This is a genomic window from Rhodovulum steppense (genome assembly GCF_004339675.1).
GTDB classification, from domain to species: domain Bacteria; phylum Pseudomonadota; class Alphaproteobacteria; order Rhodobacterales; family Rhodobacteraceae; genus Rhodovulum; species Rhodovulum steppense.
This window is the reverse complement of the sequence record NZ_SLVM01000022.1, coordinates 1-51,270: the sequence shown is the minus strand read 5'-3', so window position 1 is coordinate 51,270 and position 51,270 is coordinate 1. Positions and strand designations below refer to the sequence as shown.

Genomic DNA, 51,270 nt, shown 5'->3' with positions numbered 1-51,270 from the left:
TCGGGGCCTTGCGCCACATAGACCATCCGCGCCAGAGGGTGATCCACGGGACGCAGCCCGCCATTCGCGACATAATGGATCGGGGCGCCATGGCGTTCGGCGACGCGCAGCGCCTCGTCCTTGACCGGACAGGCATCGGCGTCGACGAACACCCGGCTCACCGGTACAGCGCCTCGGCGTGGAAGGCGACGTGATCCTCCATGAAGGTGGAGACGAAGAAATAGGAATGGTCATAGCCGCCCTGCATCCGGAAGATCGCGGGATGCCGGGTTTCGGTGATCGCCGCGGCCAGCGCCTCGGGCATCAGCGAGTCGATGAACTGGTCGCACGTCCCCTGGTCGATCAGCATCGGCCCGTTGAACCCGTTCTCGCGCAGCGACAGGCAGGCATCGTGCCGCACCCAGTCCACATTGCCCTCGCCCAGATAGGCGTGGATCGGCTTTCTGGCCCAGTCCGACTGGCTGGGATGGGTGATCGGCGCAAAGGCCGAAACCGAGGCGAAGCGGCCGGGATAGGCCATCGCGATGGTCAGCGCGCCATGCCCGCCCATGGAATGGCCGGAAATCGCCTGGCGTTCCTCGTCCAGCGCGAAGCCATTGAACAGAACCCGCGGCAATTCCTCGGCGATATAGTCCCACATGCGGAAATTCGCGGCCCAGGGGGCTTCGGTGGCGTTGACGTAAAAGCCCGCGCCCTGGCCCAGATTGTACATCTCGTGATCGGCCACATCCGCGCCCCTCGGCGAGGTGTCGGGAAAGACCAGCGCGATGCCATGCTCGGCCGCCCATTGCTGCGCGCCCGCCTTGACCATCGCGTTCTCATGCGTGCAGGTCAGGCCCGACAGATACCACAGCACCGGCACCGGCCCGTCCTCGGCCTCTTCGGGCAGGAACAGGCCAAAGGTCATGTCGCATCTGCAGGCCTCGGAGGCGTGGCGATAGACGCCCTGCTTCCCGCCGAAGCATCTGTTCTCGGATAGGGTTTCCATGGCGCTCTCCCTCGCTGACCCGGCTATGGGGTAGCGCGCCCGCGCCGCCCGGGCAAGCTCAGAGCGTGGCGATCAGCGCGATCACCACGGGAACCGTCAGGATCGAGGCCGCGGTCGAGATCAGGATCGAGGCCGACACCCGCTGCGGCGCGACGCCGTAATGCTGGGCCAGCATGTAGACATTACCCGCCACCGGCAACGCGGCCGCCGCGATCATCACCCCCGCGGCATAGGGCCGGACATCGAACAGCACCAGCGCGCAAAAGGCCACCGCGGCCGGATGCAGGACCAGCTTGGCAAAGGACAGCCAGCCCGCCACCGCCAGCCGCTCGGCCGACCGCGCGGCAAGCGAGGCGCCGATGGCAAACAGCGCGCCCGGCGTGGCCGCAGCACCCAGCAGCACCAGGAACATCGCCGCCGGTTCCGGCAGCGGCAGACGAAAGGCCGACCAGCACAGCCCCAGCACGATCGAAACGATCATCGGGTTCTTCACAAGCCCCAGCACGACAGTGCCCAGGATCGCGGGCGACAGCCGCCCCTCGCGCGAGCCGGTGACAAGGATCACGATCAGGCTTGAGAACACGATCAGATCGACCGCCAGCACCATCATCACCGGCCCCACCGCGGCCTCGCCCAGCAGCACCGCCAGCATCGGGATGCCAAGGAACCCGGTATTGCCGATGGCCGCGCATTGCGCCTCGACCGCCGCCTCGGCCACGCCCCGGCGGCGGATCAGCGCGACCGCGGTGGCCAGCAGGTAGACCGCCATCGTGCCGGTCAGATAGGCCGCGATGAAGGCCGGATCGAACAACTCGGCCGCGGGCAGGTTGGCGGCAAAGCGGAAGATCATCGCCGACAGCGCGAAGTAGAAGACGAATTTCGTCAGCCAGGCGGTCGCCTCGGGCGTGAAGAACCCGGTCCGCCCGGCCCCGTAGCCCAAGCCGATCAGCGCGAAGAAGGGCAGGGTCTGAAGAAAGATCGCCAGCATGTCCGGCGGTTAGCACGCGGCGACGGGCTTGGGAATGGCCCCGCGCAGCGCATGCGCCAGGTCGGCCACAAGGGTTCGATTATTGCGTAGAGGGGCTCTTTTTTGCAATCTTGTTGAAATTTTACCGATTTTCTGATCTTCTCATCAAGTGGACGGTGCAGGTTTTCGAGTGCACCGCCCGGGGGTAAGAAGGGGAAATCAGACATGAAACACCATCTGATCGCGGCCGCGATCCTTGGCCTTTCGGCCGGTGCGGCCCATGCCGTCACCTTTTCCGGAACGGCCCAGGGAAGCTGGGTCGATCCGATCGGCAGCTTCGGCTTCACGATCGCCAACAACGATGCGGGCGGGACGGCCGATGTCGACTGGGGCACGCCAGCCACCACGAATTTCAACAATCTCTGGAGCTTCGACGGCGTCGGTTCGGATGGCGGGCCGGGCTGGACGGCCGAGGCGGGCAACCTGTTCAAGGTGGGCGATTTCACCTATCGCAACGGATCGGTGACCGGCCACGATTTCGACGGCGCAAGCCTTGCGGTGACGCTCTTCATCATCAATCCGCTGAACGTGACCGAATCCTTCAGCTTCGCCTTCGACGTCATCAACACGCCCAACAACACCGGCGACCCGGTTCTCGACGGCGACATCGCGTCGATCGCGAACACCTCCACCAGCGCGACCTTCATGTATGGCGGGCTGGACTACACGCTTGAATTGCTGGGCTTCTCGCAGGATGGCGGCGCCACCCTGACGACCGGCTTCAACAGCCCGGAAGGATCGACCTCGGTCGCGGCGCTCTATGGCCGGATCGTCGAGCCCAACGTGGTGCCGGTCCCCGCAAGCCTGCCGCTCCTGCTGGCCGCGCTCGGCGGTCTGGGCCTTGTCCGGCGGGCACGTCGCCGCGCGGCCTGACCCGGCCCCTGCCCTGACAGCCGAAGGCGCCCCGACCGGGGGCGCCTTCCCCGCCCGGGCGCCGCTCTATCCCGACCCGATCAGGATGCCCGCCGCCAGCACCAGCCCGCCGCCCAGCACCACCTGGAAGGCCGCGCGCAGGAAGGGCGTCTCCATATAGCGTTTCTGGATCCAGGCGATGACCCAGAGCTCGATGAAGACGACGATCATCGCGATGGTGGTGGCGGTCCAGAAATCCGGGATCAGATAGGGCAGCGCGTGGCCCAGCCCGCCGACCGCCGTCATCACCCCCGAGGCGATGCCCCGCTTGAGCGGCGAGCCGCGCCCCGAGATCACCCCGTCATCCGAGGCCGCCTCGGTGAACCCCATCGAGATCCCCGCGCCCACCGAGGCGGCGATGCCCACCAGCAGCGTGGTGCGCGGATCCTGCGTGGCAAAGGCGGTGGCGAAGATCGGCGCCAGCGTCGAGACCGAGCCATCCATCAGCCCGGCCAGCCCCGGCTGCACCCAGGTCAGCACGAATTTCCGATGCGCGGTGCGCGCCTCCTGCGCCTCGGCATCCTCGCCGACATGCGCGTCCACCAGCTTGTCGGCCCGCGCCTCGTGCCCGGCCTCGGCGGCGGCAAGATCGCCCAGCAGCCTGCGGGTGCCCGCGTCCGAGGTCCGCTGCGCCGCCTTCAGGTAGAAGGCATGCGCATCGCGCTCCATCATCTCGGCCTCGTCGCGGATCCGCTCGATCCCCAGATTCTCGATCAGCCAGACCGGGCGGCGCGCGTAATAGCCCGAGACATGCTCGCGCCGGATCAGCGGGATCACCTCGCCGAACCGTTCGCGGTGCTTCTCGATCAGGCGCTGGCGGTGCAGGTCCTCTTCGCCCGCCATGCTGTCGAAGACCTGCGCCGTATCGGGATAATCGGCCCGCAGCCGTTCGGCATAGCTGCGATAGATGCGGGCATCGTCCTCCTCGGACGAGATCGCAAGCGCAAGGATCTCCTGCTCGCTGAGATCGGAGAACCGGCGCCGCTGGGTAAGTCCGGGAATCATCGGCATCCTCACTATCTGGAATGATTCTAAACTATACCGCGAAAGGCGGGTTTCAAGCGCAGGATTTCCGTTCGCCACGCAACGCGACAGAGGGCCATTTGCCGCCCCGCCAAGGCTTGCCCGAAGTGAACCGTCTGGTTTAGACTACCCCCTCGGTAGAACGGAAGGCCGGATGAACACCAATCCCGCGACGATCCGCAAGGGGCGCAAGTTCGAGCAGGTTCTGGAAGGCGCCCGCGACATCTTCCTGCGCGACGGGTTCGAGGGGGCGAATGTGGACGACATCGCCCGCACGGCGGGCGTGTCCAAGGCCACGCTCTACAGCTATTTCCCCGACAAGCGGCTGTTGTTCATCGAGGTGTTCCGACAGGAATGCGACCGCCAGACGCTGGCCGCGCTGGACCAGATCGACCTGGGCGCGCCGGTCGCCGAGGTGCTGCGCCAGGCCGCGGGGCATATGGTCGCCTCGTTCGTGAACGAGTTCAACCAGGCGGTGTTCCGGATCTGCGTGGCCGAATCCGACCGCTTTCCGGAACTGGGCGCGGCCTTCTACCGCTCGGGTCCGCGCCGGCTGCATGACGAACTGGCCGGTTTTCTGGCGGGCGTCGACGGACAGGGCGAGGTGGCGATCCCCGACGCCGCCCTTGCCGCCGACCAGTTCATCGAGCTGTGCAAGGCCGATCTCTACCTGCGCCACCTGCTGCGGATCGACGACAGCTTCGCCCCCGAGGAAATCGCCCGGGTGATCGACGGGGCGGTCGCGACCTTCATGGCCCGCTACGGGGTCCGGACCTAGTCCACCCGGCGCACCTGCATCTGGTTGCCGATCTTGCGCGTCTCGAACCGCTTGAGTTCATGCACCAGGTCCGACAGCTTGCGCTTGCCATAGGTGCGGGTGTCGAAATCGGGATTGTCGGCGGTGATGTACTGGCCCAGCTGGCCCAGCGTGTACCACTCGTCCTCCTGCTCGATCTTGTCCATCGCCCGGATGATGAGGTCGATCGCCTCCTTCGGCGGCCGCTTGCCCGACGGCGCCTCCGGCGCCTTGCCCTTCTGCACCGGCACCGTCTCCTCGACGATGTTCTCGATCAGCACGAAGCGGTTGCAGACATTGCGCAAGCTGACCGGCGCCTTGGCCTCGCCGATGCCGATCACGTCCAGCCCGTGCTCGCGGATGCGGCTGGCCAGCCGGGTGAAATCGCTGTCCGACGAGACCAGCACGAACCCGTCGAACCGGCCCGAATGCAGGATGTCCATCGCGTCGATCACCAGCCCGATATCGCTGGCATTCTTGCCCTTGGTATTCGCGGTTTCCTGATGCGCCACCAGGCCCAGCCCCAGCACCTTCTCGGACCAGGGCTTCAGCCGGTCCGACGACCAGTCGCCATAGACCCGCCTCAGCGCCGGTTCCCCGAAGGACGTGATCTCCTTCAGGATCGCCTCGGCATAGCGGGCGGGGATGTTGTCGGCGTCGATCAGAACGGCCAGAAGCGGGGGCTTGGGGTCGGGCAAGAAAGGTCTCTCCTGTCGGCGGGGTCCGAGTCGCACCGGATCGGACGGGTTCGGGGCAAGCTGGGGCAAAGGGCTCGGGCTTGCAAGCGGGGCAGATGGACTCGACTCCGGGCCGGGCGCGGCCCAATACGGAGCATACGGGGAACAATTGCTGCCTCCAGGGCAACACGGTGGCGGGTGCGGCGCAGGAAAGCCTGGGCCTTGACCGGCTGTGGACCGGGATCGGGCTGGCTGTCATCACCGGGCTGGTGGTCCATGGCGGGATCAAGCGCATCGCCAAGGTCGCCGATGTCATCATCCCGGTCATGGCAATCGGCTATCTGGCGATGGCGCTGTTCATCGTGCTCATCAACATCACCGAGGTTCCCGGGATGATCTGGCAGATCGTCGCCAATGCCTTTGACTGGCAGGAGGCGGTGGGCGGCGGCATGGGGGCGGCGATCTCGCAGGGGTTGCGGCGGGGGCTGTTCTCGAACGAGGCGGGGCTGGGGTCGCCAAGCTGGAGCGCGAGAAGATCAGGCTGGTCGAATCCATCGAAAATATGGGCAAGCCGAAGCATACCTTCGAGGAGTTGTTCGAACTCGCCCTGTCGCTCCTCTCAAATTCTTGGAAAATATGGATTTTCGGCGAACTGGCGGTCAAGAGAATGGTGCTCAGATTGGCATTTTCTGAGCGTGTCGCGTACTGCCGCGAAAAAGGACTCGAACCCCAAAAACAGCCTTAGCGTTCAAGGCTTTGGAGGCGTTTCAGTTGGAGAAAAGTGAGATGGCGCGCTGGGGAGGATTCGAACCCCCGACCCCTTGATTCGTAGTCAAGTACTCTATCCAACTGAGCTACCAGCGCGTGCGACGTGCATGTAACGCCCGCCTCGGGGCATTGCAAGGGGCAAACCGCCCGCGCGGCCACCGCGCGTCAGGATACCTTGTGGTCCTGCGCGAAAAGTACCGCCTCGGATTTCGGCAGCCGGATCTCGAACTCGGTGCCCGTGGCATCCGAGCGGCGCAGGACCAGCGCGCCGCCATGGCCGCGGACCAGTTCGACCGAGATCGCCAGGCCAAGCCCCGTGCCGCCCTTGCGGGTGCCGCCCTGGAAAGGCTGGAAAAGATGCTCGCGCGCCTTGGGCGGCAGGCCGGGGCCGGTATCGGTGACATGAATGGTCCAGGCGGCATCGTCCTCCTCGGCGCGGATGCCGATCTCGCCGGGCTTGCCGCTGGCGAGGATCGCCTGGCGGGCGTTGCGGATCAGGTTGGTCAGAACCCGGTGCAACTGTTCGGGATCGGCGCGCAGCATCAGCCCCGCGGGCACGTCCTCGGCAAAGCTGATATCCTCGTCGCCGGCGGCCAGCCGTTCGGCATCCACCACGTCGTTGACGATGGCGGCCAGCCGCACCCGCTCCAGCCGGGGCGGCGGTTCCTGCGCGCGGCCGAAGGCGAGCGTCGTCTCGCACAGGTTGACTGCCCGGCTGATCGCGCCGACGATCTTGGGCGCGGCGCGCTTGACGCCCGGATCCTCACTGGCCTCCATCCGGTCGGCGAAAAGCTGGGCGGTGGCCAGGATGTTGCGCAGGTCGTGGCTGATCTTGGCGACGGCGGCGCCAAGCTGGGCCAGCCGTTCCTTCTGGCGCAGCGCACCGGTCAGATCTTTCTGAAGCGATTGCAGGGCGGTCTCGGCCTCGTTCAGTTCGCGCACGCGGGAGGTGGGCGATATGATGCGGCGGGTGTCCTCGGGCGCCTCGGCATAGAGCTGCATGGCGCGGACCACGCGCTTGATCGGGGTCACCATCAGCCGCTGGACGGCGAGAAACAGCAACAGCGCCGTCACCACCGAAATCACTGCCGAGAGCCACAGGATGCGCAGCCCGTAATCGATCATCGCCGCGCGCAGCGATTCGCTGCCCATCGTGACCTCGATCAGCAGGCCCGCATCGCGCACCGGCTCGCCGATCACGCGGATCACGCGCGGGACGGGATCGGTCAACTGGCGCAGCGCGTCCACGATCAGTTCGGCCGCCCCCGGATCGCGCAGGTCATAGCTGCGATGGACCGGCTCTGGGATCGGCGAGGACAGGACCAGTTCGCGCGCCTGATCGCGGCGCAACGCGACGTTGTAGACGCCCGCATTGACCAGCAGTTCCGCCTCGACATCCTCATCGATCATCTCGTCGGTGGCCAGAAGTGCAAGCGAAGCGATCTGCGCCCGTTCCAGCCGCGACAGCAGGTAATCCTCGCGGAAGCGCGCGATGGAGGGCAGGAAGATCAACACTTCGGCCAGCATGACGAAGAGGACCGTCAGCATCAGGAAGCGGCCGGAGAGGGAATTGAGGACCATCACACACGCCCATGCCCCCCCGGGGCTCAGGGCAAGAGGCGCTGCGTGATGCGAACGGCCCGTTTGACCCAGGGATTCTCGAACAATCTGGGCGAGAAGTAAGCACCTGCCGCCCGCTTGCTAACCTCGCCCAGCGTCGGATACGGCGCAACCATCTTCGCGATATCGGCCATCTTCAGCCCATTGGCGAGCGCCAGCGCCCAGAGGCCGATCAGATCGCCCGCCCCCTCGCCCGCGATGGAGACGCCGATGGGGCGGCCCCGGACCACCATCACCTTGATCAGCCCCTCGGTCCGGCCGGTGGCGATGGCGCGGTCATTGCCCGAAAAGGCGAAGCGGGCAATTTCCAGCCGCGGGCCATGGGTCGCGCGGGCCTCGGCCTCGGTCGGGCCGATCTGGGCAAGTTCGGGGTCAGTATAGGTGACGCGGGGGATATGCGCGGTCCCGGCCCTTGCGGGCAGGCCCAGCAGGATCGGGCGGATCACGACGCCCGCGTGATAGCCCGCGACATGGGTGAACTGCATCCCTCCCGCCGCATCGCCGGTGACATAGACGCGACGGTTGGTGCTGCGTAGGTCGGGGCCGACCTTGACCCCGGCGTGCGTGGTCTCGATGCCCGCCGCGGCAAGGTTCAGCCGGTCGAGCGCGGGCATGCGACCAGTGGCGACCAGCAGGTGGGTGCCCCTGATCGGGCCTTGGGCGGTTTCGACGGTTATGGCGCCCGCCTCGCCGGTGACGCGGTCGGCCCGGGCGCCCTCGATCACGGTGACGCCTTCGGCGCGCAAACGGTCCAGCACGATGGCGGCAAGTTCCGGGTCTTCGCGGTTCAGGGCGCGGTCGGCCTCGATCACGGTAACCTCTGCGCCCAGCCGCCGATGTGCCTGCGCCATTTCCATCCCGATCGGTCCGCCGCCCAGGATCAGCAGATGGCCGGGCCGCTCGCGCAAGTCGAACAGCGTTTCGTTGGTCAGATAGGGCACGGTATCGAGCCCCGGGATCGGCGGGATGGCCGGGCGCGAGCCGGTGGCGATCACGAAGCGGCGGGCGCGAATGACATGCCCGCCCGCCTCGACCTCGCGCGGGTTCAGGAACCGTCCCCAGGCCTGGATGACGCGCACGCCCAGCCCCTCGAATCGCTCGACGCTGTCATGGGGGGCTATGGTGGCGATGGCGGCCTGCACATGGTCCATGGCGGCCGCGTAGTCGATCTGCGGCTCGACCCCCGGGATGCCGCAGCCGCCCTGCCGCATGCTCTGGGCCTGTTTCGCCGCCGCCAGCAGCGCCTTGGAGGGCACGCAGCCATAGTTCAGGCAATCGCCGCCCATCCGGTGCCCCTCGACCAGCACGACGCGGGCGCCCATCTGCACCGCCCCCGCCGCCAGCGACAGCCCGCCCGAGCCCGCGCCGAGGATGCACAGATCGGTCCTGATGCGCGCCATCTCAGCGGGCCTTGCGGACAAGGCGGACCACCATCGGCAGGGCGGCCAGCGCCGCAAGGCCAAGCAGCGGCCCGAGGATATGGGGCTCGAAGATCAGGCCGAGATTCGGGCTCTCGCCGCGGGCGAGAACCTCGCCCAACCCCGCGCCGACCCAGGTGTAGACAAGCGCACCGGGCATGATCCCGAAAAAGGTGGTCAGTGCGAAGCGGTCAAGCCGCACCCCCACGAGCGCGGGCAACAGGTTCGCCACGAAGAACGGGACGGCGGGCACAAGGCGGATCAGGAACAGAACCGAAAGCTCGTTTTCGCGCAGTCCCTCGCGCAGGCGTTTAACCCGCCCCTCGGAGGCATCGAGCCGGGCGGCCAGCCGCTCGCCCAGCCCGGCCCGCGCCGCAAGGAAGATCAGGATGGCGCCGGTCGTCGCCGCGGCGACGTTGACCAGCACCCCCGGAAAGACGCCGAACAGGAAGCCCCCCGCGAGCGTCGCGATCAGCGCGCCCGGCAGCGAGAAGGCGACGATCAGCACATAGGCTGCGAAGAAGCCCAGCGCGGTCGCCACCAGATGCGCATCGCGAAACCCGATCAGCGCCTCGCGATGCTCGGCCAGCGCCTGGAACGACAGATGATCGCGCAGCGTGACCGCGCCCAGCGCCGCAACCAGCAGGATCGCGATCAGCGGCAGGCGGCGGGCTACCCCGGGCTTCGGGGTCTCGGTCATGTCGCTCATCCTTCGGGCCCTTTGCGCTTCACCTGATGCCTTGCGAACATGCGCCATCGCCCGCTCGCCCGACAGGGGCCTCACGCGGCCTTGATTGGCAGTGACCAAGGGGACAGGCTTTGGCGTGGATTCGCAACGCGGTGGTAACAATCGAGTCGGACGATTCCGCCATGTGTTGCAACAATTCCTTGACCGGGCGAATTGACTTGTCCGGCCCAACCCCCTAAAGAGCGAGCTTCGAACAACACGGGGCCTTCGAATCCGCACGCGATTTGGGCCTGAGCGAACGGAGCGACGCGCTATGAAACGCACCTTCCAGCCCTCGAACCTGGTCCGCAAGCGGCGCCATGGCTTCCGTGCGCGCATGGCCACCAAGGCCGGCCGCAAGATCCTGAACGCCCGCCGCACCCGCGGCCGCAAGCGGCTGAGCGCGTAAGACACGCGCCGATCAGTCAGGAGACAATGATACCGCCGGGGGCGAACGTGGCAGGCGAAACGCCGGGGTCCACGCAAGCGCCCCCGGCGGCTTCATCTTGTCCGCAGGTGCTACGAAAGCGCGCCGATTTCCTCCGTGCCGCCCGCGCCTTGCGACAGACCATGCCCGGCTTCACCCTTCAGGCGCGCGAACGCGCCGAGGGCGAGGCCGAGGGCATCCGCATCGGGTTCACCTGCTCGAAGAAGGTCGGCAACGCCGTCGCCCGCAACCGTGCCAAGCGCCGCTTGCGCGAGATCGCCCGGCTGGTGCTGCCCACCCATGGCCGCGCGGGCTGGGATTACGTCCTGATCGGCCGCCCCGAGATCACCGCGACCCGCGATTTCGCCGCGATGCAGGCTGATCTGAAACGCGCGCTGGCCAAGGTGCATGGGAGCGCGCGATGACCCCGCTGGCCCACCTTCTGGCCCTGCCGATCCGGGCCTATCGGCTGATTCTCAGCCCCTGGATCGGGTTCAACTGCCGCTACCAGCCGACCTGCTCGGCCTACGCGCTGGAGGCGCTGGAAAAGCACGGCGCGATCAAGGGCGGCGCCATGGCGGCATGGCGCATCCTGCGCTGCAATCCTTGGGGCGGCTGCGGCTATGATCCGGTGCCCGAGCCGAAGGACAAGGCGCAGGACGGCTGAGTCTCAGGGCCGGAGCGCCAGATTGCCCTGGGTCGTGGGCAGCCGGGTCGGGAATTCGTGCCGGTCCATCACGCCCTGCACCGTCAGGAACACGTCCTGAAGGAAATGGGCATCGTCGAAATACCAGCTATGCGCGACATTCGGGTGATCACCCAGCATGTCCTTGTGACGGTCGAAGTAATCGCCGCAATAGATGTTCACGGCCTTCTCGGGCCGCCGATCGGGCAGGCCGATACGCCCCGCGCGCGGCGAGACCCCGATCCGCTTGATGTTCGACAGCGACAGCACGTTGTCAAAGGGGTTGAAGTAGTTCGTCAGCCGGACGCAGTGGCGATAGAGCGACGAGCTTTTCGGGTTGCCGTCCGCCAGCGACGCGGCCGACACATCGGCGCCGACCAGCATGACCTGGCTGACCGACCAGCTCCGCGCGGCCACGGCCGGGCGGTCGTCGGCATCGTCGAAGGCCTCGCGCACCACATAGCAGCCCATGGAATGGGCCAGAAGATGCACGTTGATCCGGCAATCGGGTCGTTGCAGCGCGGCGAAGGAGGAAATCCCTTCGTCCACCAGCCGCAGGGCGGTCTTCTTGGCATCGGTCCGGTCTTCAAGATAGTTCAGCGCGTTGTCCGCGCTGGGCCAGTCGAAGCTGACCACGACACCGCCGAAGCCATGCGCCTCCAGCCCCTTGCGGATCTTGCGGTGGCGGGCCAGCATCGTGGTCTGGCTGTTGTTGTAGCCATGCACATACATCACGATATCGCCCGACGGATGGCCCCCGAAGGTGCCGGATTTCGCCTCTTCCTGAACCCTGGCGAACCAGTCGCGCTTGGTGATCCGGTGCGCGGGGTCGGGGGCAGCGACGGTCTGGGGCACCGCAAGGAAATGGCTCGCCCCGGGTTCCGAGCCAAAGGCGCCGCGGCGGATGTTGCGCACGCTGAAGACGTAATCCATGGTCTCTCCTCCCTCGGGGCCTGTATCAACGAGCCCACTCTCGCCCCGAAGCCGCGAATCGCAAAGGACTTTACGCGCGGCCCTGCGCTTGCGATATGGCGGCAAGGCCCTTGGGAACCCGCGCCATGCTTGACGATGCCAAAGATGACATCCACCCGCTGTTTGCCGGTGCGCCCTCGACGACCGAGTTCAGGAAGCTGCGCAAGCGGATCGTGCGCCAGACCCGCGAGGCGATCGACCAATACGGCATGATCGAGCGCGGCGCGCGCTGGCTGGTCTGCCTCTCGGGCGGCAAGGACAGTTTTACCCTGCTGGCCGCGCTTCACGAGTTGCAGTGGCGCGGGCTGTTGCCGGTGGACCTGCTGGCCTGCAATCTCGATCAGGGCCAGCCGGGCTTTCCGGGCACCGTCCTGCCCGAGTTCCTGACCCGGATGGGAGTGCCGCACCGGATCGACTATCGCGACACCTATTCCATCGTGATGGACAAGGTGCCTGAAGGCCGGACCTATTGCGCGCTGTGTTCGCGGCTGCGGCGCGGTCATATTTACCGGATCGCGCGCGAGGAGGGCTGTTCGGCCATCGTGCTGGGCCACCACCGCGACGACATCCTGGAAACCTTTTTCATGAACCTTTTCCATGGCTCGCGGCTGGCCACGATGCCACCGAAGCTGGTGAACGAGGAGGGCGACCTGTTCGTCTATCGCCCGTTGGCCCATGTCGCCGAGGCCGATTGCGACCGTTTCGCCCGGGCGATGAACTACCCCGTGATCCCCTGCAACCTGTGCGGCAGCCAGGACGGGTTGCAACGGATGCAGGTGAAGGCGCTGCTGGACCAGTGGGAAAGAAACCATCCGGGCCGTCGGCAGAAGATGTTCCGCGCGCTGATGAACGCGCGGCCCTCACATCTTCTTGACCCGGCGCTGTTCGATTTCGCCGGTCTGACGCGCCCCGCGCCAGGCGCCGATGGGGATGCGCCCACGCCCTGACGGCGCGCCCGGACGGACGGACGGAATCCGGGTATTTTTCCCAAGAAGAAGCACCGGCGCGCCGTCTTTCGCCTCCCGCGGCCCGGGCTCCACGCAAGGGCGAGGCAGGCACCATGCGTCGGGAAAACAGCTTGACCTTGCCCGGTGCAATCTGTTGAACCACCCACACCTCCAAAGGACAGGGCGGCGGTCTCCCATGGACGAACAAGGCAAGAACCTTCTTCTCGCGACGGCGTTGAGCTTTCTGGTGATCCTGCTGTGGTACACTGTCGGCCCCAAGGTCGTGCCGGACTGGTTCCCCGAACCCGAACCCGTGGCGCAGGACAGCGGCGCGACCGCCCCGGGCACCCCCTCGACGGAAAGCGCGGCACCCGGCATGGCGCTGACACCGCCCGCCGCCACTACCGGCGAGGCTCTGCCCTCCTCCGCCGCCGAAGCCGCGCCCGCGCCGGGCTCGAACATGCCGCGCCTCGAGATCGACACGCCGCGACTGACCGGCTCGATCTCGCTTCTGGGCGGGCGGATCGACGAGCTGGCGCTGAAGGATTACAATGAGACCATCGACCCGGACTCGGAGATTGTCGGGTTGCTGTCGCCGGTGGGCAGCCCTCAGCCCTATTACGCGCTGCACGGCTGGGCCCCGGCCGGGCAACTGTCCTATGAGCAGGTGCCGGGCGCCAACACCGAGTGGCGCGTCGAAAGCGGCGAAACGCTGGGGGTCGACCGCCCCGTGACGCTGGTCTGGGACAACGGCACAGGGCTGACCTTCCGCCGCACGATCAGCTTGGACGAGGATTACCTCTTCACCATCACCCAGAGCGTCGCGAACAGCACCGCCGAGACCGTGCGCCTTGCCCCTTATGGCATCGTCGCCCGCCATGGCCGACCGGACACGATCGGTTTCTTCATCCTCCACGAGGGCGTGGTGCGCCAGACCGACAACGAGTTGTCGGAGCTGAAATACAAGAAGCTGGTCGACCTGTCCTTCATGGACCGCGAGGCCGCGCGCGCCGAGATCGTCCCGGTCGAGCAGAACGGCTGGATCGGCTTCACCGACAAGTACTGGATGACGACGCTGATCCCGCAGCCGGGCCAGCCATTCAACTCGGTCGTGAAATATGTCGACGGCGCGGATATCTACCAGGTGGAAACGAGGATGCCTCTGGTCACCCTTGCCCCGGGCGAAAGCGCGACGTCGGAATCGATGCTGTTCGCCGGTGCCAAGGAATGGGAGACGATCCGCCGCTACGAGCGCGAACTGGGCATCTACCGTTTCATCGACTCGATCGACTGGGGCTGGTTCTTCTTCTTCACCAAGCCGATCTTCTGGCTGCTGCACTGGCTGCATGTCAGCCTCTTGCAGATGAACATTCCCGGCGCGATGGGCTGGGCGATCATCGCGCTGACAGTCATCATCAAGGCGGCGGTGCTGCCGCTCGCCTACAAATCCTATACCTCGATGGCGAAGATGAAGGAACTTCAGCCGAAGATGGAGGAGATCAAGGAGCGCGTGGGCGACGACCGCCAGAAGCTCCAGATGGAGATGATGGCGCTCTACAAGAAGGAGAAGGTGAACCCGGCGGCGGGCTGTCTGCCACTCCTGGTGCAGATCCCGATCTTCTTCTCGCTCTACAAGGTGATCTTCGTCACGATCGAGTTGCGGCATGCGCCCTGGATCGGCTGGATCAAGGACCTCTCTGCGCCTGACCCGTCCTCGATCTTCAACCTGTTCGGGCTGTTGCCCTGGGATGCGCCTGTGCCCGGTTCGATCATGGCCCTGGCCTTCGTCGGCATCCTGCCGATCATCTTCGGCATCTCGATGTGGTTGCAGCAGAAGCTGAACCCAACGCCGACCGATGCGACGCAGGCCATGGTCTTTGCTTGGCTGCCCTGGATCTTCATGTTCATGCTGGGCGGCTTTGCCTCGGGCCTGATCATCTACTGGATCGCGAACAACCTGATCACCTTCATCCAGCAATACGCGATCATGCGCAGCCACGGCTACAAGCCGGACGTGTTCGGCAATATCCGGTCGAGCTTCCAGAAGAAGCCCGCGACAGGCAAGAAATGACCGCCCGCCTCGCGCAGATCTGGCGCCATCCCGTCAAGGGGCACGGGGCCCAGATGCTCGAGGCGGTCAGACTGGAGGCGGGCCGCGCCCTGCCCTGGGACAGGGAATGGGCGGTGGCGCATGAGGCGGCCCGGACGGACGGAACGGCCTGGGCGCCCTGTGCGAATTTCTCGCGCGGGGCGAAGGCACCGGAACTGATGGCGATCATGGCGCGGCTGGACGAGGCGGCGGAAACCGTGACGCTGAGCCACCCCGCGCGGCCCGATCTGACGTTTTCCCCCGACCGCGAGGAAGCGGCCTTCCTCGACTGGGTCGCGCCGCTGATGCCCGCGGACCGCGCGGCCCCGGCGCGAATCGTGCGGGTGCCGGGGCGGGGGATGACGGATACCGATTTCCCCTCGGTCAGCATCCTGGGCCTGGCCTCGCTGCGCACCTTGTCGGACGCGGTGGGCCAACCGCTCGATCCGCGGCGGTTTCGCGGGAATTTCTGGATCGAGGGGCTTGCCCCCTGGGAGGAGTTCGACTGGATCGGCCGGCGGCTGCGTCTGGGTGAGGCAGAGCTTGAGGTCTGCGAGCGGATCGGGCGCTGCATGGCAACCAGCGTGAACCCCGAGACCGGCAAGCGCGACGCCGACACGCTGGGCGCGCTGGAAAACCATTGGGGCCATACCGATCTGGGCGTCTATGCACGGGTCGTCACGGGCGGCCGCGTGGCGCTGGGCGACCGGGTGGAGCAGGTCTGATGGCCCCCGATCCGAACCGGCTGCACCCGATGGCGGCGGCACCCGCCGTCACCTTCCTGCGCCCCCTGGCCGAGGGGCGGGCCAGTGTCGCCGTGGGCCGCTATGCCTATTACGACGACCGCCATCAGACAGGCGATTTCTTCGACCGCAACGTGCTGCATCATTTCGATTTCGTCGGCGACCGGCTGGTGATCGGCGATTTCGTCGCCATTGCCCATGGCGTCCAGATCCACATGAATGGCGGCACGCATGCGATGTCGGGCTTTTCCACCTATCCGTTCAACATCTTTGGCGGCGGCTGGGAACAGGGCTTCGACCCCGCGACATGGGAGGTCGAGAACCGCGGCGACACCGTGATCGGCCCCGATGTCTGGATCGGAACCGAGGCGCGCCTGATGCCGGGCGTGACCATCGGCGCGGGCGCGATCATCGCCGCGGGGGCGGTTGTCGCCGCCGATGTGCGGCCCTATGCCGTGGTCGTCGGCAATCCAGCGCGCGAGGTTCGGCGCCGCTTCGACGACGCCACCATCGCGCGGCTTCTGGCCATCGCGTGGTGGGACTGGCCCATCGACAAGATCGACCGCAACCTGAACGCCATCCGCGGCAGCGAGCTCGCCGCGCTGGAGACTGCACAATGACCGCGCTGCCCTTTCCGCTGGCCCCCGAGCCCGATTCCGAAACCGCCGAATACGGGCGCAAGCTGTTTGCCGGGCCGGTCGAGTTCCTGAAAGGCGTCGTCGCGATGGACGGCTTGCCGCCTGCCGACCGGGCGGAGATCTGTTTCGCGGGCCGCTCGAATGTGGGCAAGTCGAGTCTGATCAACGCGCTGACGGGCCGCAAGGCGCTGGCGCGGGCCTCGAACACACCGGGCCGCACGCAGGAAATCAACTACTTCACGCTGGGCGAACGGCATTACCTGGTGGACCTGCCCGGCTATGGCTATGCCGAGGCGCCGGTGGCGGTGGTCGAGAAATGGCAGCGGCTGCTGAAAGCCTATCTGGCCGGGCGCCAGACGCTGCGCCGCGCCTTCGTGCTGATCGACACGCGCCACGGGGTCAAGGCGGTGGACGAGGAGATCCTGCGCCTGCTGGACGGGGCGGCGGTGACCTTTCAGGTGGTGATGACCAAGGCCGACAAGGTCCGGGAAGCCGACCGCGCGAAGGTGCTGGACCAGGTGCGCGCCGCGCTGGCCCGCCACCCGGCGGCCTTTCCCGAAATCGTGCTGACCTCGTCGGAAAAGGGCGACGGCATCGCAACGTTGCGCGCGATCATCGCGGGCATCGGCTGAGGCCACCGGCATCAGACATGCTGTCCGGCATTCACCTCGATCTCGGCGCCGGTGACATAGCTCGACTCGTCGGAGCAGAGGAAATGGATCACGCTTGCCACCTCGTCGGGCTGGCCCAGGCGGCGCAGCGGCAGGGTTTCGACGATCTTCTCGGTGCCGGGGCTCAGGATCGAGGTATCGACCTCGCCCGGCGCGATGGCATTCACCCGAACGCCCAGAGGCCCGAAATCATGCGCCATCTCGCGGGTCAGCGCGGCCAGCGCCGCCTTGGACGTGGCATAGGCCGCGCCTGCGAACGGATGCACCCGGCTGCCCGCGATCGAGGTCACGTTCACGACCGCACCCTTCGCCGCGACAAGTTCATCCTGCAACCCGCGTGCCAGCACGATCGAGGCGAAGAAGTTCACGTTGAACACATGGCCCCAGATGCGCAGGTCGGTTTCAAGCGTGTTCATGCGCCCGCCGCCCTCGGCCTTGGGCGATATGCCGGCATTGTTGACCAGGGCGTGCAGCTTGCCCTCGGTCAGCTTGCCGCGGACCACCTCGATCGCGCGTCTGGTGGCGGCGGCATCGGCCAGGTCGATCTGGACATGGTTATCGGCCCCGCCGGGCCAGGGGCAGCGCGGATCGAATGGGTGGCGCGAACAGGTCAGAACCCGCCAGCCCTCGGCCGAGAAGCGTTTCACGGTGGCATGCCCGATGCCCCGGCTGGCGCCGGTCAGAAGCAGGATTCTCTGGCTCATCGCGCGTCCCTTCCTTGAGGGGCCACCCTACGCAGGCGCGACGAAAAGACAATCGCCCTTGGCGTGCGGGCCCGGGCGGGATAACAGATGCGCCCAGAGGCCGGACCCGAGAGATGAGAAAACAGACCGCCATGAATCGCGACTGGATCGCCACCGCCCGGACGCTGTCCGAGGCGCTCCCCTATCTGCAGCGCTACACGGGCGCCATCGTCGTGATCAAGTTCGGCGGCCATGCCATGGGCGACGATGCCGAGATGGAAAGTTTCGCGCGCGATGTGGTGCTGATGCGCCAGGTCGGCGTGAACCCGGTGGTCGTGCATGGCGGTGGGCCGATGATCAACGAGATGCTGGCGAAACTGGGCGTGCAGTCCGAGTTCGTGCGCGGCAAGCGGGTGACCGATGCCGCCACCGTCGAGGTGGTGGAAATGGTGCTGTCGGGCCGCGTGAACAAGCGGATCGTGCAGGCGATCAACGATCAGGGCGGCCGCGCGGTGGGCCTGTCGGGCAAGGATGGCGGGCTGATGCTCTGCGATCAGACCGACGCCGCGCTGGGGTTCGTCGGCACCCCGTCCGAGGTGAACCCCCGCGTGCTGCACAGCCTGTTCGAGGCGGGCATGATCCCGGTCGTGGCGCCGATTGGTGCCGGGCATGCGGGCGAGACCTTCAACGTCAATGGCGACACCGCGGCGGGGGCCATTGCCGCCGCGCTCAAGGCCGACCGGTTGCTCTTGCTGACCGATGTGGCGGGGGTCAAGGATGCGGGCGGCGAGGTGGTGACGGAACTGAGTCCGGACCATATCCGCGCCCTGACAGAAGAGGGCGTGATCGCGGGCGGCATGATTCCCAAGACCGAAACCGCACTGGCCGCCATCGAGGGCGGCGTGCGGGCGGTGGTCATCCTGGACGGGCGGGCGCCCAATGCCTGCCTTCTGGAGCTTTTCACCGACCACGGTGCGGGATCGCTGATCCGCGCGCCGCGTCAAACGGGCTAGGCGGCCCGGGAAAGCTGTGACAGGATGCCCCCAACTGACGAGCAGCATAACGGCCAGCCAATGACCCTGCGCCTGATCCTGGTCCGCCATGCGAAATCCAGTTGGAACGATCCGGGACAGGACGATCACGACCGTCCGCTGAACGCCCGTGGCCGCGACGCCGCGCCCCGGATCGCCGAGTGGCTGGCCGAACGCGGGCATGTCCCGGCCGAGGTGGTGGCCTCAACCGCGCGCCGGACTGTCGAGACCTGGGAGTTGATGGCGCCTGCGCTGGGCGAATGCACCGTGATGCGGCGCGATCCCGCGCTTTATCACGCGCCCGCGCAGCGGATGCTGGAAATTTTGAAGCATTGTGCGGCCTCGCCCGTGCTGATGCTGGGGCACAATCCCGGCATAGGCGAATTCGCGGCGCGGCTGTTGCAGCAGCTGCCCAACAGCCAGCGCTTTGTGACCTATCCGACCGGCGCGACGCTGGTTGTCGAGTTCGACGCCGGAGACTGGAGCGAGGTGGCGTTCGGCACCGGCCGGGTGGTGGAATTCATCACGCCACGCGACATCACCGCCTGACCCGGGCCAGTCGCCGCGCCTCAGTCGGCGCCGCCGGGGTTGCCGGTGAAGGTGATGGTCACGTCCTCGTCGCGCGCGATGAACTGGCAGGCCAGACGGTAGCGCGGCGGCATGTCGCGCACTTCGGCGTCCTCTATCTCCTGCGCGGTCAGCTTACCCAACTCGGTCAGGGTCATTTTTTCTTTGTCCGTCAACATAATCGCCTTTTTCCTGTCCGGCGCATCATAGCGGACCTCGATCAGGCAGGAACCGCAGTTGCCGTCGCGGCACTCGAAGGGGATCGGGATCCGGTGTTCCTCGGCCAGCGCCAGCGCCGTGCGGGTGTCGCCGGCGATGGCGTAGACCGCCTTGTCCTTGTGCATCAGCGGGGAAGAAAAGGTCACGATGGCCATTCACTTATTCCTGTTCTGGCCGCCCGGGGGGCGGGTATCTGGGGCTCGAACCGGTCGCGCGTTTCCTACCCCGCACAAGCAGGAAGCATGCCAAGGCACCTGACCTGCCCGTAATCGGAAAGCAATCCGGCTTTCGTCGGGCTTTCTGTCGGACACTGGTCGCAAAGCCGACATCCCCCGCCCGCTCCCACCAACCCTTCTTCTTGGCAAAAATACCCCAGGGGCGCGGGGGCAGCGCCCCCGGCCGGGTCGGCTTGCCAAAGGCAAGCCGAAACCTCTCCTCAATGGCCGAGAATTTGGCTCAGGAACAGCCTGGTCCGCTCGGATTGCGGGCTGTTGAAGAACGCTTCGGGCACGTTCTGCTCGACGATCTGGCCCTGATCCATGAAGATCACCCGGTTTGCCACCTGCCGGGCGAAGCCCATCTCGTGGGTGACGCAGATCATCGTCATGCCGTCTTCTGCCAGCGCGATCATGGTATCGAGCACCTCCTTGATCATCTCCGGGTCGAGCGCCGAGGTCGGTTCGTCGAATAGCATGATCTTGGGCCGCATACAGAGTGCGCGGGCGATCGCCACGCGCTGCTGCTGCCCCCCCGACAACTGTCCGGGATATTTCAGCGCCTGTTCGGGGATGCGGACCTTTTCGAGGAAATGCATGGCGGTCTCGACCGCTTCCTTCTGGGACACCTTGCGCACCCAGATCGGCGCCAGCGTGCAGTTTTCCAGGATCGTCAGATGCGGAAAGAGGTTGAAATGCTGGAACACCATCCCGACCTCGGAGCGCACCTTGTCGATATTCTTCAGATCCGAACTGAGTTCGATCCCGTCCACCACGATGCTGCCCGACTGATGTTCCTCCAGCCGGTTGATGCAGCGGATCAGGGTGGACTTGCCCGAACCGGACGGGCCGCAGACCACGATGCGTTCGCCGACATGCACGGTCAGGTCGATGTCGCGCAGGACGTGGAAGCTGCCATACCACTTGTTCATGCCGATGATCCGGATCGCGACCTCGTCGCGGACAGCCATGCGCGAGCGGTCGATGTCGCGGGCATTGCTCGGGTCGGACATGGCGCGGACCTCCTCAGCGGTGTTCGGTGGCGAGCTTACGCTCGAGATACATCGAGTAGCGGGACATGGCGAAGCAGAACATGAAGAACACCGCGGCGATGAAACCGTAAAGCTCCCAGACGATGCCGTTCCAGGCGGTATCGGCGCGGATCGCGTTGGAGAACCCGAGCGGGTCCAGAAGGCCGATAATCGAGACCAGCGTGGTGTCCTTGAACACGCCGATGAAGGTCGAGACGATGCCGGGGATCGAGATCTTCAGCACCTGGGGCATGATAATCAACCGCTGTGCCTTCCAGTAGTCGAGGCCGAGAGCATCGGCGGCCTCGTATTGGCCCTTGGGCAAGGCCGCCAGCCCGCCGCGGATCACCTCGGCCATGTAGGCCGAGGCAAAGAGCGTCACCATGATGACGACCCGCAGGATGATGTCGAAATCGGTCCCCGGCGGCAGGAAGTAGTTCAGGAGAAGCGAGGCCACGAACAGGAGAGTTATCAGCGGCACGCCTCGGATAAACTCGATGAATCCGACACAGATCGTCTTGACGATGAAGAGATCCGATTGCCGCCCCAACGCCAGAAGGATGCCGATGGGCAGCGAGCAGGTTATCGCGACGATGCCGATTGTGATCGACAGCATGAAGCCGCCGAAGGCGCGGCTGGTCACGGTCTCGATGCCCAGCGGCAGGATGGATTGCATCAGCCCTGCTGCGGGACCTGCACCGAACAGCCACCACAGCACCGGCAGCAGCCCTGCGGCGATCGCTCCGCCAAGTTCCCCGACCAGGGGCGTGACCAGCCGGAAGGCGACATAGCCAAGAAAGAAGCCCAGCGCGACCGCAACCAAGCCCCAGAGCGAGCCGCCCCACAGCAGCCAGGGCACGAAGAAGGGTGCCGTGGCCGACAGCCAGAGCAGCCGCCGGGGCAGCCCGGTGAACAGGATTGGGCAAAGCGCAGCCAGCGTCAGGACAAAGGCGAGGATCGGCCGCCAGTAAAGCCGCGAGGGATAGAAGCCGAAGATCAGTTGCAGATAGCGTTCGCGGATCACCGCCCAGCAGGCGCCGGAGGTGCCCGGCCCGTGGCTGGCGGCGATCTGCTGGCGGCACTCCGTCAGCGAATTGGCGGTCCAACTGGACTGGACGATCCAGGGCAGCGTGTGGCCGAACACATACCACACGAAGCCCAGAGACAGCAGCGTCAGGGTCGTGTTGAACCAGGTCGAGAACAGGTTCTCGCGCAGCCAGAGGACAGGGCCCGAGGCAAAGACGGGCGGGGCGCGTTCGGGCAGTATCTCGCGGCGAACGAAGGAAGGGCCGGGCATCTCAGCGCTCCACCAGTTTGACGCGGCTGTTGTACCAGTTCATCACCGCCGAAATGATCAGCGAGATGATCAGGTAGACCAGCATCAGCAGAAGCACGCATTCCAGTTCGCGCCCGGTCTGATTCAGTGTAATCCCGCCCAGCGTGCCTGTAATGTCCATGTAGCCGACCGCTATGGCGAGCGATGAGTTCTTGGTCAGGTTCAGGTATTGCGAGATCAGGGGCGGGATGATGACGCGCAGCGCTTGGGGCAGGATCACCAGCCGCATTGTTCGGTGCGGGCGCAGACCCAGCGCGGTGGCTGCCTCGGTCTGGCTTTTCGGAATCGCGAGGATGCCCGCGCGCACGATCTCGGCGATGAAGGCGGCGGTGTAGAACGAGAGCGCTAGCCAGAGTGCAAGCAGAGAGTTGCGCAGGTGAATGCCGCCCTGGAAGTTGAACCCCCTGAGTTCCGGATAGCCGAGGTGAAAGCCGAGGGCCGCCAGAAGCGCGACAGGCGACAGCACGATCACGGCAAGGCGCAGATGCCAAGTGGTTGGCCTTGTGCCGGTTGCGTTCTGAATCCGCTCGGCCCGGCGGCGGATAGCGGCACTGGTGGCAAACCCGCCCACCAGAACAGCGAGTATTGCCAGAAAGTCGAGGCTGATACCGAAGGCGCCGAAAACCGGAAAATCGCCCAGCGAGCGGGCAAACAGCGGTTCGGGGACATAGACGCCGCGATTGGTGATGGCGATACTGTCTCCCAGCAGCATTGAGGCGGTGGCGTCCTCGCCGCGGAAGTCGCGGGGCATGGGCAGGGTCTCGATCAGGATCGCCATTGCGAAGACGACCCACAGGAGCACCGGCACGTTGCGGAATATCTCGACATAGGCCGCCATGATGCGCGCGATCAGCCAGTTCTTTGACAGCCGCAGAACGCCGACCAGCACGCCGACCAGGGTGGCCAGTGCACAGCCCAGCACCGCCACCAGCAGCGTGTTCAGAAGCCCGACGATGGCGGCGCGCAGGTGGCTGTCCTGATTGTCATAAGCAATGAGGGTCTGGTTGATGTCATATTGCGCGGCCGAGGACAGGAAGTCGAAGCTGATCGGCTTGCCCAGAGCCGCAAGGTTCTGGATCGTGTTGCTGATGAGCCAGGCCGCCAGAAGCATGAAGACGGCCAGCACGACGATCTGGATGGTCAGCGACCTGTACCGCGTGTCATGGATCAGCATCCCCAGGCGCAAGGTTTGTTTCGGCGGGTCCGTCATCGAGGTCATGGCGGGCGCTCCCTTTGGCTCCCTCCGGGCAACGACCTTATATAGGGCGCCCCCTTCTGGAGGCGCACCCTGCCCGGGCTTGTCCCTGTTGCCGTACCAGACAGGCGAAGGGCGCGGGATATCCCGCGCCCTCGTGGTCTGGCCTACCGGAAGGGCGGGGCGTAAAGCAGCCCGCCTTCGGTCCATTGCGCGTTCAGGCCGCGCGCCAGCCCGATCGGGGTGTTCTGGCCGATATATTTCTCGAACAGTTCGCCGTAATTGCCGCCGGCCTTGATCGCCTTGACGGCCCAGTCGACGGGCAGTCCCAGCATCGGACCGAGGTCGCCTTCGGTGCCGAGCAGGCGGTTGATCTCGGGATTCGAGGTCGGTGTCGCGGCCAGTTCGTCTATATTGGCCGAAGTCACGCCGTATTCCTCGGCCGCGATCAGCGCGAACAGCGTCCAGCGCACGACATCGGCCCATTCGTCATCGCCATGGCGCACGAGCGGCCCCAGCGGCTCCTTTGACACGATTTCGGGCAGGATGACATGCGCCGTCGGATCCTCGAAGGTGGCGCGAGTGGCCGCGAGACCCGAAACGTCGGTGGTGTAGGCGTCGCAAGCGCCGGCCAGGTATTGCTGCTGGCCCTCGGCATTGGTCTCGATCGGCACGGGCTCGTAGCTGATGTTGTTGGTTCGGAAGAAGTCAGCGAGGTTCAGTTCGGTCGTGGTGCCGGTCTGGATGCAGACGGTCGCGCCATCGAGTTCCTTCGCCGAGGTCACCCCCAGCGATTTCGGCACCATGAAGCCCTGGCCATCGTAATAGTTGACGCCGATGAAGGTGAATCTGAGGTCCACATCGCGGGTATAGGTCCATGTGGTGTTGCGCGACAGGATGTCGATCTCGCCCGAGGCAAGCGCGGTGAAGCGCGTCCTGCCAGTGGTCGGCACGAATTCGACCGCCATGTGATCGCCGAGGACGGCGGCCGCAACGGCACGGCATACCGCCACGTCGAAGCCCTGCCATTCGCCGTTCGCATCAGGCGCGGCGAACCCGACCAGCCCGGTATTGGTGCCGCAGTTGACCTTGCCGCGGGCCTTGACGTCGTCCAGCGTCCCCGCCGCCGCCCCCCCTGCGGCGAGACCAGCCACGGCAAGCGCTCCCAGAAAAACGGATTTCCTCATTGTTTACCTCTTCCTGAATTCTCCGCCTCTGGGGCGGCTTGTCTTGACCCCCGTGGGGCTGGCAGGGGGCTGACGAAAAACCGCTCCCCCCTGGGCGCCGCAAGTTTGGGCAAATTCCCGCCGACAGGTCAAGGCTGCTCTGCCCCAGTCGCGGCGAGCAGGGTTCGCCAATCGACGCAGAAGCCAGCTGCATATAAATTGGGCAGACCGGCCTGCGGACCGGGCGTCAGACGGGCGGCGAGGCCAGATCGAGGAAGCGGCGGGCCTGAAGGAAGTCGCGCCGCCGGGCGGCCGCGACCTCGGCGGCCTCGTCGTCGATGCCCCATTGATCCTGTTGCCAGGTCTCGTCGATGCGCGAGAGATCCCAGAGCCGTTCGATCGGCTCCACCGCCCGGTCGAGCGCGGCCAGCCCGATCACCAGAGAGCCCGACAGCGCCACCAGGTCATGCAGCGCGGTCAGCGCAAAGGCATCCTGTGCCGCCACCCGGGCCGCCAGACGGGCAAGGCTGTCGGCGGGCTGGGCGCAGGGCAGAAGGCCCGCGGTCGGGATCAGCGGAGCGCGGAGGCTGTCGCGCGCCCAGTCGAGCAGCGGGTCCCAGGCCGCCGCCTGGCGGGCGACCAGTTCGGCGGGGCTGTCGGCGCGGTGGCAGATCAGGTCGCTTTCGCCATAGGCTGCGATCAGGCAAGCGACCTCGGCCTGCTGGGGGCGGACCCGGTCGATGGCGGCATTCGCTGCGCGGGTGACGGGCATGGTCAGCGGGCGCAGCTCGCGCTCCTGCGCGTCCCATTCGGCGGCGGCGGCCTCGGCCATGGCGCGGGTGGGCAGCAGGAAGGCGGCCTTGGCCGGGGTGCGGACCGGGCGGCCGTCGAGCAGCACGGCAAAGCCCGCCTCGGTCTCGTCCACGCTGGCCTCTGCCCAGAAGCGTTTCGGCGCCCAGGCACTCATGCCCGCCCCCAGAGCCGGTCGAGCGCGCCCGGCAGCGCGGCGAAATCCTCGATCAGCGCATCCGCGGCGGCCAGCCGCTCGGCCGGGTGATAGCCCCAGCGAACGCCCAGCGTGCGCACGCAAGCCGCGCGCCCCATCGCGATGTCGAATTCCGTGTCGCCGATCATCACCGCGTTTTCCGGCGCCACCCCGGTTTCGTCAAGCGCGGCCAGCACCATGGCGGGATGCGGCTTGGACGGGTGCAGGTCGGCATGCTGGCGGGTCACGAAATGGCGGGCCAGCCCATGCGCGGCCAGGATCGCGTCGAGCCCGCGGCCCGACTTGCCGGTGGCGATGCCCAGAAGCGTGTCGTCCTGCGCGGCCAGCGCCTCGATCGCGGCGCGCGCGCCGGGATAGAGCGGCGAGGCGGTCTCGGTGCGCCGGGTGAAATACTGGCCGCGATACCGCTCCACCATCCGCGCGCGGCCCTCCTCGGGCAGGTCGGGGGCAAGACGGGCCAGCGCCACGGGCAGCGAGAGCCCGACCACCGACAGCATCGCGGGCAGCGGCGGCGGGGCCAGCCCCTCGGCGGCGAAGGCGGCGGTCATGGCGGCGGCGATATGCGCCTGGCTGTCGACCAGCGTGCCGTCCACGTCGAAGATCACCAACCGCAGCCCGCTCACGCGAGATCCTCGAACGGGTCGGCGGGCACGTCGTTCTCGGCCCAGCCCAGCATGTCCCAGGTGCGCTTCATGTGCTCGGGCAGGGGCGCGGTGATGGTCAGCACCTTGCCGGTGACCGGATGGGTCAGGCGCAGGTGGCGGGCATGCAGGTGCAGCTTGCGGCTGACCTCGCCGCCCAGCTGCGCGCCCCAGCCCTCGCCCTCGTTGACCTGGCCGGAGCCGCCATATTTGCCGTCGCCGATCACGGGATGGCCGATCTCGGCCATATGCGCGCGCAACTGGTGGGTGCGCCCGGTGACCGGGACCAGCGCGCACCAGCTGACGCGCTTGGCCAGCGAGGACAGCACCGCGTAATCGGTCACCGCGCGCTTGGCATCGGGGGTCTTGTCGACCTTGTCGGGATGGATGCAGCGCATCTTCTCGCCCTCGCCCCCCGCGCCGTGGCCCGGCGCCTTGACCAGCCCGAAGCGGATCGTGCCCATCGCGGGGCTGGGCACGCCCGCGACGGCGGCCCAGTAGATCTTGCGCGTCTCGCGGGCACGAAAGGCCGCGGTCAGCGCATGCGCCACCGCGCGGGTGCGCGCCAGCAGCAGCACGCCCGAGGTGTCGCGGTCCAGCCGGTGCACCAGACGGGGCTTGTCCTCCAGCCCGAAGCGCAGCGCCTCGGCCAGCCCGTCGACATGGCGGGTCTGGCCGCTGCCGCCCTGACTCGCCAGCCCCGGCGGCTTGTTCAGCGCGATGATGTGGTCGTCGCGATAAAGCACGCAGGCCCGGATCATCGCCGCATCGGCCTCGCCGACCGCGGCGCGCGGCGGCGCCTCGCCCGGCGCGGGCAGCGGCGGAATGCGCACCTGCTGGCCCTCTTCCAGCCTCGTGGCGGGTTTCACCCGGCCGCCATCCACCCGGATCTCGCCCTTGCGGCACATCTTCTCGATGCGGGTCTGGGGAACATGCGGGAAATGCCGACGAAACCAGCGGTCCAGCCGCTGCTCGCCCTCGCCCGGCGCCACCGTCAGGGTCTGCACGCCCGTCATGCCATCAGCCCCCGCGCCACCCACAGCCCCGCCGCAATCGCCAGCAGCGACAGCGCGACCGAGGCAAAGACATAGCCCGCCGCCATATGGACCTGCCCGCGCTCGTAAAGCGTCAGCGCATCCAGCGAGAAGGCCGAGAAGGTGGTGTACCCGCCGAGGATCCCGGTCATCAGGAAGGGCGCATAGGCATTGCCGAACTTCCGCGCCAGCACCACCACCAGCACGCCCATCAGGAACGAGCCCAGCACATTCACCGTCAGCGTGCCCCAGGGATAGCCCGGCCCCATCAGCCGGATCGTCGCCAGCCCGGTGAGGTAGCGCCCCACCGCCCCGATCGCGCCGCCCAGCGCCACCTGAAGGATCGTTCCGATGCTTGTCATGGGCTTCCCTTCTGCGTCTTGGCGCGCGTTGTCAACCGCCCCCGGCCCTGGCTTCTTCTGCCCTCAAATATCCCGGGGGGGTCCGGGGGGGGGCAGCGCCCCCCGCCGGGTCGCCCCGGCGACAGCCGGGGCGAAACTGAGCGGCGACAGGAGGTTTTGACACCCTGGGATTTTAGCGCCATTGAAAATCAAGGGGTTAGCGGGCGGCCAGTTGCAGGGGTTTTGACAGTTTCGGGGCTTTTCAGCACCAGAACGGCGCGGACCTAGGGGGGGCGGTTAGGCAAAATCCAATAAAATCAATGATCGGCTCCTAAAAGGTGTGCGCTGAAAACCGCACACCGCACGGGATCAATCGGGGGAGTCGCTGCCCATGTCCGCGCGGAGCTCGGCAATTTGCGCTTCGAGCTCAAGCTTCTTCGCCTTCAACGCCTCAAAGGTCTGGAGCCTTTCCAGGGCCGCCTTCAACTCGAAGCGCCGCTCGAAGTGCTCCAGAGCCTCGCTGGTGGCTCCGAGCGAAGCGACATTGAACGCGCGCTCCGCTGCGATGGTTGCCAACGCCTCGGCCCATTCGCCGGCCGTTCTTCCACCCACAAACTGCTCTTCGAGAGGCTCGTCGTCCACACGGTCAATGGCCTGGAACAAGTCGGGCAGAACTTCACGCGCGGCGGAGAGGGTCACGAGCTTGGCGAGGCTTGCCGACCGCCTCCCAGCGCACTCGGCCCCAAAAACGAGCCAGTCCAAGGAAACACCCAGCCCGGTGGCAAGCTTTCGGAGCGCGTCCACACCGGGATACGCCGCATCCCTCGGGCGCATGTAGCTTTCCATCGTGCGTTTTGGGATGCCGATCATCTCACCCATTTCCTTCGCGGTCCAGCCGTGCGCCTCCTTCAGGTCTCTGAGCCGAGCGGAAAGGTCCTGGTCCATCGCACCACCACGCTTGACACGCCATGATCATAGCATGATACTATCATCATGGGATTGAAGAGTTCGAATACCATGACCATCGTAACCGAAAAGGTGGACAGGCGCCAGCGTGTCGCTCAGGTGCGAGCGGGCTTCGTGTCTCAGCCCCATGCTGATGGTGCGCGAGGACGATCACCGCGTGGTCTACCTGTCCAGCGCGGGCCTGGTGCACACGCCCGCCCTGCGTCTCACCCCCCTGGCCGCTTCGATGGAGGACCCGATGGCCGAAGAACAGGAATTCTCCGCCCGGGTCGCCCGGCTCCTGAACCTCGCCGCGACTGCCAGCGAGGCCGAGATCGTCGCGGCGCTCTCGTCCCCGGTGCGCGACGGTGCCAAGCCCGACCCGCGCAGGTTCGTGCCCATCGAGGCGATGGAAGCGGCCTTGCAGGAACGCGGCCAGAGGCACCAGGAGCGCGCCGCCCGCAAGGTCGAAGACGCCTTCCGCAAGGGCTATCTGACCACGCCGATGAAGGCATGGGCGTTCGACCTCTGCGCGACGGACGAGGCCGCGTTCGACCGCTTCATCGCCACCGCCGTTCCCGCCTTCGCGCACCTCACGCGCGAAAGCCACCTCGCCGACAATCCCGGCTGCGCTGGCGGTGGGCGTCCCACGTCGCCCGAAGCCGCCTCGGTGGCGCGCCAGCTCGGCCTGGCCGAGGATGCGCTGAAGGACTGAGATTGCGCGGGGGCCTGGCCCCGCGCATCGCCGCCGGTTCGGTCACCAGGGCCGACGGCACGGGGGACGGCTGCTTTCCCCCTCGCAGCCGTCCCCATCCACCCCGCCGCGCGACGGAGTGAGCACGTGAGAGACAGCTATCCCAAGCCCCCGGCGCACATCGAACCCTATGTCCGCGTGCTGGGTTCCAAACTCGCCATGCAGTTCCTCCTGACCTTCGGCGGGGCCGAGCTCTATATCGGCCGCAACCCGACCGAGCGCTCGCGTGTCGTCCAACTCGTGGGCGTGGACCTGGCCGCCGAGCTGTCAGAGACGCTGCGGCAGACCCAGAACCCGCGCATCCCGCTCGCCAAGCCGTGGGTCGCGGCCTGTCTCGCGCATGAGGGGCGCTCGGTCGCCGACATTGCCCGCACCCTTCACGCGAGCGACACGACCGTCCGCGGCTGGCTGGGCAAGGATCCCTACCGGCCGTCGCCCGCCCGATGGGGGGACGCATGAGCCGCGCCCTGTCGCAGATCGTGGCCTTGCGCGCCGCCCTGCGCGAGGTCCGCAGGCTGCTCGACAACGCCTCGGCCGAGCTCGACCGCCTCCAGGGCACCCTTCGCGCCGAGCTTGAAGAGGGTGTTCCAACGCCCCTTCAAACGCCCCCCGAAGACCTGCCCGAACCGAGCGCCCACCGCCGCGCCCACCGCCCCGGCCGGCCGCCCAAGATCGACACCGACCCCGAGTTGCGCGCCTTCATCCGCGCGCGCATCGACCGGATGACCTTCATTGACCTGGCCGAGGAAGTCGCCAAGGCATTCCCGCCCGAGCGCCGTGTCGGCAAGAGCGCCATCCACTCCTGGTGGCAGAACAACCGCCGCTGATCTGCCGTCCCGGACGGTGCCGGGCGATCCGGGATAGCCCGCGGACTTCGAGGCTCTTCCGGTATCAAAACCCCTGTAATGCCCTGTCAGAACCACCTGTAACTACACAGAAACCCCTCGCGGCGCTAGCCCTCGCCCCGCCGCTGGGCACGCAGCCTCGTGAAATGGTCGAGGCGGCGCTTCAGCTCGCGCTCGAAACCCCGCTCCACGGGGCTGTAATAGACGCCGCGGGTCATCGCCTCGGGGAAATAGTCCTGCCCCGAAAAGGCGTCCCGCGCGTCATGGTCGTATTCGTAGCCCGTTCCATAACCCTGGTCCTTCATCAGCTTCGTCGGTGCGTTCAGGATATGTTTCGGCGGCGGTTCGGACCCGGTGCGTTTCGCCGCCGCCCGCGCGTTCCTGTAGGCGGCGTAGCCCGCGTTCGATTTCGGCGCGAGCGCCAGATAGATCACCGCCTGCGCCAGCGCCAGTTCGCCCTCGGGGCTGCCCAGCCGTTCATAGACGGACCACGCATCCAGGCACAGCGTCTGCGCCTGCGGGTCGGCGAGGCCGATATCCTCGATTGCCATGCGGGTGATGCGGCGGGCCAGAAAGCGCGGGTCCTCGCCGCCCTCCAACATCCGCGCAAGCCAGTAAAGCGCGGCGTCGGGATCGGACCCGCGCACGGATTTGTGCAGCGCCGAGATCAGGTTGTAATGCGCGTCGCCCGACTTGTCGTATTGCGCGGCGCGTTTCTGCAGCCGCCGGGCCAGCGCCTCGGGCGACAGCGCGCCCTCGACCGTCCAGGCCGCGATCTGCTCGATCAGGTTCAGAAGCGCGCGGCCATCGCCATCGGCCATTTCCAGCAATTGCTCGCGCGCGGGGCCGGTCAGCGGCAGCGCGTGGCCGAGGTCCTGTTCGGCGCGTTGCGCCAGCAGTTCGAGATGCGCCAGATCCAGCCTTTCCAGCACCAGCACCTGCGCCCGGCTCAGGAGTGCCGCGTTCAGTTCGAAGCTGGGGTTTTCCGTGGTCGCGCCCACCAGCAGGATCGTGCCATCCTCCATATGCGGCAGGAACCCGTCCTGCTGGGCCTTGTTGAAGCGGTGGATCTCGTCCACGAACAGCAGCGTCCCCTGGCCGTTCGCGTGGCGCAGTTTCGCCGCCTCGAACACCTTCTTCAGATCCGCGACCCCGGTGAAGATCGCGCTGATCTGGACGAAGGAAAGGTCGGTCTCGTCGGCCAGCAGCCGCGCGATGGTGGTCTTGCCCACGCCCGGCGGCCCCCAGAGGATCAGCGAGGACAGCGTGCCCGAGGCCAGCATCACGCCCAGCGGGCCGTCGGGGCCGAGGACATGTTCCTGCCCGATCACCTCGGCCAGCCGTTTCGGGCGCAGCCGGTCGGCCAGCGGGCGGGGGCCTGGCTTGTGCGGCGGGGCGGGGTCTATGCGGTCGAACAGGTCAGCCATCGGCCAAGCCTAGGGCAAGGCGGTCAGACACGGAAGCGCAACACGCCGCGCCGGCCGCCCCGCAGATATTCGACATGCCAGTTGCGCCCGCCCGCGCTTGCGGCCTCGGCCACGTCGGCGGTGCTGCGGATCGGGCGGTCGTTCATCAGCATCAGGATATCGCCCGGGCGCAGGCCGATCCGGGCGCCGGTCTCGCCCGGATCGGTGACCAGCACGCCCTGCGCCTCGGCGGGCAGGCCGGTCTCCTGCGCGACGGCGGGGTTGAGATTGACGACCGACAGCCCCGCCAGCACGCTGCGCCCGGTGACGGTGAGCGGCGCGCGGGGCGGGGTTTCGGGGGCCGCGATCAGGGCGACGCGGGCGGTCCGTTCGCGGCCCTGGCGCAGATAGGTGACGGCGATCTCGCCGCCCACGCCCTCGGCGGAAAGGCGGAACAGCATCTCCTGGGGCGTGTTGACCGGGGCGCCGCCCAGTTCCAGCACGACATCGCCCACCTTGAGCCCCGCCTTGCCGAAGGGGCTGTCGGGGTGCAGGTCGCTGAGCACGACGCCCTGCGGCAGATCGAGGCCGAAACCCTCGGCCAGCGCGGCGTCGACCGGCTGGCCCGAGACGCCCGCCCAGGGCCGCTGGAATCGGTCGCGGCCCGCGCGGGCCTGGTCGACGAAGCGCGTCACCAGATTGGCGGGGATCGCGAAGCCGATGCCGTTCGAGCCGCCCGAGCGCGAGAGGATCGCGGTGTTGATGCCCACGAGGCGGCCTGCCATGTCGACCAGCGCGCCGCCCGAATTGCCCGGGTTGATCGCGGCATCGGTCTGGATGAAATAGCCCCGCCCGCCGCCGATCGACAGGCCCGAGCGCGCCAGTCCCGAGACGATGCCCTGGCTGACGGTCTGGCCGACGCCGAACGGGTTGCCGATGGCGAGCACGAGATCGCCGACCTCGACCGTGTCGGAATCGCGGAACGGGAGCGCGGGCAGGTCGCGCGCGCCCTGGAGGCGCAGGATGGCGAGGTCGGATTCCTCGTCCGAGAGCAGCACCTCGGCGTCGTATTCGCGCCGGTCGGTCAGCACCACGCGGATCTCGGTGGCCTGGCCGACGACATGGTAGTTCGACACCACCAGACCGTCGGCGGACACGATCACGCCCGAGCCCAGCGCGTTCTGCACGCGGGGCTGGACCCGGCCGAAATCGCGGAAGAGCTGCGAGAAGAACGGATCGCCCGCGAAAGGGGTGACGCGGTCGGCGACCACGCGGCGGGCGTAGATATTGACCACGGCGGGCGCGGCCTGGCGCACCACGGGGGCGAAGCTGAGGCTGATTTCGGCCGCGCTGGCGGGCGGGCGGCGATCCTCGGCGGCCAGCGGCTGCGCGGCGAGGGAAAGGCAGAGCAGGACAAGCAGGCGGGTCATGGGCGGCTTTTGCGGTTGCGATCGTTCAGGCATATGCGTGTGCCCGGGCCGGAGTTCAACGCCCCGGCACCCCCCGCCCACCCAGGCGGGGGGTTCGGGCAGCCTCAGTGCAGGTTGGACGCGAAGTTCATCGAGACCACCTGGTTCTTGATGCCGTCGATCTCCATCACGGGACCCATGGCGGTCATGTCGATGCCGACACGCTTGTACCACAGGGTCCAGTTGGCGTTCAGCAGCGTCAGGCACTGGCTGGCGCCCAGGCTGCGGGCGGCCTTGGCCAGTTCCTGCACTAGGTTGAAGTAGATCGGGCGGCGCTGGACCAGCGGCACGCGCTGCGACACGAAGAGCCGCGAGCTTTCCCACACGGTTTCGGCCACGGGGGCCTCGTCATGCAGCAGGTGCGAGGGGATGGTGTCCAGAAGCCCCTTCTGCGCGTCGCGGATCATGTAGGAGTAGATGCCGCAGCGCGCGGTGGTCGGTGTCAGGCGGTTGCCCGCGAGCACCTGGCCCAACTCGTCATGGACGACGACCCAGCGGCTGGCGGGGGTGTCGTACTGGTCATATTCCATCCCCAGCGCCTCGGGGAGGTCCCATTTGTTGCGCTCGATGAAAAGCTCGCGACGCGCGCGAAGCATGTTGGCGAAAAGCTCGCCATGGTTGTGAAGGTTTTCGAAGGAAAGGGTCGTGGTCTGCATAAGAGCCTCCTGCAGGGTTGGTGGTGTGGTCTGTAACCTTGCGGAGGGCGACGGCCGTCAGAGCAGCCTGTAATCCTTGGCGCGCTGAATCGCTTCGGCTGTGGTGCGCGCCATCAGTCGCTCGCGGGCAGAGGCGAGACGGGCCTTGAGCGCACTTTCCGATATCCCCAGCTTGCTGGCAGCGGCCGCATGGCGGTCGCCGTCCGCGATGCATTTCAGCGCCTCGATCTGAGCCTTGGTCAGCTCTTGCGGCGGCTCGGTCATGTCGTGCAACCGACGCACGAGGGCCTCGATCTTGTCGATCTCGGCATCCTCGAATTCCCGATCTGCTCGTGCCACACTCGCAATGGTCCTGGAGGCGATCGGCCCCCAGGAGATCGTCACGCCGTACCTCAAGCCGAAACGCGCGGCATCCTCGAGAATGCCGAACGGGTCGGGGATGTTCTGATTGCTCCACCGTGTCGCGCCGGTGGTTGAGAAGCCCCAGGCCACCATAGGGTCGCGCAGGACATATCCACGTTCGGTGTAGTGGGCCAGCCACTCCGGGTCGTAGCTCTGAAAGGTCATCAGGGGGGAGGTAAAGCGTATGTGGAGCCCGATGTTGTACCCCTGGGGAGCCAACGAGTCGAGAACCCTGAGTTCCCTGTCAAACACGGCCTTTTCGAACATGACTTTTTAGACAAGTTGAAGGTTTTGCAGTCAACCGTAAATTGTTGCACTAGGATCGCGCGCATTTCATAGTTAAGGGGAGTAGACGGTGCATACAATCCACCCGAACCATTTCAACCAGTTGATGCGGCTGCCCGCGGGCATCCGGACGGACCTGCTGGAATTCCTGGGCGCGACGCCCGTCGCCGATATCCAGCTTGAGCGGATGCTGCGCGAGATGGACCGACTCGTGGAGGACAGCCGGGCGAGGGCGGGAGCCGAGGTCATGGCCTGAACATCGCGCCCGGGAATTGAGCCTGCGGCCGATTGAACAAGGCCCCGCCATCCGGCGGGGCCTTTTCCTTTTGCGCGGGCAGCGGTCCGGGCGGGCCCTATTCCTCGGCGTCGGCCTCGGCCTCGAGCCGGGCGCGGTCGGCCGCACCCTTGGCGTCGGGATCGCGGTCCACCAGTTCGACGATGGCCATCGGCGCCATGTCGCCATAGCGGAAGCCCGCCTTCAGCACGCGGACATAGCCACCCTGGCGTTCGGCATAGCGCGGACCCAGAACCTCGAACAGCTTGGCCACATGGGCGTCCTGCTTGAGCTGCGCCGCGGCCTGGCGGCGAGCATGCAGGTCGCCGCGCTTGCCCAGCGTCACCAGCTTGTCGGCGATGCGCTTGAGTTCCTTGGCCTTGGGCAGCGTGGTCTTGATCTGTTCGTGTTCGATCAGCGAGCCGGCCATGTTGGCGAACATCGACTTGCGGTGTTCATGGGTGCGGTTCAGGCGGCGATAGCCGCGGGCGTGACGCATTTCTCTTCTCCGGTCTTGCCCTCGTTGGGGCGGTTTTGCTTTGTCCGGCAGCCCATGCGTGCGGGCCGCTCTCCTTGGGGCGGATTGCCCTTGTCGTCATGGCGGCGGGTTGCCCCCACCCTGCGGGTCTGGCGCAGGGTGGGTGAAACCCGCCATTCCTCAGAACTGGTCCTCGAACTTCTTGGCCAGATCCTCGATATTCTCGGGCGGCCATTCCTCGACATCCATGCCAAGGTGCAGGCCCATGCCCGAGAGCACTTCCTTGATCTCGTTCAGCGACTTGCGGCCGAAGTTCGGGGTGCGCAGCATCTCGGCTTCGGTCTTCTGGATCAGGTCGCCGATATAGACGATGTTGTCGTTCTTCAGGCAGTTGGCCGAGCGCACCGAAAGTTCCAGTTCGTCCACCTTCTTGAGCAGGAGCGGGTTGAATTCCAGCCCCTCGTCCTCGGAATCGCGGCCGGCGGATTCGGGCTCGTCGAAATTGACGAAGATCGACAGCTGGTCCTGAAGGATGCGGGCGGCATAGGCCACCGCGTCATCGGGGGTCAGCGAGCCGTCGGTCTCGATCTTGAGCGTCAATTTGTCATAATCGAGCACCTGACCCTCGCGGGTCGGCTGCACCTCATATGCCACTTTCTTCACCGGCGAATAGATCGCATCGATCGGGATCAGACCGATCGGTGCATCCTCGGGTCGATTCTTGTCGGCTGCGACATAGCCCTTGCCGGTATTCACGGTCAGCTCCATGAACAGATCCCCCCCCTCGTCGAGGTGACAGATCACATGGTCTCTGTTCAGGACCTCGATGCCGGCGGTTTCCGAGATGTCGCCGGCGGTCACGATACCCGGCCCCTTGGCCGAGATCGACAGCCGCTTGGGCCCCTCGACCTCCATCCGGAGCGCGACGCCCTTGAGGTTGAGCACGATATCGGTCACGTCCTCGCGCACGCCCGCAACCGAGGAAAACTCGTGCAGCACGTTGTCGATCTGGACCGACGTGATCGCCGCGCCCTGCAGCGAACTCATCAGCACGCGGCGCAGCGCGTTGCCCAGCGTCAGGCCGAAGCCACGTTCCAGCGGCTCGGCGACCACGGTCGCCTGGCGCGCGGGATCGTTGCCCGGCTTGATGTCGAGCTGCACCGGCTTGATGAGTTCCTGCCAGTTCTTATGGATCATGTGCGTCTCCTCAATTCCTGTCCTTCGCCCATGTCCGTAGCGAAGAACGCCCGAGGGAAATGGCGTACGACCCGGGCCGACATTGCCTGGCCCGGGTAGAAAGGGTGGCCGATCAGACCCTGCGGCGCTTGGGCGGACGGCAGCCGTTATGCGCGATGGGGGTCACGTCGCGGATCGAGGTGATGTTGAAGCCGACCGCGGCCAGCGCGCGCAAAGCCGATTCGCGGCCCGAGCCGGGACCCTGCACCTCGACCTCGAGGGTGCGGACGCCATGTTCCTGGGCCTTGCGGCCGGCATCCTCGGCGGCCATCTGGGCGGCATAGGGGGTCGACTTGCGCGAACCCTTGAAGCCCATCGTGCCCGCCGACGACCAGGCGATCGCGTTGCCCTGCACGTCGGAGATCAGGATCTTGGTGTTGTTGAAGGAGCTGTTCACATGCGCCACACCGGCGGCGATGTTCTTGCGTTCCTTGCGCTTGATGCGGGTCTTGTCGCGTGCCATCTGTCCTGCCCTCCCTTATTTCTTCTTGCCGGCAATGGCTTTTGCCGGGCCCTTGCGGGTGCGGGCATTGGTGTGAGTGCGCTGGCCGCGCACGGGCAGGTTGCGGCGGTGGCGAAGCCCCCGGTAGCAGCCCAGGTCCATCAGGCGCTTGACGTTCATCTGCACTTCGCGCCGCAGATCACCCTCGACGGTGAGATTGGCGTCGATATGCTCGCGGATGGCCAGAACCTCGGCATCCGACAGGTCGTTTACGCGGCGGGCGGCGTCGATGCCGATCGCGTCGCAGATCGCGCGGGCCGAGGCCGGGCCGATGCCGTGGATATAGGTTAGTGCGATGGGGACGCGTTTCCCGGTGGGGATGTTGACGCCAGCGATACGTGCCAAACGTATGTTCCTTCGGTTGCGGTTCCGTAATCCCGGAACCTTTTTTCACAACTGAGGCCCGAAAGCATCCTGCCTTCGGGCCGCTCTGCCCGTTGCCGCCGCGGCGCACGCCGTGTGCGACAAAAGGTCGATTCATGATCGAGACGCCGTGCCTAGGGCGAATCCCGTTTCCCGTCAAGGGGGAGTATCACGCCTTGTCAAGCACCGCCTTGATCTCGGCCGACACGGCGTCGATCTCGCCCAGCCCGTCGACGACGGAAAGCTGACCCTTGGCGTGGTAATAGCCGATCAGCGGCGAGGTCTTCTTGTAATATTCCATCAGCCGCTGGCGCAGGCTGTCGGCATTGTCGTCGGCGCGGCGGGTGAACTCGGTCGCGCCGCATTTGACGCATCTGCCATCGGCCGGAATCGGGCGGCTGATGTCGTTATAGACCTCGCCGCAGCCCGCGCAGGTCGAGCGCGCGGCGATCCGCGCCACCAGCGCCTCGTCATCGACGCGCATCTCGATCACGGCATCGAGCCGCTGGCCCATGTTGTCGAGCAGGGCGCCCAGCGCATCGGCCTGGGCCAGCGTGCGGGGGAAGCCGTCGAAGATGAACCCACCGCCGCCCGAGTCGAGCTTTTCGGCGATCAGGCCGATCACGATCTCGTCGGTCACCAGTTCGCCGCGATCCATGACCGCCGCCACCCTTTTCCCCATCTCGGTGCCCGAGCTGCGCGCCTCGCGCAGCATGTCGCCGGTGGAAAGCTGGGTCATGCCCCGTTCCTCCACGAGCCGGCGGGCTTGCGTGCCCTTCCCGGCCCCCGGGGGGCCCAACAGGATGATGTTCATCTGCGCGCTGTCCCTTTCCTTGCGCCCTTGCGCTTGCGTCTGAGTTGCGATTTCTCGATCAGCCCCTCGTACTGGTGCGCCAGAAGATGGGACTGGACCTGCTGGATTGTGTCCATCGTCACCGAGACGACGATCAGGACCGATGTGCCGCCGAAATAGAACGGGATGGCAAGCTGGGCGCGCAACACCTCGGGCAGCATGCAGACCAGCGCCAGATAGCCCGAGCCGAGCACCAGGATGCGGGTCACGACATAGTCGAGATATTCCTGCGTGCGCTTGCCCGGCCGGATCCCCGGAACGAAGCCGTTCTGGTTCTTGAGGTTCTCGGCCACGTCCTCGGTCTTGAAGGCCACGTTGAACGTGTAGAAATAGGTGAAGAAGATGATCATGCCCGAGAAGAAGGCGAGATAAAGCGGCTGGCCGGGACCGAAATAGGCCAGCAGCGCCGTCATCACCGGCCCCGCCTGGTTGTGCGAGAAGGTCGCCACCGTCGTCGGCAGCAGCAGCAGCGACGAGGCGAAGATCGCCGGGATCACGCCCGCCGGGTTCACCTTGACCGGCAGGTGCGAGGAGCCGCCGTCATAGACCTTCATCCCCACCTGGCGGCGCGGATACTGGATGTGGATCTTTCGCAAGGCCCGTTCCATGAACACCACGAAGGCGATCGTGACCACGACCATCACGATCACGCCGATGATGACCACGGGCGAGAGCGCGCCGGAGCGGCCCTGGCTGAAGAACTGCGCAAGCGCCGCCGGGATTTCCGCGATGATGCCGACGAAGATGATCAGCGAGATGCCGTTGCCGACGCCGCGCGCGGTGATCTGTTCGCCCAGCCACATCAGGAACATGGTCCCGCCGACCAGCGTGATGACCGTGCCCGCGCGGAAGAACCAGCCCGGATCGGAGGCAAGCCCCCCGGCCTCGAGGCTGACGGCAAGGCCATAGGCCTGGAAGGTCGCGAGGAACACCGTGCCGTAGCGGGTATACTGGTTCAGCTTCTTGCGGCCCTGCTCGCCCTCTTTCTTGAGCTGTTCGAGCTGGGGCACCATCGCGGCCAGAAGCTGCACGATGATCGAGGCCGAGATATAGGGCATGATGCCGAGGGCGAAGATGCCCATCCGCCCCAGCGCGCCGCCGGTGAACATCGACAGGATGCCGCCCAGACCGGCCGCCGCCTGATCCATGAAGTTGCGCAGCTCGACCCCGTCGATGCCGGGCACCGGGATATAGGTGCCCAGGCGATAGACGATCAGAAGACCGAGGGTGTAGAAGATGCGCTGGCGCAGCTCGGTGGCCTTGCCGAAGGCCCCCCAGCTCATGTTCGCGGCCATTTGCTCTGCTGCAGATGCCATGCTGAGCCTCTGTTCAAGGACAACGCCGCCGAAACCGTCTTCCGGCTCCGGCGGCGCAATGGAAAACTAGGTCAGGATGTAAGCGGCCCGGAGCCCGCGAACAACCACTTATTCGGTCGCCTCGGCCGGGGCGGCGGTCTTGAGCGTGCCGCCGACCTTTTCGACCGCCTCGACAGCCGCGCGCGAGGCGCCGGTCACGTCGAGCGTCAGCTTGCCGGTCACCTCGCCCTTGGCGAGCACGCGGACGCCGTCAAGCTTGCGGCGCACCAGGCCCGAGGCCACCAGCGCATCCTCGGTGATGGGCGCCGTGCCGTCGAGCTTGCCCGCATCGACGAATTTCTGGATCAGGCCGAGATTGACCACCGCATAGGCCTTGCGGTTCGGCTTGGTGAAGCCGCGCTTGGGCAGGCGCTGATAGAGCGGCATCTGGCCGCCCTCGAAGGCGTTGATCGAGACGCCCGAGCGCGATTTCTGGCCCTTGATGCCGCGCCCGGCGGTCTTGCCCTTGCCCGAACCCGGGCCACGGCCGACCCGCTTGGCCTTTTTCGCGGCACCCGGGTTGTCGCGCAGTTCATTGAGTTTCATGTCGCTTCTCCTTGGCCGGACGCGCCCCCGAAGCGAATTGGGCGGCCACGGCGTTTCCTGATTGTGGGATGTGGCCCGAGACAGGCCGCCGATGGCGTATAGACGGACCGGCGCCGGGTTTCAAGGACAGGTTTCACCGGTGCATCGGCCGGGTAGCCACCCCGGCGACGGTGCCGTTTGCGAACCAGCCAGATTCCCGTTGACTTCCAGACGGCGAGTCGCAACCGTTAACGAAGGTTAATTCATGTTGACGGAGTTCATTATGCGTACAGCGCTCATCTTGCTGGCGTACATGATTTTCCTGCCGACGCTGAGCCATGGGGCCACACTGATATATAAGGGAAAGCCCTTTGAAACGGTGTTCAACTACGGCTGGGACGACGCAGATGTGATACACTCCCTGGCCATTCTCGATCCTTGGGGCGAGCATGGCGAACTTGAGCACTACATCGCCCAGAAGAACCTATATATCGGCTCACAGGCGCCGCTAGATACGTCCCAGTACATCTCGCTCACCCTCTGGCTCGACTCGAACCTGCCGCGGAACTGGTCGGGGACAATCTACGGGGAGGGCGGAATGGTTCACTGGATCCATGACGGTCTCACCGGGGAGGGACTGGACATCGCGGGAACCTATTCGATCCACGGGACTTTCGACACGGCCATGGCTTTCAACTTCGTGGACGAGGTGGACCTGAACCTGACCACCGACGCCCGGGGAAACATCGTGTCATGGGAGGTCTACAACACCGCCCAAAGCTACGACTACTCGATTTTCTATGCCAGTTCGCAAGGTGGGGACCGCGCAGAGTTCTCGTTCATCTACGCTGAAATCAACTCGGTAGGCATAGGTGCTTATGCAAAAGGCTCGACCAGCCTGAGCGGGGAATGGACGGTGATCGCGGAACTGCCGCATGCGCCCTTGCCCGCCTCGTGGATCGTTCTTGCAAGCGCGCTCGGCGCGGTTGGCCTGTTGGGGCGGCGGCGTTGACACAAGGCGAGCGGTTCTGCCAAGCGCCGCTTTCTCGGTGAAGCCTTGCGAAACCGCGATCACCGAATTGCCGACGGGGCGCGTGTCGTTTAACCTCGGTGTGGTCTTCTTCCCCGCACGGCGACTGGCGATCCCCATAGGCGAATTCGCCTAACGGTACGAATCGGAAGATGACTGGTTTCTGTGTCATGGCGGGGGAACTTCCACAGCCAGAACATCTTCCATCGGCTCCTAGAAGGTTATCCCAGCCCTGTTTCCCCTGCCCGCCTCCTTGCTGCGCGGGTCGGGGCGTTGGGGGCAATCGGCCTGTTCCGGCGGCGGGCAAGGGCAGCCTGAATTTCTCGCCTAGGCCGCGCAAACGAAATCGCCCCGGACCGGGTCCGGGGCGTTCCATGGACGCGCTCTGCCGATGGATCAGCCGCGCTCTTCGACGATCTCGACGAGATGCGGGATCTTGGCGACCATGCCGCGGATCGAGGGAGTGTCCTCGAGCTCGCGGGTGCGGTGCATCTTGTTCAGGCCCAGGCCGATCAGGATCTGGCGCTGAACGGCGGGGCGGCGGATCGGCGAGCCGATCTGCTTGACCACGATGGTCTTCTTGGTCATGGGATCGCCTCCTTACGCTTCGGCGACGGCTTCGGTCGGCGCGTCATCCCGTTTCAGGATGTCGGCCACCTTCTTGCCGCGGCGCTGCGCCACCTGACGGGGCGAGCTTTCCTTGCGCAGCCCGTCGAGCGTCGCGCGGATCATGTTGTAGGGGTTCTGCGAACCGATGGATTTCGCCACCACGTCCTGCACCCCCAGCATCTCGAACACCGCGCGCATCGGGCCGCCCGCGATGATGCCGGTCCCTTGCGGGGCCGAGCGCATCACGACGCGGCCGGCGCCGTGGCGACCTTCCATGTCGTGGTGCAGGGTGCGGCCCTCGCGGAGCGGCACGCGCATCATGGACCGCTTGGCCTGTTCGGTGGCCTTGCGGATCGCCTCGGGCACTTCCTTGGCCTTGCCCTTGCCGAAGCCCACGCGGCCCTTCTGATCGCCCACCACCACGAGGGCTGCAAAGCCGAAGCGCTTGCCGCCCTTCACGGTCTTGGAGACCCGGTTGATCGCCACGAGACGATCGGCGAATTCCGGGGTCTCGTCGCGCTCGCGGCGGTCCCGGCGTTGTTCACGTTCTGCCATGTCTCGTCTCCTCAGAACTTCAGCCCGCCCTCACGGGCGGCATCGGCCAGCGCCTTGACGCGCCCGTGATAGAGGTAGCCGCCGCGATCGAAATAGCATTCCTCGACCCCGGCCTTCCTGGCCCGCTCTGCGATCGCCGCGCCGACCTTGGCGGCCGCCTCGACATTGTTCTTGCCGACCACGCCCAGATCCTTTTCCAGGCTGGAGGCGGCGGCCAGCGTCACGCCGGCGACATCGTCGATCAGCTGAACGCTGATGTTCTTGTTGCTGCGGAAGACCGACAGGCGCAGGCGCCCGTCGTTCATCTTGCGCAGCTTGTTCCGCACGCGCAGGCGGCGTTTCTGGAACAGGTCCCGTTTGCTGTTTGCCATCTGTCGCGCCCTTACTTCTTCTTGCCTTCCTTGCGGAAGATGAACTCGCCCTTGTAGCGGATCCCCTTGCCCTTGTAGGGTTCTGGGCCGCGCCACTCGCGGATATTGGCCGCGACTTGGCCGACCTGTTGCTGGTCGATGCCCTCGACGATGATCTCGGTCTGCTTCGGCGTCGTCACGCTGACGCCCTGCGGGACCTCGAAATTCACGTCATGGCTGTAGCCAAGGTTCAGCTTGAGCACGTTGCCCTGCATCTGTGCGCGGTAACCCACGCCCTGGATTTCGAGCTCGCGCTTGAAGCCCTGGGTGACGCCGGTCACGAGATTCGCGACCATGGTGCGCGACATCCCCCATTGCTGGCGCGCCCGCTTGGAGCTGCCCCGGGGGGTGACACTGACGGCGTTGTCCTCGACCGCGATGGTAACATCATCGGTCGCGGTGAAGCTGCGGGTGCCCTTGGGCCCCTTCACTTCGACGGTCTGGCCGGAGACGGATGCGGTCACACCCGACGGCAGCTCGACCGGTCTTTTGCCAATACGAGACATTGCCTTCCTCCTTAGAACACGGTGCAGAGCACTTCGCCGCCGACATTCGCCGAGCGCGCGGCCGCATCCGACATCACGCCCCGAGAGGTCGAGACGATGGACACGCCCAGGCCCTGACGCACCTGCGGCAGCTCGCCAACGCCCATGTAGACGCGGCGGCCGGGTTTCGACACGCGCTTGAGTTCGCGGATCACGGGCTGGCCTTCGAAGTATTTCAGGCTGACTTCGAGTTCGGGCAGGCCGTTGGGGCCGTCCACCTTCTCGTAGCCGCGGATGTAACCTTCGTCGGTCAGCACATCCAGCACCCAGGCGCGCAGCTTGGAGGCCGGCGTGCGGACGGTGGACTTGCCGCGCATCTGCGCGTTGCGGATGCGGGTCAGCATATCGCCGAGAGGATCGTTCACGGACATTTCTTCCCCTCCTTACCAGCTCGACTTCACCATGCCGGGGATCTGGCCCTGAGAGCCGAGTTCCCGAAGCATGATCCGCGAGACCTTGAGCTTGCGGTAATAGGCGTGCGGACGCCCGGTGAGCTGACAGCGGTTGTGCAGCCGCGTCGCCGAGGAGTTGCGCGGCAGCTTGGCGAGCTTGAGCTGCGCCTTGAACCGCTCTTCCATCGGAAGCTCCTCGTTTTTCGCGATCTCCTTCAGGCGGGCGCGCTTGGCAGCGTATTGCTTGACCAAGCGCTGGCGCTTGAGTTCGCGTTCGATCATGGATTTCTTGGCCATTGGTCCTGTTCCTCCCGCGATCAGCTGTTGAACGGCATGTTGAAATGCTTCAACAGCGCCTTCGCTTCCGCGTCGGTTTTCGCGGTGGTGGCGATGACGATGTCCATCCCCCAGACCTCGTCGACCTTGTCATAGTCGATCTCGGGGAAGACGATGTGCTCTTTCAGACCCATCGCGTAATTGCCGCGTCCGTCGAAGGACTTGCCGGGAACGCCGCGGAAGTCGCGGACCCGGGGCATGGCGATGGTGATGAGGCGGTCGAGGAATTCGTACATCCGGTCGCCGCGCAGCGTGACCTTGGCGCCGAGCGGCATGTCCTCGCGGACGCGGAAGCCGGCGATCGATTTCTTGGCCTTGGTGATGACGGCCTTCTGACCGGCGATGCGGGTCAGATCCTCCTGAGCCGACTTGGCCTTCTTGGAGTCGCGGACCGCCTCGGCGCCGCAGCCGATATTCAGCACGATCTTGTCGAGCCGCGGGATCATCATGTCGTTCCTGTAGCCGAACTCTTCCTTGAGCGCGGCCTTGATCGTCTCGCGGTAGACCGATTTCAGGCGCGGGGTGTAGGTGGCGGCATCAAGCATCGATCGCGTCCCCCGTGGTCTTGGCATAGCGCACCTTCTTGCCGTCCTCGATCTTGAAGCCGACGCGGGTGGGCTTGCCGTTCTTGTCGATGATGGCAAGGTTCGACAGGTCGATCGGCATCGCCTTGGAGATGCGGCCGGCCTGGGTGGCCTGGGTCTGCTTCTGGTGGCGGATGGCCATGTTGATGCCGTCCACCACGGCCTTGCCGGCCTTGGGATCTACGGACGTGATCACGCCCTCGCGGCCCTTGTCCTTGCCGGCGAGCACGATGACCTTGTCGCCCTTCTTGAGCTTGGCAGCCATCACAGCACCTCCGGGGCGAGCGAGATGATCTTCATGAAGTTCTTCGCGCGCAGCTCGCGCACCACCGGCCCGAAGATGCGGGTGCCGACGGGCTCGAGATTGTTGTTGAGGATGACGGCGGCGTTGCGATCGAAGCGGATCGCGGTGCCGTCCTCGCGGCGCACTTCCTTGGCGGTGCGCACGACGACGGCCTTGCGGACATCGCCCTTCTTGACGCGGCCGCGCGGGATCGCCTCTTTCACCGACACCACGATGATGTCGCCGACGCTGGCATATTTCCGCTTGGACCCGCCGAGGACCTTGATGCACTGAACCCGGCGTGCGCCGGAGTTGTCAGCGACATCCAGATTGGTCTGCATCTGGATCATTTGGTTTCTCCCGACCTTTGGGAACGTCTTGCCCCAGGGTTTCGTTCAAACCGGGCTGTGGGGATCAGGTCAGACCTGCGCCACCACCTCCCAGCGTTTCGTCTTGGACTTGGGCGCGCATTCCTGGATGCGCACGATATCGCCGACCTTGAAGGTGTTGGCTTCGTCATGGGCCCGGTATTTCTTGGACTTGCGGATCGTCTTCTGCAGCACGGGGTGCTTGAAGCGACGCTCGACCAGGACCGTCACGGTCTGGTCGTTCTTGTCCGAGGTCACGGTGCCTTGCAGGATACGTTTGGGCATCTGTCTGGCTCCTTACTCGGCCGCCGCGCGGGCTTTTTCGTTCAGAACGGTCCTGACCCGGGCGACGTTGCGCCGGATCTGCCGGATACGGGCGGTGTTCTCCATCGCGCCGGTGGCCTGCTGGAAGCGCAGGTTGAACGCCTCCTTCTTGAGGGCCACGAGCTGGTCGCGGAGCTGGTCGGGGGTCTTGTCCCGAAGTTCGCTGGCGTTCATGCGCCTTGTCCTTTCAACATCACCGAAGGGCCCCTGATGCGGCAGCACCGCGGGTCACCCTGATTCCGGTGGAGTCCGTGGATGAGCGGTCCCTTTACGCCCCGTCCTCCGATAAAGCAACCCCTGATGTGAGAAGGCTTCGGAAATGGGGCATCGGGAGCCCGCCGGGTACGCCTGAACCACGCTTGCGGGCAACCTCGGCAAGCGCTTGCCTTGTTCAGGAGATACAGTACCTCCAACGAACTGAGGCGATTGCCTATGGACATGGACATCCTGCGAGCTGGAGTGGCGAGTACCAGTGCGGGAAATCCTGATTTCGATTTTCTTATTTTCGTTTTTTCTACGGCCATCGCCTCTTGGTATCTCTTCATTCGGTATGGCGTGACTTGGCTCGATCTGTACAATCGCGATAGCCCTCGCCACCGAAATGCAAAGCGCTTGTTTCAGGCCTTCTTGTTATTGTGGGCTTTGGCACTGATCCTTATCGTATTTTTTCCCGCCGAATGAATGCAGCCCGACGACCTGGGCGCCCGCAGTTTCACCTGCATGCAACGAAAAAACCCCGCCGATCTCTCGACGGGGGCCTTGTTTCGTAGGGTGGGTGTCAACCCACCGCCTGTTTACCAGTCCTCACGGTGCACGATCCGGGTCTTGATCGGCAGCTTCATCGCCGCAAGGCGCAGGGCCTCGTGGGCGACCGCTTCGGACACGCCGTCGATCTCGAACATGATCCGTCCGGGCTTGACCTTAGCCGCCCAGAAATCGACGGAGCCTTTCCCCTTACCCATACGCACCTCGGTCGGTTTCGACGAGACGGGGGTATCGGGGAAGATGCGGATCCAGACGCGGCCCTGACGCTTCATGTGGCGCGTCATGGCCCGGCGGGCGGCCTCGATCTGGCGCGCGGTGACGCGCTCGGGCTCGGTCGCCTTCAGCCCGAACGAGCCGAAATTGAGGTCGAACCCGCCCTTGGCCTGGCCGTGGATCCGGCCCTTGTGCATCTTGCGGAATTTCGTGCGCTTTGGTTGCAGCATCTCTTCTCTCCTTAGCGCTCGCGCTCGCGGCGCGGACGCGACGGGGCGCCACCTTCCTGCAGCTCGGCCTGGCGGCGATCGCGGGCGGAGGGATCATGCTCCATGATCTCGCCCTTGAAGATCCAGACCTTGATGCCGATGATGCCGTAGGGCGTGGACGCCTCGGCCAGGGCATAGTCGATGTCGGCGCGCAGCGTGTGCAGCGGCACCCGGCCCTCGCGATACCATTCGGTCCGCGCGATCTCGGCGCCGCCGAGGCGGCCCGCGACGTTGACCCGGATGCCGAGGGCGCCCATGCGCATGGCATTCTGAACCGACCGTTTCATCGCGCGGCGGAAGCTGACCCGGCGCTCCAGTTGCTGGGCGATGGATTCGGCCACCAGCTGAGCGTCAAGTTCGGGCTTGCGCACCTCGACGATGTTGAGATGCAACTCGCTCGCCGTCATGTTGGCCAGCTTCTTGCGCAGCCCTTCGATATCGGCGCCCTTCTTGCCGATGATCACGCCGGGACGCGCGGTGTGGATCGTCACCCGGCATTTCTTGTGCGGGCGCTCGATGATGATGCGGCTGACGCCGGCCTGCTTGCACTCTTCACGGATGAAGTCGCGCATCGCCAGGTCTTCCAGCAGCAGGTTGCCGTATTCCTTGGTGTCGGCATACCAGCGGCTGTCCCAAGTGCGGTTCACCTGAAGGCGCATGCCGATCGGATTGACCTTGTGACCCATCAGACTTGCTCCTCGACCTGGCGGACCTTGATGGTGAGTTCCGAGAACGGCTTGACGATCTTGCCGAACCGGCCACGGGCGCGCGGCTGGCCGCGTTTCAGCGTCAGATTCTTGCCGACATAGGCCTCGGCCACGATCAGTTCGTCCACATCGAGGTTGTGGTTGTTCTCGGCATTGGCGATCGCGGACTGAAGGCATTTCTTCACGTCCTCGGCGATCCGCTTCTTCGAGAAGGTCAGATCGGCCAGCGCGCGATCCACCTTCTTGCCACGGATCATCGCGGCGACGAGGTTAAGTTTCTGCGGCGAGGTGCGCAGCATGCGCGCCTTGGCCATCGCCTCGTTCTCGGCCACGCGGCGGGGGTTCTTGTCCTTGCCCATGGCGATTACCTCTTCTTCGCTTTTTTGTCGGCCGCGTGCCCGTAATAGGTCCGCGTCGGCGAGTATTCCCCGAACTTCTGGCCGATCATGTCCTCGGTCACATTGACCGGAATATGCTTCTGGCCATTGTAGACGCCGAAGGTCAGCCCGACGAACTGGGGCAGGATGGTGGAGCGGCGCGACCAGATCTTGATGACCTCGTTACGGCCGGATTCGCGGGCTTTCTCGGCCTTCTTCAGGACATAGGAGTCGACGAAGGGGCCCTTCCAAACAGAACGTGTCATGGCTTAGCGACCCTTCTTGCGCGCGTGACGGGAGCGGAGGATGTACTTGTCCGTCGCCTTGTTGCGGCGGGTCTTGGCGCCCTTGGTCGGCTTGCCCCACGGGGTCACCGGGTGACGGCCGCCCGAGGTGCGGCCTTCGCCGCCGCCATGGGGGTGGTCGATCGGGTTCATCACGACGCCGCGGACCGACGGACGCTTGCCCATGTGGCGCGAGCGCCCGGCCTTGCCGAAGTTCTGGTTCGAGTTGTCGGGGTTCGAGACGGCCCCGACGGTCGCCATGCATTCCTGGCGCACCAGCCGCAGCTCGCCCGAGGACAGCCGGAGCTGGGCATAGCCACCGTCACGCCCGACGAACTGGGCATAAGTACCCGCGGCGCGTGCGATCTGGCCGCCCTTGCCGGGCTTCATCTCGATATTGTGGACGATCGTGCCGATCGGCATGCCGGTGAAGGGCATCGCGTTGCCAGGTTTCACGTCGGCCTTGGCCGAGGCGATCACCTTGTCGCCCACGCCCAGACGCTGCGGCGCTAGGATATAGGTCTGCTCACCGTCATCGTACTGGAGCAGCGCAATGAAGGCGGTGCGGTTCGGGTCATACTCGATCCGGGCCACGACGGCCGAAACGTCGAACTTGTTTCGCTTGAAATCAACGATCCGGTAGAGGCGTTTCGCCCCGCCGCCGCGGCGGCGCATCGTGATCCGTCCGGTATTGTTCCGGCCGCCCTTCTTGGTCAGACCCTCGGTGAGAGCCTTGACCGGGCGACCTTTCCAAAGCTCCGAACGGTCGATCAGCACCAGCCCACGCTGGCCCGGCGTCGTCGGCTTGTACGACTTGAGTGCCATGCTTTCTGTCTTCCGTCAGCTTCGGACCAAAGGTCCCGTTTCCGTGTGGGGCGCAGGCGCCCCGGTCTTGAATGCAGCAGGCCCCGGATGCCCCGGGGCCGCTGAGTCGGGCTCGTTTATCAGAGCCCGGTGGTGACGTCGATGGTGTTGCCCTCTTCGAGCGTCACATAGGCCTTCTTGACGTCCTTGCGGCGCCCGAGGATGCCCTTGAACCGCTTGGTCTTGCCCTTGGTGATCGTCGTGTTGACCGCCTTCACCTTGACGCCAAAAAGGCTTTCGACGGCCTCCTTGATCGCGGGCTTGTTGGCGTCGATCGCCACCTCGAAGACGACCGCGTTGGCCTCGGAGGCCATGGTCGCCTTTTCGGTGATGATCGGCTTGCGGATCACGTCGTAATGTTCTGCCTTCGCGCTCATTTCAGTCGAGCCTCCAGAGCTTCGACACCCGCCTTGGTCAACACCAGCGTGTCGCGGCGGAGGATGTCATAGACATTGGCGCCCATCGAGGGCAGCACGTCGATCCCCTCGATGTTGCGCGCGGCCATGGCGAAGTTCTCGTTCACCTGCGCACCGTCGATGATCAGGACACGCTTCCAGCCCAGCGACTTCAGCGACTTGGCCAGTTCGGCAGTCCTGGGCGCGGCCATTTCGGCCGAATCCAGCACCACCAGCTCGCCCGCCTTCGCCTTGGCCGACAGCGCGTGCTTCAGACCCAGCGCCCGGAACTTCTTGGGCAGGTCATGGGCGTGGCTGCGCGGCGTCGGACCCTTGTAGACGCCACCCTTGCGGAAGATCGGCGCGTTCCGGTCGCCGTGGCGTGCGCCACCGGTGCCCTTCTGGCGATAGATCTTCTTGGTCGAGTAGCTGGTCTCGGAACGGGTCTTGACCTTGTGGGTGCCGGCCTGCGCCTTGTTGCGCTGCCAGCGGACCACACGGTGCAGGATGTCGGCGCGCGGTTCCAGGCCGAAGATCTCGTCGCCGAGTTCCACGGTGCCGACCTTGGCGCCGTCCAGTTTGATCACGTCGAGTTTCATTCCTCACCCCCTTCGGCGGGCGCGGCCTCGGCGGGCGCGGCGGCCGCAGCATTGGCCGATTTCAGCGCGGCGGGCAGAACGAGGTTCTCGGGCGCGGGCTTCTTGACCGCGTCCTTGATCGTGACCCAGCCGCCCTTGGCACCCGGCACCGCGCCCTTGACCATGATCAGGCCCCGGTCGGCATCCGTGCGCACCACCTGCAGGTTCTGCGTGGTCACGCGGGCCGCGCCCATGTGGCCGGCCATCTTCTTGCCCTTGAACACGCGGCCCGGATCCTGGCACTGGCCGGTCGAGCCGTGGCTGCGGTGGCTGATCGACACCCCGTGCGAGGCACGCAGTCCGCCGAAATTGTGCCGCTTCATCGCACCGGCAAAACCCTTGCCGATCGAGGTGCCCGACACGTCCACGAACTGGCCCTCGAAATAGTGATCGGCGGTGATCTCCTCACCGATGGCGATCAGGTTCTCGGGGGCCACCCGGAACTCGGCAAGCTTGCGCTTGGGCGCGACATTGGCGGCGGCGAAATGACCGCGCATCGGCGCCGTCACCCGCTTGGCCTTGGCACTGCCCGCGCCGAGTTGAACGGCCGTATAGCCATCCTTCTCGGTCGTACGCTGCGCGACGACCTGGCAGCCGTCGAGTTGCAGGACGGTGACCGGCACCTGCCGCCCGTCTTCCATGAACAGCCGGGTCATGCCCAGCTTCTTTGCGATCACACCAGAGCGCATCCGGGTGCCCTCCTCAAACCTTGATCTCGACGTCCACACCGGCCGCGAGATCGAGCTTCATGAGCGCGTCCACGGTCTGGGGCGTCGGGTCGATGATGTCGAGAAGCCGCTTGTGCGTGCGGATTTCCCACTGGTCGCGCGACTTCTTGTCGATATGCGGACCGCGCAGAACGGTGAACTTCTCGATCTTGTTCGGCAGCGGGATCGGGCCGCGCACCTGCGCGCCGGTCCGTTTGGCCGTGTTAACGATCTCCGCGGTGCTGGCATCCAGAACGCGGTAATCGAAGGCCTTCAGCCGAATGCGGATATTCTGACTTTGCATGTTTCTTGCCCTCGGGCTGATGGGTCGGCTTTCGCCGACCCGGCCGTGATTTCGGTTACTCGATGATCTTGGAGACGACGCCGGCGCCGACGGTGCGGCCGCCTTCGCGGATGGCGAAGCGGAGTTTCTCCTCCATCGCGATCGGCGCGATCAGCTCAACCACGAATTTCAGGTTGTCGCCCGGCATCACCATCTCGGTGCCTTCGGGAAGCTCGACCGTCCCGGTCACGTCCGTCGTGCGGAAGTAGAATTGCGGACGGTAGTTCGCGAAGAAGGGCGTGTGACGGCCACCCTCCTCCTTGGTCAGGATATAGGCCTCGGCCTCGAACTTCTTGTGCGGCTTCACCGAGCCGGGCTTGCACAGCACTTG

The 51,270-nt window shown here is 65.9% G+C and carries 71 protein-coding genes and 1 tRNA gene (1 of these 72 only partly in view); 19 read left to right on the top strand and 53 right to left on the bottom strand.

What is annotated here, in order from left to right:
* The 3 genes in view from EV216_RS13890 to EV216_RS13880 are tightly spaced (at most 58 nt apart) and all read right to left on the bottom strand, a layout consistent with a single transcriptional unit that may run on beyond the window.
* Nucleotides 1–161, bottom strand: the beginning of a protein-coding gene (locus EV216_RS13890) for a YaiI/YqxD family protein (protein WP_132696132.1). Its footprint begins 295 nt before the window's first position; the window shows 161 of its 456 coding nt (coding positions 1–161); the start codon lies at nt 159–161; the stop codon falls past the left edge of the window.
* The gene (gene fghA, locus EV216_RS13885; protein ID WP_132696131.1) at nt 158–988 is read right to left on the bottom strand and encodes an S-formylglutathione hydrolase; all 831 of its coding nucleotides are present in this window, start codon (nt 986–988) and stop codon (nt 158–160) included. Before fghA ends, EV216_RS13890 begins: the two co-directional genes overlap by 4 nt.
* 58 nt (nt 989–1,046) lie before the next feature.
* A complete protein-coding gene (locus tag EV216_RS13880) occupies nt 1,047–1,976 on the bottom strand; it encodes an AEC family transporter (RefSeq protein WP_132696130.1) in 930 nt (309 codons plus the stop codon).
* A 204-nt stretch (nt 1,977–2,180) separates the two neighbouring features.
* Here EV216_RS13880 and EV216_RS13875 point away from each other — a divergent pair, with 204 nt between their 5' ends.
* Complete coding sequence (locus EV216_RS13875) at nt 2,181–2,888, top strand: choice-of-anchor K domain-containing protein (RefSeq protein WP_132696129.1); 708 nt, start codon at nt 2,181–2,183, stop codon at nt 2,886–2,888.
* 66 nt (nt 2,889–2,954) lie between these two features.
* Here the strand turns inward: EV216_RS13875 and mbfA are convergent, their stop codons facing one another.
* On the bottom strand, nt 2,955–3,932 hold the full coding sequence (gene mbfA, locus EV216_RS13870; RefSeq protein ID WP_132696128.1) for an iron exporter MbfA: 978 nt from the start codon (nt 3,930–3,932) through the stop codon (nt 2,955–2,957).
* 172 nt (nt 3,933–4,104) lie between these two features.
* Here mbfA and EV216_RS13865 point away from each other — a divergent pair, with 172 nt between their 5' ends.
* A complete protein-coding gene (locus EV216_RS13865; protein WP_132696127.1) occupies nt 4,105–4,728 on the top strand; it encodes a TetR/AcrR family transcriptional regulator in 624 nt (207 codons plus the stop codon).
* Here EV216_RS13865 and EV216_RS13860 read toward each other — a convergent pair.
* On the bottom strand, nt 4,725–5,444 hold the full coding sequence (locus tag EV216_RS13860) for an NYN domain-containing protein (protein WP_132696126.1): 720 nt from the start codon (nt 5,442–5,444) through the stop codon (nt 4,725–4,727). The two genes, EV216_RS13865 and EV216_RS13860, sit on opposite strands and share 4 nt — an antisense overlap.
* Nucleotides 5,445–5,539: 95 nt before the next feature.
* Here EV216_RS13860 and EV216_RS13855 point away from each other — a divergent pair, with 95 nt between their 5' ends.
* A complete protein-coding gene (locus EV216_RS13855; protein WP_132696137.1) occupies nt 5,540–6,208 on the top strand; it encodes an alanine:cation symporter family protein in 669 nt (222 codons plus the stop codon).
* A gap of 2 nt (nt 6,209–6,210) precedes the next feature.
* Here the strand turns inward: EV216_RS13855 and EV216_RS13850 are convergent.
* The 4 genes from EV216_RS13850 to EV216_RS13835 form a co-directional block, all read right to left on the bottom strand.
* Nucleotides 6,211–6,287 (bottom strand) — tRNA-Arg (locus EV216_RS13850).
* Nucleotides 6,288–6,356: 69 nt separating this feature from the next.
* Nucleotides 6,357–7,772 (bottom strand): sensor histidine kinase, encoded by a 1,416-nt coding sequence (locus EV216_RS13845; protein ID WP_132696125.1) that lies wholly within the window; start codon nt 7,770–7,772, stop codon nt 6,357–6,359.
* Nucleotides 7,773–7,798: 26 nt separating this feature from the next.
* Nucleotides 7,799–9,211 carry a dihydrolipoyl dehydrogenase family protein gene (locus EV216_RS13840; RefSeq protein WP_132696124.1) on the bottom strand — a complete coding sequence of 471 codons (1,413 nt, stop codon included), beginning with the start codon at nt 9,209–9,211 and terminating at the stop codon, nt 7,799–7,801.
* A gap of 1 nt (nt 9,212) precedes the next feature.
* A complete protein-coding gene (locus tag EV216_RS13835) occupies nt 9,213–9,938 on the bottom strand; it encodes a TVP38/TMEM64 family protein (protein WP_132696123.1) in 726 nt (241 codons plus the stop codon).
* A 292-nt stretch (nt 9,939–10,230) separates the two neighbouring features.
* Between EV216_RS13835 and rpmH the strand changes: the two genes are divergently transcribed.
* Genes rpmH through yidD form a run of 3 tightly spaced genes read left to right on the top strand, consistent with a single transcriptional unit; the run spans nt 10,231 to nt 11,050 of the window.
* Entirely contained in the window at nt 10,231–10,365 is a 135-nt protein-coding gene (rpmH, locus tag EV216_RS13830) for a 50S ribosomal protein L34 (protein ID WP_132696122.1), read from the top strand.
* A 26-nt stretch (nt 10,366–10,391) separates the two neighbouring features.
* On the top strand, nt 10,392–10,808 hold the full coding sequence (rnpA, locus tag EV216_RS13825) for a ribonuclease P protein component (RefSeq protein ID WP_132696121.1): 417 nt from the start codon (nt 10,392–10,394) through the stop codon (nt 10,806–10,808).
* The gene (yidD, locus tag EV216_RS13820; protein WP_132696120.1) at nt 10,805–11,050 is read left to right on the top strand and encodes a membrane protein insertion efficiency factor YidD; all 246 of its coding nucleotides are present in this window, start codon (nt 10,805–10,807) and stop codon (nt 11,048–11,050) included. The genes rnpA and yidD overlap by 4 nt, the downstream gene beginning before the upstream one ends.
* A 3-nt stretch (nt 11,051–11,053) precedes the next feature.
* Here yidD and EV216_RS13815 read toward each other — a convergent pair whose 3' ends face one another.
* Complete coding sequence (locus tag EV216_RS13815) at nt 11,054–12,001, bottom strand: alpha/beta hydrolase (protein WP_132696119.1); 948 nt, start codon at nt 11,999–12,001, stop codon at nt 11,054–11,056.
* 125 nt (nt 12,002–12,126) lie between these two features.
* Between EV216_RS13815 and ttcA the strand changes: the two genes are divergently transcribed.
* The 5 genes from ttcA to yihA all read left to right on the top strand — a co-directional run bounded on the left by ttcA (nt 12,127) and on the right by yihA (nt 17,089).
* Nucleotides 12,127–12,987, top strand: a complete 861-nt coding sequence (gene ttcA / locus EV216_RS13810) for a tRNA 2-thiocytidine(32) synthetase TtcA (protein WP_132696118.1) — start codon at nt 12,127–12,129, stop codon at nt 12,985–12,987.
* A gap of 196 nt (nt 12,988–13,183) precedes the next feature.
* Nucleotides 13,184–15,058, top strand: a complete 1,875-nt coding sequence (gene yidC / locus EV216_RS13805; RefSeq protein WP_132696117.1) for a membrane protein insertase YidC — start codon at nt 13,184–13,186, stop codon at nt 15,056–15,058.
* Nucleotides 15,055–15,801 (top strand): MOSC domain-containing protein, encoded by a 747-nt coding sequence (locus EV216_RS13800; RefSeq protein WP_132696116.1) that lies wholly within the window; start codon nt 15,055–15,057, stop codon nt 15,799–15,801. Before yidC ends, EV216_RS13800 begins: the two co-directional genes overlap by 4 nt.
* Nucleotides 15,801–16,439, top strand: a complete 639-nt coding sequence (locus EV216_RS13795; RefSeq protein WP_132696115.1) for a CatB-related O-acetyltransferase — start codon at nt 15,801–15,803, stop codon at nt 16,437–16,439. The genes EV216_RS13800 and EV216_RS13795 overlap by 1 nt, the downstream gene beginning before the upstream one ends.
* Nucleotides 16,436–17,089, top strand: coding sequence for a ribosome biogenesis GTP-binding protein YihA/YsxC (gene yihA / locus EV216_RS13790; protein WP_132696114.1), 654 nt, complete (start codon nt 16,436–16,438; stop codon nt 17,087–17,089). Before EV216_RS13795 ends, yihA begins: the two co-directional genes overlap by 4 nt.
* An 11-nt stretch (nt 17,090–17,100) precedes the next feature.
* Here yihA and EV216_RS13785 read toward each other — a convergent pair whose 3' ends face one another.
* Nucleotides 17,101–17,832 carry an SDR family NAD(P)-dependent oxidoreductase gene (locus tag EV216_RS13785; RefSeq protein ID WP_132696113.1) on the bottom strand — a complete coding sequence of 244 codons (732 nt, stop codon included), beginning with the start codon at nt 17,830–17,832 and terminating at the stop codon, nt 17,101–17,103.
* Between the two features lie 113 nt (nt 17,833–17,945).
* Here EV216_RS13785 and argB point away from each other — a divergent pair, with 113 nt between their 5' ends.
* Together argB and EV216_RS13775 are read left to right on the top strand one after the other, a co-directional pair.
* Entirely contained in the window at nt 17,946–18,824 is an 879-nt protein-coding gene (gene argB, locus EV216_RS13780) for an acetylglutamate kinase (protein ID WP_165899249.1), read from the top strand.
* Nucleotides 18,825–18,884: 60 nt separating this feature from the next.
* Nucleotides 18,885–19,391 (top strand): SixA phosphatase family protein, encoded by a 507-nt coding sequence (locus EV216_RS13775; RefSeq protein WP_132696112.1) that lies wholly within the window; start codon nt 18,885–18,887, stop codon nt 19,389–19,391.
* A 20-nt stretch (nt 19,392–19,411) separates the two neighbouring features.
* Here EV216_RS13775 and EV216_RS13770 read toward each other — a convergent pair whose 3' ends face one another.
* The 10 genes from EV216_RS13770 to EV216_RS13720 all read right to left on the bottom strand — a co-directional run bounded on the left by EV216_RS13770 (nt 19,412) and on the right by EV216_RS13720 (nt 28,538).
* The gene (locus EV216_RS13770; protein ID WP_132696111.1) at nt 19,412–19,783 is read right to left on the bottom strand and encodes a 2Fe-2S iron-sulfur cluster-binding protein; all 372 of its coding nucleotides are present in this window, start codon (nt 19,781–19,783) and stop codon (nt 19,412–19,414) included.
* 281 nt (nt 19,784–20,064) lie between these two features.
* A complete protein-coding gene (locus EV216_RS13765) occupies nt 20,065–20,856 on the bottom strand; it encodes an amino acid ABC transporter ATP-binding protein (protein WP_132696110.1) in 792 nt (263 codons plus the stop codon).
* Nucleotides 20,857–20,869: 13 nt separating this feature from the next.
* Nucleotides 20,870–22,171: an amino acid ABC transporter permease gene (locus EV216_RS13760; protein WP_132696109.1), complete on the bottom strand. Its 1,302-nt coding sequence runs from the start codon at nt 22,169–22,171 to the stop codon at nt 20,870–20,872.
* 1 nt (nt 22,172) lies between these two features.
* Nucleotides 22,173–23,429, bottom strand: a complete 1,257-nt coding sequence (locus EV216_RS13755; RefSeq protein WP_132696108.1) for an amino acid ABC transporter permease — start codon at nt 23,427–23,429, stop codon at nt 22,173–22,175.
* 143 nt (nt 23,430–23,572) lie between these two features.
* Nucleotides 23,573–24,592, bottom strand: coding sequence for an amino acid ABC transporter substrate-binding protein (locus EV216_RS13745; protein ID WP_132696107.1), 1,020 nt, complete (start codon nt 24,590–24,592; stop codon nt 23,573–23,575).
* Nucleotides 24,593–24,818: 226 nt separating this feature from the next.
* Complete coding sequence (locus EV216_RS13740; RefSeq protein WP_132696106.1) at nt 24,819–25,538, bottom strand: ATP12 family chaperone protein; 720 nt, start codon at nt 25,536–25,538, stop codon at nt 24,819–24,821.
* Nucleotides 25,535–26,200: an HAD-IA family hydrolase gene (locus EV216_RS13735; RefSeq protein ID WP_132696105.1), complete on the bottom strand. Its 666-nt coding sequence runs from the start codon at nt 26,198–26,200 to the stop codon at nt 25,535–25,537. Before EV216_RS13735 ends, EV216_RS13740 begins: the two co-directional genes overlap by 4 nt.
* Complete coding sequence (locus tag EV216_RS13730) at nt 26,197–27,234, bottom strand: RluA family pseudouridine synthase (protein ID WP_132696104.1); 1,038 nt, start codon at nt 27,232–27,234, stop codon at nt 26,197–26,199. The genes EV216_RS13735 and EV216_RS13730 overlap by 4 nt, the downstream gene beginning before the upstream one ends.
* Complete coding sequence (crcB, locus tag EV216_RS13725) at nt 27,231–27,614, bottom strand: fluoride efflux transporter CrcB (protein WP_132696103.1); 384 nt, start codon at nt 27,612–27,614, stop codon at nt 27,231–27,233. Before crcB ends, EV216_RS13730 begins: the two co-directional genes overlap by 4 nt.
* A 348-nt stretch (nt 27,615–27,962) precedes the next feature.
* Nucleotides 27,963–28,538: a helix-turn-helix domain-containing protein gene (locus EV216_RS13720; RefSeq protein WP_132696102.1), complete on the bottom strand. Its 576-nt coding sequence runs from the start codon at nt 28,536–28,538 to the stop codon at nt 27,963–27,965.
* A gap of 148 nt (nt 28,539–28,686) precedes the next feature.
* On the opposite strand from EV216_RS13720, the gene EV216_RS13715 reads away from it, so the two are divergent.
* From EV216_RS13715 to EV216_RS13705, 3 genes are all read left to right on the top strand, one after another.
* The gene (locus tag EV216_RS13715; protein WP_132696101.1) at nt 28,687–29,253 is read left to right on the top strand and encodes a phage protease; all 567 of its coding nucleotides are present in this window, start codon (nt 28,687–28,689) and stop codon (nt 29,251–29,253) included.
* Nucleotides 29,254–29,379: 126 nt separating this feature from the next.
* On the top strand, nt 29,380–29,751 hold the full coding sequence (locus EV216_RS13710) for a helix-turn-helix domain-containing protein (RefSeq protein ID WP_132696100.1): 372 nt from the start codon (nt 29,380–29,382) through the stop codon (nt 29,749–29,751).
* Nucleotides 29,748–30,119, top strand: a complete 372-nt coding sequence (locus EV216_RS13705; protein ID WP_132696099.1) for a hypothetical protein — start codon at nt 29,748–29,750, stop codon at nt 30,117–30,119. The genes EV216_RS13710 and EV216_RS13705 overlap by 4 nt, the downstream gene beginning before the upstream one ends.
* Nucleotides 30,120–30,244: 125 nt before the next feature.
* On the opposite strand, the gene EV216_RS13700 is transcribed toward EV216_RS13705, so the two are convergent.
* The 4 genes from EV216_RS13700 to EV216_RS13685 all read right to left on the bottom strand — a co-directional run bounded on the left by EV216_RS13700 (nt 30,245) and on the right by EV216_RS13685 (nt 34,337).
* Nucleotides 30,245–31,564, bottom strand: a complete 1,320-nt coding sequence (locus EV216_RS13700; protein WP_132696098.1) for a replication-associated recombination protein A — start codon at nt 31,562–31,564, stop codon at nt 30,245–30,247.
* Nucleotides 31,565–31,587: 23 nt separating this feature from the next.
* Nucleotides 31,588–32,973 (bottom strand): Do family serine endopeptidase, encoded by a 1,386-nt coding sequence (locus tag EV216_RS13695; RefSeq protein ID WP_132696097.1) that lies wholly within the window; start codon nt 32,971–32,973, stop codon nt 31,588–31,590.
* A gap of 104 nt (nt 32,974–33,077) precedes the next feature.
* Complete coding sequence (locus EV216_RS13690; RefSeq protein WP_132696096.1) at nt 33,078–33,668, bottom strand: acyl-homoserine-lactone synthase; 591 nt, start codon at nt 33,666–33,668, stop codon at nt 33,078–33,080.
* A 57-nt stretch (nt 33,669–33,725) separates the two neighbouring features.
* Nucleotides 33,726–34,337, bottom strand: coding sequence for an autoinducer binding domain-containing protein (locus EV216_RS13685; RefSeq protein WP_132696095.1), 612 nt, complete (start codon nt 34,335–34,337; stop codon nt 33,726–33,728).
* Between the two features lie 88 nt (nt 34,338–34,425).
* Here EV216_RS13685 and EV216_RS13680 point away from each other — a divergent pair, with 88 nt between their 5' ends.
* Nucleotides 34,426–34,611: a hypothetical protein gene (locus EV216_RS13680; RefSeq protein ID WP_132696094.1), complete on the top strand. Its 186-nt coding sequence runs from the start codon at nt 34,426–34,428 to the stop codon at nt 34,609–34,611.
* Between the two features lie 97 nt (nt 34,612–34,708).
* Here the strand turns inward: EV216_RS13680 and rplQ are convergent, their stop codons facing one another.
* The 7 genes from rplQ to rplO all read right to left on the bottom strand — a co-directional run bounded on the left by rplQ (nt 34,709) and on the right by rplO (nt 39,962).
* Nucleotides 34,709–35,128: a 50S ribosomal protein L17 gene (gene rplQ / locus EV216_RS13675; protein WP_132696093.1), complete on the bottom strand. Its 420-nt coding sequence runs from the start codon at nt 35,126–35,128 to the stop codon at nt 34,709–34,711.
* A 159-nt stretch (nt 35,129–35,287) separates the two neighbouring features.
* The gene (locus EV216_RS13670) at nt 35,288–36,304 is read right to left on the bottom strand and encodes a DNA-directed RNA polymerase subunit alpha (RefSeq protein ID WP_132696092.1); all 1,017 of its coding nucleotides are present in this window, start codon (nt 36,302–36,304) and stop codon (nt 35,288–35,290) included.
* 112 nt (nt 36,305–36,416) lie between these two features.
* Nucleotides 36,417–36,806, bottom strand: coding sequence for a 30S ribosomal protein S11 (gene rpsK / locus EV216_RS13665; RefSeq protein WP_132696091.1), 390 nt, complete (start codon nt 36,804–36,806; stop codon nt 36,417–36,419).
* 15 nt (nt 36,807–36,821) lie between these two features.
* The gene (rpsM, locus tag EV216_RS13660; RefSeq protein ID WP_132696090.1) at nt 36,822–37,190 is read right to left on the bottom strand and encodes a 30S ribosomal protein S13; all 369 of its coding nucleotides are present in this window, start codon (nt 37,188–37,190) and stop codon (nt 36,822–36,824) included.
* 187 nt (nt 37,191–37,377) lie between these two features.
* Entirely contained in the window at nt 37,378–38,022 is a 645-nt protein-coding gene (locus EV216_RS13655; RefSeq protein WP_132696089.1) for an adenylate kinase, read from the bottom strand.
* Nucleotides 38,019–39,377, bottom strand: a complete 1,359-nt coding sequence (gene secY, locus EV216_RS13650) for a preprotein translocase subunit SecY (RefSeq protein WP_132696088.1) — start codon at nt 39,375–39,377, stop codon at nt 38,019–38,021. Before secY ends, EV216_RS13655 begins: the two co-directional genes overlap by 4 nt.
* A gap of 108 nt (nt 39,378–39,485) precedes the next feature.
* Nucleotides 39,486–39,962, bottom strand: a complete 477-nt coding sequence (rplO, locus tag EV216_RS13645) for a 50S ribosomal protein L15 (RefSeq protein ID WP_132696087.1) — start codon at nt 39,960–39,962, stop codon at nt 39,486–39,488.
* Between the two features lie 262 nt (nt 39,963–40,224).
* Between rplO and EV216_RS13640 the strand changes: the two genes are divergently transcribed.
* Nucleotides 40,225–40,953: a hypothetical protein gene (locus EV216_RS13640; protein WP_132696086.1), complete on the top strand. Its 729-nt coding sequence runs from the start codon at nt 40,225–40,227 to the stop codon at nt 40,951–40,953.
* Between the two features lie 414 nt (nt 40,954–41,367).
* Here EV216_RS13640 and rpmD read toward each other — a convergent pair whose 3' ends face one another.
* The 11 genes from rpmD to rpmC all read right to left on the bottom strand — a co-directional run bounded on the left by rpmD (nt 41,368) and on the right by rpmC (nt 45,551).
* Nucleotides 41,368–41,559, bottom strand: coding sequence for a 50S ribosomal protein L30 (gene rpmD, locus EV216_RS13635; RefSeq protein WP_132545871.1), 192 nt, complete (start codon nt 41,557–41,559; stop codon nt 41,368–41,370).
* 12 nt (nt 41,560–41,571) lie between these two features.
* Nucleotides 41,572–42,135, bottom strand: a complete 564-nt coding sequence (gene rpsE / locus EV216_RS13630; RefSeq protein ID WP_132696085.1) for a 30S ribosomal protein S5 — start codon at nt 42,133–42,135, stop codon at nt 41,572–41,574.
* A gap of 11 nt (nt 42,136–42,146) precedes the next feature.
* Complete coding sequence (gene rplR / locus EV216_RS13625) at nt 42,147–42,506, bottom strand: 50S ribosomal protein L18 (RefSeq protein WP_132696084.1); 360 nt, start codon at nt 42,504–42,506, stop codon at nt 42,147–42,149.
* Between the two features lie 11 nt (nt 42,507–42,517).
* Nucleotides 42,518–43,051, bottom strand: coding sequence for a 50S ribosomal protein L6 (gene rplF / locus EV216_RS13620; protein WP_132696083.1), 534 nt, complete (start codon nt 43,049–43,051; stop codon nt 42,518–42,520).
* Between the two features lie 11 nt (nt 43,052–43,062).
* Entirely contained in the window at nt 43,063–43,461 is a 399-nt protein-coding gene (gene rpsH / locus EV216_RS13615) for a 30S ribosomal protein S8 (protein ID WP_207894009.1), read from the bottom strand.
* A gap of 12 nt (nt 43,462–43,473) precedes the next feature.
* Nucleotides 43,474–43,779 carry a 30S ribosomal protein S14 gene (rpsN, locus tag EV216_RS13610; RefSeq protein ID WP_132696082.1) on the bottom strand — a complete coding sequence of 102 codons (306 nt, stop codon included), beginning with the start codon at nt 43,777–43,779 and terminating at the stop codon, nt 43,474–43,476.
* Between the two features lie 20 nt (nt 43,780–43,799).
* The gene (rplE, locus tag EV216_RS13605; RefSeq protein ID WP_132696081.1) at nt 43,800–44,363 is read right to left on the bottom strand and encodes a 50S ribosomal protein L5; all 564 of its coding nucleotides are present in this window, start codon (nt 44,361–44,363) and stop codon (nt 43,800–43,802) included.
* Nucleotides 44,356–44,667, bottom strand: a complete 312-nt coding sequence (gene rplX, locus EV216_RS13600; RefSeq protein WP_132696080.1) for a 50S ribosomal protein L24 — start codon at nt 44,665–44,667, stop codon at nt 44,356–44,358. The genes rplE and rplX overlap by 8 nt, the downstream gene beginning before the upstream one ends.
* Nucleotides 44,667–45,035 (bottom strand): 50S ribosomal protein L14, encoded by a 369-nt coding sequence (gene rplN, locus EV216_RS13595; protein WP_068344865.1) that lies wholly within the window; start codon nt 45,033–45,035, stop codon nt 44,667–44,669. The genes rplX and rplN overlap by 1 nt, the downstream gene beginning before the upstream one ends.
* Before the next feature lie 69 nt (nt 45,036–45,104).
* Nucleotides 45,105–45,338 carry a 30S ribosomal protein S17 gene (gene rpsQ, locus EV216_RS13590; protein ID WP_132696079.1) on the bottom strand — a complete coding sequence of 78 codons (234 nt, stop codon included), beginning with the start codon at nt 45,336–45,338 and terminating at the stop codon, nt 45,105–45,107.
* 12 nt (nt 45,339–45,350) lie between these two features.
* A complete protein-coding gene (gene rpmC / locus EV216_RS13585; protein WP_132696078.1) occupies nt 45,351–45,551 on the bottom strand; it encodes a 50S ribosomal protein L29 in 201 nt (66 codons plus the stop codon).
* 258 nt (nt 45,552–45,809) lie between these two features.
* Here rpmC and EV216_RS13580 point away from each other — a divergent pair, with 258 nt between their 5' ends.
* Nucleotides 45,810–46,058: a hypothetical protein gene (locus EV216_RS13580; protein ID WP_132696077.1), complete on the top strand. Its 249-nt coding sequence runs from the start codon at nt 45,810–45,812 to the stop codon at nt 46,056–46,058.
* Between the two features lie 113 nt (nt 46,059–46,171).
* Here EV216_RS13580 and rplP read toward each other — a convergent pair whose 3' ends face one another.
* From rplP to EV216_RS13530, 10 genes are all read right to left on the bottom strand, one after another.
* Nucleotides 46,172–46,585, bottom strand: coding sequence for a 50S ribosomal protein L16 (gene rplP, locus EV216_RS13575; protein ID WP_132546667.1), 414 nt, complete (start codon nt 46,583–46,585; stop codon nt 46,172–46,174).
* An 11-nt stretch (nt 46,586–46,596) separates the two neighbouring features.
* Entirely contained in the window at nt 46,597–47,310 is a 714-nt protein-coding gene (gene rpsC / locus EV216_RS13570; RefSeq protein ID WP_132696076.1) for a 30S ribosomal protein S3, read from the bottom strand.
* Entirely contained in the window at nt 47,310–47,690 is a 381-nt protein-coding gene (gene rplV, locus EV216_RS13565) for a 50S ribosomal protein L22 (protein WP_132696075.1), read from the bottom strand. The genes rpsC and rplV overlap by 1 nt, the downstream gene beginning before the upstream one ends.
* Nucleotides 47,691–47,695: 5 nt before the next feature.
* Nucleotides 47,696–47,974: a 30S ribosomal protein S19 gene (gene rpsS, locus EV216_RS13560; protein ID WP_132696074.1), complete on the bottom strand. Its 279-nt coding sequence runs from the start codon at nt 47,972–47,974 to the stop codon at nt 47,696–47,698.
* 3 nt (nt 47,975–47,977) lie between these two features.
* Nucleotides 47,978–48,817 carry a 50S ribosomal protein L2 gene (gene rplB / locus EV216_RS13555; RefSeq protein WP_132696073.1) on the bottom strand — a complete coding sequence of 280 codons (840 nt, stop codon included), beginning with the start codon at nt 48,815–48,817 and terminating at the stop codon, nt 47,978–47,980.
* Nucleotides 48,818–48,936: 119 nt separating this feature from the next.
* Nucleotides 48,937–49,233: a 50S ribosomal protein L23 gene (locus EV216_RS13550; protein ID WP_132696072.1), complete on the bottom strand. Its 297-nt coding sequence runs from the start codon at nt 49,231–49,233 to the stop codon at nt 48,937–48,939.
* Entirely contained in the window at nt 49,230–49,850 is a 621-nt protein-coding gene (gene rplD / locus EV216_RS13545) for a 50S ribosomal protein L4 (protein ID WP_132696071.1), read from the bottom strand. Before rplD ends, EV216_RS13550 begins: the two co-directional genes overlap by 4 nt.
* A complete protein-coding gene (rplC, locus tag EV216_RS13540) occupies nt 49,847–50,578 on the bottom strand; it encodes a 50S ribosomal protein L3 (protein WP_132696070.1) in 732 nt (243 codons plus the stop codon). The genes rplD and rplC overlap by 4 nt, the downstream gene beginning before the upstream one ends.
* Before the next feature lie 13 nt (nt 50,579–50,591).
* The gene (gene rpsJ / locus EV216_RS13535) at nt 50,592–50,900 is read right to left on the bottom strand and encodes a 30S ribosomal protein S10 (RefSeq protein WP_132696069.1); all 309 of its coding nucleotides are present in this window, start codon (nt 50,898–50,900) and stop codon (nt 50,592–50,594) included.
* Nucleotides 50,901–50,955: 55 nt separating this feature from the next.
* The coding region (locus EV216_RS13530; protein ID WP_481404352.1) for an EF-Tu C-terminal domain-related protein at nt 50,956–51,270 on the bottom strand (315 nt) is incomplete at its 5' end.

What these genes read in the sequence shown, in the direction of transcription:
- EV216_RS13855 (WP_132696137.1), top strand. Translation starts at nt 5,540, where the DNA reads ATGGACTCGACTCCGGGCCGGGCGCGGCCCAATACGGAGCATACGGGG.
- rpsK (WP_132696091.1), bottom strand. Translation starts at nt 36,806, where the DNA reads ATGGCACGCGACAAGACCCGCATCAAGCGCAAGGAACGCAAGAACATC.
- rpsC (WP_132696076.1), bottom strand. Translation starts at nt 47,310, where the DNA reads ATGGGTCACAAGGTCAATCCGATCGGCATGCGCCTTCAGGTGAACCGC.
- rpsS (WP_132696074.1), bottom strand. Translation starts at nt 47,974, where the DNA reads ATGACACGTTCTGTTTGGAAGGGCCCCTTCGTCGACTCCTATGTCCTG.
- EV216_RS13795 (WP_132696115.1), top strand. Translation starts at nt 15,801, where the DNA reads ATGGCCCCCGATCCGAACCGGCTGCACCCGATGGCGGCGGCACCCGCC.
- EV216_RS13705 (WP_132696099.1), top strand. Translation starts at nt 29,748, where the DNA reads ATGAGCCGCGCCCTGTCGCAGATCGTGGCCTTGCGCGCCGCCCTGCGC.
- EV216_RS13880 (WP_132696130.1), bottom strand. Translation starts at nt 1,976, where the DNA reads ATGCTGGCGATCTTTCTTCAGACCCTGCCCTTCTTCGCGCTGATCGGC.
- rplX (WP_132696080.1), bottom strand. Translation starts at nt 44,667, where the DNA reads ATGGCTGCCAAGCTCAAGAAGGGCGACAAGGTCATCGTGCTCGCCGGC.
- rnpA (WP_132696121.1), top strand. Translation starts at nt 10,392, where the DNA reads ATGATACCGCCGGGGGCGAACGTGGCAGGCGAAACGCCGGGGTCCACG.
- rplO (WP_132696087.1), bottom strand. Translation starts at nt 39,962, where the DNA reads ATGAAACTCAATGAACTGCGCGACAACCCGGGTGCCGCGAAAAAGGCC.
- EV216_RS13700 (WP_132696098.1), bottom strand. Translation starts at nt 31,564, where the DNA reads ATGGCTGACCTGTTCGACCGCATAGACCCCGCCCCGCCGCACAAGCCA.
- EV216_RS13845 (WP_132696125.1), bottom strand. Translation starts at nt 7,772, where the DNA reads ATGGTCCTCAATTCCCTCTCCGGCCGCTTCCTGATGCTGACGGTCCTC.
- rplR (WP_132696084.1), bottom strand. Translation starts at nt 42,506, where the DNA reads ATGGCAAACAGCAAACGGGACCTGTTCCAGAAACGCCGCCTGCGCGTG.
- EV216_RS13840 (WP_132696124.1), bottom strand. Translation starts at nt 9,211, where the DNA reads ATGGCGCGCATCAGGACCGATCTGTGCATCCTCGGCGCGGGCTCGGGC.
- rpmC (WP_132696078.1), bottom strand. Translation starts at nt 45,551, where the DNA reads ATGAACGCCAGCGAACTTCGGGACAAGACCCCCGACCAGCTCCGCGAC.
- EV216_RS13775 (WP_132696112.1), top strand. Translation starts at nt 18,885, where the DNA reads ATGACCCTGCGCCTGATCCTGGTCCGCCATGCGAAATCCAGTTGGAAC.
- EV216_RS13685 (WP_132696095.1), bottom strand. Translation starts at nt 34,337, where the DNA reads ATGTTCGAAAAGGCCGTGTTTGACAGGGAACTCAGGGTTCTCGACTCG.
- yidC (WP_132696117.1), top strand. Translation starts at nt 13,184, where the DNA reads ATGGACGAACAAGGCAAGAACCTTCTTCTCGCGACGGCGTTGAGCTTT.
- EV216_RS13730 (WP_132696104.1), bottom strand. Translation starts at nt 27,234, where the DNA reads ATGACGGGCGTGCAGACCCTGACGGTGGCGCCGGGCGAGGGCGAGCAG.
- fghA (WP_132696131.1), bottom strand. Translation starts at nt 988, where the DNA reads ATGGAAACCCTATCCGAGAACAGATGCTTCGGCGGGAAGCAGGGCGTC.
- rplB (WP_132696073.1), bottom strand. Translation starts at nt 48,817, where the DNA reads ATGGCACTCAAGTCGTACAAGCCGACGACGCCGGGCCAGCGTGGGCTG.
- EV216_RS13580 (WP_132696077.1), top strand. Translation starts at nt 45,810, where the DNA reads ATGGACATGGACATCCTGCGAGCTGGAGTGGCGAGTACCAGTGCGGGA.
- EV216_RS13875 (WP_132696129.1), top strand. Translation starts at nt 2,181, where the DNA reads ATGAAACACCATCTGATCGCGGCCGCGATCCTTGGCCTTTCGGCCGGT.
- EV216_RS13695 (WP_132696097.1), bottom strand. Translation starts at nt 32,973, where the DNA reads ATGACCCGCCTGCTTGTCCTGCTCTGCCTTTCCCTCGCCGCGCAGCCG.
- EV216_RS13800 (WP_132696116.1), top strand. Translation starts at nt 15,055, where the DNA reads ATGACCGCCCGCCTCGCGCAGATCTGGCGCCATCCCGTCAAGGGGCAC.
- rplP (WP_132546667.1), bottom strand. Translation starts at nt 46,585, where the DNA reads ATGCTGCAACCAAAGCGCACGAAATTCCGCAAGATGCACAAGGGCCGG.
- EV216_RS13755 (WP_132696108.1), bottom strand. Translation starts at nt 23,429, where the DNA reads ATGACCTCGATGACGGACCCGCCGAAACAAACCTTGCGCCTGGGGATG.
- rpmD (WP_132545871.1), bottom strand. Translation starts at nt 41,559, where the DNA reads ATGACCAAGAAGACCATCGTGGTCAAGCAGATCGGCTCGCCGATCCGC.
- EV216_RS13715 (WP_132696101.1), top strand. Translation starts at nt 28,687, where the DNA reads ATGCTGATGGTGCGCGAGGACGATCACCGCGTGGTCTACCTGTCCAGC.
- rpsN (WP_132696082.1), bottom strand. Translation starts at nt 43,779, where the DNA reads ATGGCCAAGAAATCCATGATCGAACGCGAACTCAAGCGCCAGCGCTTG.
- rplV (WP_132696075.1), bottom strand. Translation starts at nt 47,690, where the DNA reads ATGGGCAAGGACAAGAACCCCCGCCGCGTGGCCGAGAACGAGGCGATG.
- ttcA (WP_132696118.1), top strand. Translation starts at nt 12,127, where the DNA reads ATGCTTGACGATGCCAAAGATGACATCCACCCGCTGTTTGCCGGTGCG.
- crcB (WP_132696103.1), bottom strand. Translation starts at nt 27,614, where the DNA reads ATGACAAGCATCGGAACGATCCTTCAGGTGGCGCTGGGCGGCGCGATC.
- EV216_RS13815 (WP_132696119.1), bottom strand. Translation starts at nt 12,001, where the DNA reads ATGGATTACGTCTTCAGCGTGCGCAACATCCGCCGCGGCGCCTTTGGC.
- rpsE (WP_132696085.1), bottom strand. Translation starts at nt 42,135, where the DNA reads ATGGCAGAACGTGAACAACGCCGGGACCGCCGCGAGCGCGACGAGACC.
- rplC (WP_132696070.1), bottom strand. Translation starts at nt 50,578, where the DNA reads ATGCGCTCTGGTGTGATCGCAAAGAAGCTGGGCATGACCCGGCTGTTC.
- EV216_RS13690 (WP_132696096.1), bottom strand. Translation starts at nt 33,668, where the DNA reads ATGCAGACCACGACCCTTTCCTTCGAAAACCTTCACAACCATGGCGAG.
- rpmH (WP_132696122.1), top strand. Translation starts at nt 10,231, where the DNA reads ATGAAACGCACCTTCCAGCCCTCGAACCTGGTCCGCAAGCGGCGCCAT.
- mbfA (WP_132696128.1), bottom strand. Translation starts at nt 3,932, where the DNA reads ATGATTCCCGGACTTACCCAGCGGCGCCGGTTCTCCGATCTCAGCGAG.
- argB (WP_165899249.1), top strand. Translation starts at nt 17,946, where the DNA reads ATGAGAAAACAGACCGCCATGAATCGCGACTGGATCGCCACCGCCCGG.
- EV216_RS13835 (WP_132696123.1), bottom strand. Translation starts at nt 9,938, where the DNA reads ATGAGCGACATGACCGAGACCCCGAAGCCCGGGGTAGCCCGCCGCCTG.
- rpsJ (WP_132696069.1), bottom strand. Translation starts at nt 50,900, where the DNA reads ATGCAAAGTCAGAATATCCGCATTCGGCTGAAGGCCTTCGATTACCGC.
- rpsH (WP_207894009.1), bottom strand. Translation starts at nt 43,461, where the DNA reads ATGTCCGTGAACGATCCTCTCGGCGATATGCTGACCCGCATCCGCAAC.
- EV216_RS13640 (WP_132696086.1), top strand. Translation starts at nt 40,225, where the DNA reads ATGCGTACAGCGCTCATCTTGCTGGCGTACATGATTTTCCTGCCGACG.
- EV216_RS13745 (WP_132696107.1), bottom strand. Translation starts at nt 24,592, where the DNA reads ATGAGGAAATCCGTTTTTCTGGGAGCGCTTGCCGTGGCTGGTCTCGCC.
- rplE (WP_132696081.1), bottom strand. Translation starts at nt 44,363, where the DNA reads ATGCTTGATGCCGCCACCTACACCCCGCGCCTGAAATCGGTCTACCGC.
- EV216_RS13670 (WP_132696092.1), bottom strand. Translation starts at nt 36,304, where the DNA reads ATGATCCATAAGAACTGGCAGGAACTCATCAAGCCGGTGCAGCTCGAC.
- rplF (WP_132696083.1), bottom strand. Translation starts at nt 43,051, where the DNA reads ATGTCTCGTATTGGCAAAAGACCGGTCGAGCTGCCGTCGGGTGTGACC.
- EV216_RS13655 (WP_132696089.1), bottom strand. Translation starts at nt 38,022, where the DNA reads ATGAACATCATCCTGTTGGGCCCCCCGGGGGCCGGGAAGGGCACGCAA.
- rpsQ (WP_132696079.1), bottom strand. Translation starts at nt 45,338, where the DNA reads ATGCCCAAACGTATCCTGCAAGGCACCGTGACCTCGGACAAGAACGAC.
- EV216_RS13550 (WP_132696072.1), bottom strand. Translation starts at nt 49,233, where the DNA reads ATGAGCGCGAAGGCAGAACATTACGACGTGATCCGCAAGCCGATCATC.
- EV216_RS13770 (WP_132696111.1), bottom strand. Translation starts at nt 19,783, where the DNA reads ATGGCCATCGTGACCTTTTCTTCCCCGCTGATGCACAAGGACAAGGCG.
- EV216_RS13720 (WP_132696102.1), bottom strand. Translation starts at nt 28,538, where the DNA reads ATGGACCAGGACCTTTCCGCTCGGCTCAGAGACCTGAAGGAGGCGCAC.
- EV216_RS13785 (WP_132696113.1), bottom strand. Translation starts at nt 17,832, where the DNA reads ATGAGCCAGAGAATCCTGCTTCTGACCGGCGCCAGCCGGGGCATCGGG.
- rplQ (WP_132696093.1), bottom strand. Translation starts at nt 35,128, where the DNA reads ATGCGTCACGCCCGCGGCTATCGCCGCCTGAACCGCACCCATGAACAC.
- EV216_RS13740 (WP_132696106.1), bottom strand. Translation starts at nt 25,538, where the DNA reads ATGAGTGCCTGGGCGCCGAAACGCTTCTGGGCAGAGGCCAGCGTGGAC.
- EV216_RS13760 (WP_132696109.1), bottom strand. Translation starts at nt 22,171, where the DNA reads ATGCCCGGCCCTTCCTTCGTTCGCCGCGAGATACTGCCCGAACGCGCC.
- yihA (WP_132696114.1), top strand. Translation starts at nt 16,436, where the DNA reads ATGACCGCGCTGCCCTTTCCGCTGGCCCCCGAGCCCGATTCCGAAACC.
- rplN (WP_068344865.1), bottom strand. Translation starts at nt 45,035, where the DNA reads ATGATCCAGATGCAGACCAATCTGGATGTCGCTGACAACTCCGGCGCA.
- yidD (WP_132696120.1), top strand. Translation starts at nt 10,805, where the DNA reads ATGACCCCGCTGGCCCACCTTCTGGCCCTGCCGATCCGGGCCTATCGG.
- EV216_RS13765 (WP_132696110.1), bottom strand. Translation starts at nt 20,856, where the DNA reads ATGTCCGACCCGAGCAATGCCCGCGACATCGACCGCTCGCGCATGGCT.
- secY (WP_132696088.1), bottom strand. Translation starts at nt 39,377, where the DNA reads ATGGCATCTGCAGCAGAGCAAATGGCCGCGAACATGAGCTGGGGGGCC.
- rplD (WP_132696071.1), bottom strand. Translation starts at nt 49,850, where the DNA reads ATGAAACTCGACGTGATCAAACTGGACGGCGCCAAGGTCGGCACCGTG.
- EV216_RS13865 (WP_132696127.1), top strand. Translation starts at nt 4,105, where the DNA reads ATGAACACCAATCCCGCGACGATCCGCAAGGGGCGCAAGTTCGAGCAG.